The 56,255-nt window shown below is 65.7% G+C and carries 55 protein-coding genes and 2 pseudogenes (1 of these 57 running past the window's edge); 23 read left to right on the top strand and 34 right to left on the bottom strand.

Annotation, left to right across the window (positions count from 1 at the left end; translation table 11 throughout):
• Positions 1-195: 195 nt before the first annotated feature.
• From H7J93_RS29480 to H7J93_RS24860, 4 genes are all read left to right on the top strand, one after another.
• Complete coding sequence (locus H7J93_RS29480) at positions 196-258, top strand: Ms4527A family Cys-rich leader peptide (protein WP_372508029.1); 63 nt, start codon at positions 196-198, stop codon at positions 256-258.
• Between the two features lie 111 nt (positions 259-369).
• A complete protein-coding gene (locus H7J93_RS24850) occupies positions 370-2,052 on the top strand; it encodes a nitrite/sulfite reductase (protein WP_267308959.1) in 1,683 nt (560 codons plus the stop codon).
• A gap of 8 nt (positions 2,053-2,060) precedes the next feature.
• Positions 2,061-2,753 (top strand): phosphoadenylyl-sulfate reductase, encoded by a 693-nt coding sequence (locus H7J93_RS24855; RefSeq protein ID WP_267309007.1) that lies wholly within the window; start codon positions 2,061-2,063, stop codon positions 2,751-2,753.
• A complete protein-coding gene (locus H7J93_RS24860) occupies positions 2,732-3,454 on the top strand; it encodes a sirohydrochlorin chelatase (RefSeq protein ID WP_267308960.1) in 723 nt (240 codons plus the stop codon). The genes H7J93_RS24855 and H7J93_RS24860 overlap by 22 nt, the downstream gene beginning before the upstream one ends.
• 4 nt (positions 3,455-3,458) lie before the next feature.
• Here the strand turns inward: H7J93_RS24860 and H7J93_RS24865 are convergent, their stop codons facing one another.
• Both H7J93_RS24865 and H7J93_RS24870 read right to left on the bottom strand, forming a co-directional pair.
• The gene (locus tag H7J93_RS24865) at positions 3,459-4,226 is read right to left on the bottom strand and encodes a DUF1684 domain-containing protein (RefSeq protein ID WP_267308961.1); all 768 of its coding nucleotides are present in this window, start codon (positions 4,224-4,226) and stop codon (positions 3,459-3,461) included.
• A gap of 29 nt (positions 4,227-4,255) precedes the next feature.
• Positions 4,256-5,326, bottom strand: a complete 1,071-nt coding sequence (locus H7J93_RS24870) for an LLM class flavin-dependent oxidoreductase (RefSeq protein ID WP_267308962.1) — start codon at positions 5,324-5,326, stop codon at positions 4,256-4,258.
• Between the two features lie 235 nt (positions 5,327-5,561).
• On the opposite strand from H7J93_RS24870, the gene H7J93_RS24875 reads away from it, so the two are divergent.
• The 7 genes from H7J93_RS24875 to H7J93_RS24905 all read left to right on the top strand — a co-directional run bounded on the left by H7J93_RS24875 (position 5,562) and on the right by H7J93_RS24905 (position 13,417).
• Positions 5,562-6,425: an ABC transporter permease gene (locus H7J93_RS24875; RefSeq protein ID WP_267308963.1), complete on the top strand. Its 864-nt coding sequence runs from the start codon at positions 5,562-5,564 to the stop codon at positions 6,423-6,425.
• 5 nt (positions 6,426-6,430) lie between these two features.
• Positions 6,431-7,468 (top strand): taurine ABC transporter substrate-binding protein, encoded by a 1,038-nt coding sequence (locus H7J93_RS24880; protein WP_267308964.1) that lies wholly within the window; start codon positions 6,431-6,433, stop codon positions 7,466-7,468.
• Complete coding sequence (locus tag H7J93_RS24885; RefSeq protein WP_267308965.1) at positions 7,452-8,261, top strand: ABC transporter ATP-binding protein; 810 nt, start codon at positions 7,452-7,454, stop codon at positions 8,259-8,261. Before H7J93_RS24880 ends, H7J93_RS24885 begins: the two co-directional genes overlap by 17 nt.
• Positions 8,262-8,357: 96 nt before the next feature.
• Positions 8,358-9,806 (top strand): APC family permease, encoded by a 1,449-nt coding sequence (locus H7J93_RS24890; protein ID WP_267308966.1) that lies wholly within the window; start codon positions 8,358-8,360, stop codon positions 9,804-9,806.
• Positions 9,803-11,155 carry a glutamine synthetase family protein gene (locus tag H7J93_RS24895; RefSeq protein WP_267308967.1) on the top strand — a complete coding sequence of 451 codons (1,353 nt, stop codon included), beginning with the start codon at positions 9,803-9,805 and terminating at the stop codon, positions 11,153-11,155. Before H7J93_RS24890 ends, H7J93_RS24895 begins: the two co-directional genes overlap by 4 nt.
• Positions 11,152-12,168, top strand: coding sequence for an LLM class flavin-dependent oxidoreductase (locus tag H7J93_RS24900; RefSeq protein WP_267308968.1), 1,017 nt, complete (start codon positions 11,152-11,154; stop codon positions 12,166-12,168). Before H7J93_RS24895 ends, H7J93_RS24900 begins: the two co-directional genes overlap by 4 nt.
• Before the next feature lie 13 nt (positions 12,169-12,181).
• A complete protein-coding gene (locus tag H7J93_RS24905; protein ID WP_267308969.1) occupies positions 12,182-13,417 on the top strand; it encodes an acyl-CoA dehydrogenase family protein in 1,236 nt (411 codons plus the stop codon).
• 31 nt (positions 13,418-13,448) lie between these two features.
• Here the strand turns inward: H7J93_RS24905 and H7J93_RS24910 are convergent, their stop codons facing one another.
• From H7J93_RS24910 to H7J93_RS24935, 7 genes are all read right to left on the bottom strand, one after another.
• Positions 13,449-14,507 carry a sulfate/molybdate ABC transporter ATP-binding protein gene (locus H7J93_RS24910; RefSeq protein WP_267308970.1) on the bottom strand — a complete coding sequence of 353 codons (1,059 nt, stop codon included), beginning with the start codon at positions 14,505-14,507 and terminating at the stop codon, positions 13,449-13,451.
• A 112-nt stretch (positions 14,508-14,619) separates the two neighbouring features.
• A complete protein-coding gene (locus H7J93_RS24915) occupies positions 14,620-15,672 on the bottom strand; it encodes a sulfate/molybdate ABC transporter ATP-binding protein (protein ID WP_267308971.1) in 1,053 nt (350 codons plus the stop codon).
• Positions 15,673-15,688: 16 nt separating this feature from the next.
• A complete protein-coding gene (gene cysW / locus H7J93_RS24920; RefSeq protein ID WP_267308972.1) occupies positions 15,689-16,507 on the bottom strand; it encodes a sulfate ABC transporter permease subunit CysW in 819 nt (272 codons plus the stop codon).
• On the bottom strand, positions 16,504-17,379 hold the full coding sequence (cysT, locus tag H7J93_RS24925) for a sulfate ABC transporter permease subunit CysT (RefSeq protein ID WP_267308973.1): 876 nt from the start codon (positions 17,377-17,379) through the stop codon (positions 16,504-16,506). Before cysT ends, cysW begins: the two co-directional genes overlap by 4 nt.
• Positions 17,376-18,401: a sulfate ABC transporter substrate-binding protein gene (locus tag H7J93_RS24930; RefSeq protein WP_267308974.1), complete on the bottom strand. Its 1,026-nt coding sequence runs from the start codon at positions 18,399-18,401 to the stop codon at positions 17,376-17,378. The genes cysT and H7J93_RS24930 overlap by 4 nt, the downstream gene beginning before the upstream one ends.
• 128 nt (positions 18,402-18,529) lie before the next feature.
• Positions 18,530-18,622 (bottom strand): Ms4533A family Cys-rich leader peptide, encoded by a 93-nt coding sequence (locus H7J93_RS29485; protein ID WP_372508027.1) that lies wholly within the window; start codon positions 18,620-18,622, stop codon positions 18,530-18,532.
• Positions 18,623-18,760: 138 nt separating this feature from the next.
• Positions 18,761-18,955: a hypothetical protein gene (locus tag H7J93_RS24935; protein ID WP_267308975.1), complete on the bottom strand. Its 195-nt coding sequence runs from the start codon at positions 18,953-18,955 to the stop codon at positions 18,761-18,763.
• Positions 18,956-18,987: 32 nt separating this feature from the next.
• Between H7J93_RS24935 and H7J93_RS24940 the strand changes: the two genes are divergently transcribed.
• Complete coding sequence (locus H7J93_RS24940) at positions 18,988-20,223, top strand: FAD-dependent oxidoreductase (RefSeq protein ID WP_267308976.1); 1,236 nt, start codon at positions 18,988-18,990, stop codon at positions 20,221-20,223.
• Between the two features lie 67 nt (positions 20,224-20,290).
• Entirely contained in the window at positions 20,291-22,297 is a 2,007-nt protein-coding gene (locus tag H7J93_RS24945; RefSeq protein WP_267308977.1) for a glycoside hydrolase family 15 protein, read from the top strand.
• A gap of 76 nt (positions 22,298-22,373) precedes the next feature.
• Here the strand turns inward: H7J93_RS24945 and H7J93_RS24950 are convergent, their stop codons facing one another.
• From H7J93_RS24950 to H7J93_RS24970, 5 genes and pseudogenes are all read right to left on the bottom strand, one after another.
• Positions 22,374-23,423: a hypothetical protein gene (locus H7J93_RS24950; protein ID WP_267308978.1), complete on the bottom strand. Its 1,050-nt coding sequence runs from the start codon at positions 23,421-23,423 to the stop codon at positions 22,374-22,376.
• A gap of 25 nt (positions 23,424-23,448) precedes the next feature.
• Positions 23,449-24,681 (bottom strand): acyl-CoA dehydrogenase family protein, encoded by a 1,233-nt coding sequence (locus H7J93_RS24955; RefSeq protein WP_267308979.1) that lies wholly within the window; start codon positions 24,679-24,681, stop codon positions 23,449-23,451.
• Between the two features lie 42 nt (positions 24,682-24,723).
• Positions 24,724-25,200 (bottom strand): LysR substrate-binding domain-containing protein, encoded by a 477-nt coding sequence (locus H7J93_RS24960; protein ID WP_267308980.1) that lies wholly within the window; start codon positions 25,198-25,200, stop codon positions 24,724-24,726.
• A gap of 41 nt (positions 25,201-25,241) precedes the next feature.
• A pseudogene (locus H7J93_RS24965) lies at positions 25,242-25,742 on the bottom strand (LysR family transcriptional regulator); the annotation flags it as partial.
• A 26-nt stretch (positions 25,743-25,768) separates the two neighbouring features.
• On the bottom strand, positions 25,769-26,761 hold the full coding sequence (locus H7J93_RS24970; protein ID WP_267309008.1) for an isopenicillin N synthase family dioxygenase: 993 nt from the start codon (positions 26,759-26,761) through the stop codon (positions 25,769-25,771).
• A gap of 132 nt (positions 26,762-26,893) precedes the next feature.
• Between H7J93_RS24970 and H7J93_RS24975 the strand changes: the two genes are divergently transcribed.
• Positions 26,894-27,169, top strand: a complete 276-nt coding sequence (locus H7J93_RS24975; protein ID WP_267308981.1) for an ANTAR domain-containing protein — start codon at positions 26,894-26,896, stop codon at positions 27,167-27,169.
• Positions 27,170-27,188: 19 nt separating this feature from the next.
• Here H7J93_RS24975 and H7J93_RS24980 read toward each other — a convergent pair whose 3' ends face one another.
• From H7J93_RS24980 to lepA, 4 genes are all read right to left on the bottom strand, one after another.
• Positions 27,189-27,380, bottom strand: coding sequence for a hypothetical protein (locus tag H7J93_RS24980; protein WP_267308982.1), 192 nt, complete (start codon positions 27,378-27,380; stop codon positions 27,189-27,191).
• 164 nt (positions 27,381-27,544) lie between these two features.
• Positions 27,545-28,255 carry a sensor domain-containing protein gene (locus tag H7J93_RS24985; protein ID WP_267308983.1) on the bottom strand — a complete coding sequence of 237 codons (711 nt, stop codon included), beginning with the start codon at positions 28,253-28,255 and terminating at the stop codon, positions 27,545-27,547.
• 63 nt (positions 28,256-28,318) lie between these two features.
• Positions 28,319-29,035 carry a sensor domain-containing protein gene (locus H7J93_RS24990; protein ID WP_267308984.1) on the bottom strand — a complete coding sequence of 239 codons (717 nt, stop codon included), beginning with the start codon at positions 29,033-29,035 and terminating at the stop codon, positions 28,319-28,321.
• A 12-nt stretch (positions 29,036-29,047) separates the two neighbouring features.
• Positions 29,048-30,895: a translation elongation factor 4 gene (gene lepA, locus H7J93_RS24995; protein WP_372508030.1), complete on the bottom strand. Its 1,848-nt coding sequence runs from the start codon at positions 30,893-30,895 to the stop codon at positions 29,048-29,050.
• 95 nt (positions 30,896-30,990) lie between these two features.
• On the opposite strand from lepA, the gene H7J93_RS25000 reads away from it, so the two are divergent.
• On the top strand, positions 30,991-31,590 hold the full coding sequence (locus tag H7J93_RS25000) for a type II toxin-antitoxin system PemK/MazF family toxin (protein ID WP_267308985.1): 600 nt from the start codon (positions 30,991-30,993) through the stop codon (positions 31,588-31,590).
• 100 nt (positions 31,591-31,690) lie between these two features.
• Here H7J93_RS25000 and H7J93_RS25005 read toward each other — a convergent pair whose 3' ends face one another.
• Entirely contained in the window at positions 31,691-33,466 is a 1,776-nt protein-coding gene (locus H7J93_RS25005; RefSeq protein WP_267308986.1) for a hypothetical protein, read from the bottom strand.
• A 70-nt stretch (positions 33,467-33,536) separates the two neighbouring features.
• Between H7J93_RS25005 and H7J93_RS25010 the strand changes: the two genes are divergently transcribed.
• Positions 33,537-34,991 carry a glycosyltransferase family 2 protein gene (locus H7J93_RS25010; protein WP_267308987.1) on the top strand — a complete coding sequence of 485 codons (1,455 nt, stop codon included), beginning with the start codon at positions 33,537-33,539 and terminating at the stop codon, positions 34,989-34,991.
• Positions 34,992-35,017: 26 nt separating this feature from the next.
• Here the strand turns inward: H7J93_RS25010 and H7J93_RS25015 are convergent, their stop codons facing one another.
• On the bottom strand, positions 35,018-35,626 hold the full coding sequence (locus tag H7J93_RS25015; RefSeq protein WP_267308988.1) for a GNAT family N-acetyltransferase: 609 nt from the start codon (positions 35,624-35,626) through the stop codon (positions 35,018-35,020).
• Positions 35,619-36,047 (bottom strand): CBS domain-containing protein, encoded by a 429-nt coding sequence (locus H7J93_RS25020; protein WP_267308989.1) that lies wholly within the window; start codon positions 36,045-36,047, stop codon positions 35,619-35,621. The genes H7J93_RS25015 and H7J93_RS25020 overlap by 8 nt, the downstream gene beginning before the upstream one ends.
• Positions 36,048-36,231: 184 nt before the next feature.
• Here H7J93_RS25020 and H7J93_RS25025 point away from each other — a divergent pair, with 184 nt between their 5' ends.
• On the top strand, positions 36,232-37,251 hold the full coding sequence (locus tag H7J93_RS25025) for an aldo/keto reductase (protein ID WP_267308990.1): 1,020 nt from the start codon (positions 36,232-36,234) through the stop codon (positions 37,249-37,251).
• Positions 37,252-37,310: 59 nt separating this feature from the next.
• Positions 37,311-38,171 carry a ribonuclease Z gene (locus H7J93_RS25030; protein WP_267308991.1) on the top strand — a complete coding sequence of 287 codons (861 nt, stop codon included), beginning with the start codon at positions 37,311-37,313 and terminating at the stop codon, positions 38,169-38,171.
• Between the two features lie 7 nt (positions 38,172-38,178).
• Here H7J93_RS25030 and H7J93_RS25035 read toward each other — a convergent pair whose 3' ends face one another.
• Genes H7J93_RS25035 through H7J93_RS25045 form a run of 3 tightly spaced genes read right to left on the bottom strand, consistent with a single transcriptional unit; the run spans position 38,179 to position 41,698 of the window.
• On the bottom strand, positions 38,179-39,018 hold the full coding sequence (locus tag H7J93_RS25035; RefSeq protein WP_267308992.1) for a transglutaminase family protein: 840 nt from the start codon (positions 39,016-39,018) through the stop codon (positions 38,179-38,181).
• The gene (locus H7J93_RS25040) at positions 39,018-39,995 is read right to left on the bottom strand and encodes an alpha-E domain-containing protein (protein WP_267308993.1); all 978 of its coding nucleotides are present in this window, start codon (positions 39,993-39,995) and stop codon (positions 39,018-39,020) included. Before H7J93_RS25040 ends, H7J93_RS25035 begins: the two co-directional genes overlap by 1 nt.
• Positions 39,995-41,698: a circularly permuted type 2 ATP-grasp protein gene (locus tag H7J93_RS25045; protein WP_372508028.1), complete on the bottom strand. Its 1,704-nt coding sequence runs from the start codon at positions 41,696-41,698 to the stop codon at positions 39,995-39,997. The genes H7J93_RS25040 and H7J93_RS25045 overlap by 1 nt, the downstream gene beginning before the upstream one ends.
• A 157-nt stretch (positions 41,699-41,855) precedes the next feature.
• Here H7J93_RS25045 and rpsT point away from each other — a divergent pair, with 157 nt between their 5' ends.
• Entirely contained in the window at positions 41,856-42,116 is a 261-nt protein-coding gene (rpsT, locus tag H7J93_RS25050; RefSeq protein WP_267308995.1) for a 30S ribosomal protein S20, read from the top strand.
• Positions 42,117-42,122: 6 nt separating this feature from the next.
• Here rpsT and holA read toward each other — a convergent pair whose 3' ends face one another.
• From holA to H7J93_RS25065, 3 genes are read right to left on the bottom strand one after another with little or no spacing between them, the layout of a single operon-like run.
• Positions 42,123-43,097, bottom strand: coding sequence for a DNA polymerase III subunit delta (gene holA / locus H7J93_RS25055; protein WP_267308996.1), 975 nt, complete (start codon positions 43,095-43,097; stop codon positions 42,123-42,125).
• The gene (locus H7J93_RS25060; protein WP_267309009.1) at positions 43,094-44,635 is read right to left on the bottom strand and encodes a ComEC/Rec2 family competence protein; all 1,542 of its coding nucleotides are present in this window, start codon (positions 44,633-44,635) and stop codon (positions 43,094-43,096) included. Before H7J93_RS25060 ends, holA begins: the two co-directional genes overlap by 4 nt.
• A gap of 5 nt (positions 44,636-44,640) precedes the next feature.
• Positions 44,641-45,465 (bottom strand): ComEA family DNA-binding protein, encoded by an 825-nt coding sequence (locus H7J93_RS25065; RefSeq protein WP_267308997.1) that lies wholly within the window; start codon positions 45,463-45,465, stop codon positions 44,641-44,643.
• Between the two features lie 157 nt (positions 45,466-45,622).
• Here H7J93_RS25065 and H7J93_RS25070 point away from each other — a divergent pair, with 157 nt between their 5' ends.
• Positions 45,623-46,357 (top strand): hypothetical protein, encoded by a 735-nt coding sequence (locus H7J93_RS25070; protein ID WP_267308998.1) that lies wholly within the window; start codon positions 45,623-45,625, stop codon positions 46,355-46,357.
• Between the two features lie 41 nt (positions 46,358-46,398).
• Here the strand turns inward: H7J93_RS25070 and H7J93_RS25075 are convergent, their stop codons facing one another.
• On the bottom strand, positions 46,399-46,830 hold the full coding sequence (locus H7J93_RS25075) for a hypothetical protein (RefSeq protein ID WP_372508031.1): 432 nt from the start codon (positions 46,828-46,830) through the stop codon (positions 46,399-46,401).
• Positions 46,831-46,906: 76 nt separating this feature from the next.
• The gene (locus H7J93_RS25080; protein WP_308204958.1) at positions 46,907-48,214 is read right to left on the bottom strand and encodes an MFS transporter; all 1,308 of its coding nucleotides are present in this window, start codon (positions 48,212-48,214) and stop codon (positions 46,907-46,909) included.
• 180 nt (positions 48,215-48,394) lie between these two features.
• Between H7J93_RS25080 and H7J93_RS25085 the strand changes: the two genes are divergently transcribed.
• The 3 genes from H7J93_RS25085 to H7J93_RS25095 all read left to right on the top strand — a co-directional run bounded on the left by H7J93_RS25085 (position 48,395) and on the right by H7J93_RS25095 (position 50,746).
• Positions 48,395-48,841 carry a Zn-ribbon domain-containing OB-fold protein gene (locus H7J93_RS25085; RefSeq protein WP_267309001.1) on the top strand — a complete coding sequence of 149 codons (447 nt, stop codon included), beginning with the start codon at positions 48,395-48,397 and terminating at the stop codon, positions 48,839-48,841.
• Positions 48,838-50,037: a lipid-transfer protein gene (locus H7J93_RS25090; RefSeq protein ID WP_267309002.1), complete on the top strand. Its 1,200-nt coding sequence runs from the start codon at positions 48,838-48,840 to the stop codon at positions 50,035-50,037. The genes H7J93_RS25085 and H7J93_RS25090 overlap by 4 nt, the downstream gene beginning before the upstream one ends.
• Before the next feature lie 196 nt (positions 50,038-50,233).
• On the top strand, positions 50,234-50,746 hold the full coding sequence (locus H7J93_RS25095) for an Rv2253/PknI dimerization domain-containing protein (RefSeq protein ID WP_499893076.1): 513 nt from the start codon (positions 50,234-50,236) through the stop codon (positions 50,744-50,746).
• An 11-nt stretch (positions 50,747-50,757) separates the two neighbouring features.
• On the opposite strand, the gene H7J93_RS25100 is transcribed toward H7J93_RS25095, so the two are convergent.
• The 5 genes and pseudogenes from H7J93_RS25100 to H7J93_RS25120 form a co-directional block, all read right to left on the bottom strand.
• Positions 50,758-52,323 carry an MCE family protein gene (locus H7J93_RS25100; RefSeq protein WP_267309003.1) on the bottom strand — a complete coding sequence of 522 codons (1,566 nt, stop codon included), beginning with the start codon at positions 52,321-52,323 and terminating at the stop codon, positions 50,758-50,760.
• On the bottom strand, positions 52,323-53,579 hold the full coding sequence (locus tag H7J93_RS25105; RefSeq protein ID WP_267309011.1) for an MCE family protein: 1,257 nt from the start codon (positions 53,577-53,579) through the stop codon (positions 52,323-52,325). Before H7J93_RS25105 ends, H7J93_RS25100 begins: the two co-directional genes overlap by 1 nt.
• A gap of 17 nt (positions 53,580-53,596) precedes the next feature.
• A pseudogene (locus tag H7J93_RS25110) lies at positions 53,597-55,065 on the bottom strand (MCE family protein).
• Positions 55,062-56,144 (bottom strand): MCE family protein, encoded by a 1,083-nt coding sequence (locus H7J93_RS25115; RefSeq protein WP_267309004.1) that lies wholly within the window; start codon positions 56,142-56,144, stop codon positions 55,062-55,064. Before H7J93_RS25115 ends, H7J93_RS25110 begins: the two are co-directional and overlap by 4 nt.
• Positions 56,144-56,255 carry the end of an MCE family protein gene (locus tag H7J93_RS25120; protein WP_267309005.1) on the bottom strand. 914 nt of this gene lie beyond the right edge of the window, so 112 of the gene's 1,026 nt are visible here — the last part of the coding sequence; the start codon falls outside the window, past its right edge; the stop codon is at positions 56,144-56,146. The genes H7J93_RS25115 and H7J93_RS25120 overlap by 1 nt, the downstream gene beginning before the upstream one ends.

Here is a 56,255-nt window from a genome sequence, read left to right on the forward strand (position 1 = left end):
TAACCGTAGGAGTCGACCAGCACTCCAGGCTGTAACAGTGCTCACCAGCCGGCGGTCCGGTGATCAGCCTCCCGCTGAAGAACCAAGATCCCCGTCAAGGACACGCTGATCGACTCCCATTAGGGCTGGTGCGGGTATCCGTGGCACAATGGCGACGTGACTGCCGGCCGCATCTTCCCCCAGCGCGTATCGCTGGTGGCGCGTCGGCACGTCGACTTCAAGCGCGTGTGTACCTGTTGTTGTCTGCCTTGCGCTTGATCTAGGTCCCAGCCCACCCGAACGTACAGCTGGCCGCCGGATCTGCGCCGCCGGACAGCCACCCGGTGACCACGCGCGATTCGAAGGCCGGCTCCACCAAGGAGCCACCCCATGACCACCGCGGAATCCAAGCCGAGACCCGCCAAGAAGACCCGTGCAGAGGGTCAGTGGGCACTCGGATACCGCGAGCCGCTCAACGCCAACGAGCAGTTCAAGAAGGACGACGACGCGCTCAACGTGCGCGCCCGCATCCTCGACATCTACTCCAAGCGCGGTTTCGACAGCATCGACAAGCAGGACCTGCGGGGCCGCATGCGATGGATGGGCCTCTACACCCAGCGCGAGCAGGGCTACGACGGCACCTGGACCGGCGACGAGAACGCCGATCTGCTCGAGGCCAAACACTTCATGATGCGGGTGCGCTGCGACGGAGGCGCCCTGAGCGCCGCGGCGCTGCGCACCATCGGCGAGATCTCCACCGAGTTCGCCCGCGACACCGCCGACATCAGCGACCGCGAGAACGTCCAGTACCACTGGATCCAGATCGAAGACGTGCCGCAGATCTGGGAACGGCTGGCCGCGGTCGGCCTGCAAACCACCGAAGCCTGCGGCGACTGCCCCCGCGTGGTGCTGGGCGGCCCGCTGTCAGGCGAATCCCTCGACGAGGTCCTCGACCCCAGCTGGGCTGTCGACGAGATCGTGCGCCGCTACGTCGGCAACCCCGCGTTCTCCAACCTGCCGCGTAAGTACAAGACCGCGATCTCCGGCCTGCAGGACGTCGCCCACGAGGTCAACGACGTCGCATTCATCGGCGTCAACCACCCCGAGCACGGCCCAGGCCTGGATCTGTGGGTCGGCGGCGGGCTGTCCACCAACCCGATGCTCGCCCAGCGCCTCGGTGCCTGGGTGCCGCTGGAAGAGGTTCCGGACGTCTGGGAGGGCGTGACGTCGGTCTTCCGCGACTACGGCTACCGGCGACTGCGCAGCAAGGCCCGGCTGAAGTTCCTGATCAAGGACTGGGGCGTCGAGAAATTCCGCCAGGTTCTCGAGGACGAGTACCTGGGTCGCAAGCTGATCGACGGGCCTGCGCCCGAGCCGGTCAAGCACCCCATCGACCATGTCGGGATCCAAAAGCTCAAGAACGGGCACAACGCCGTCGGCGTCGCGCCGATCGCCGGCCGGGTGTCGGGCACCATCCTGACCAAGGTGGCCGACCTCGCCGAGGCGGCCGGTTCGGGCCGGATCCGGCTGACCCCGTACCAGAAGCTGGTCATCCTCGACGTCCCCGACGACAAACTTGACGAGCTGGTCGCCGGGCTGGACGCACTGGGCCTGCCGTCGCGCCCGTCGGCCTGGCGGAAGAACCTGATGGCCTGCACCGGCATCGAGTACTGCAAGCTGTCGTTCGCCGAGACCCGGAACCGCGCGCAGGTTCTGGTGCCGGAACTGGAGAAGCGGCTCGAGGACATCAACGCGCAGCTCGACGTGCCGATCACGGTCAACATCAACGGCTGCCCGAACTCGTGCGCCCGCATCCAGGTCGCCGACATCGGGTTCAAGGGTCAGATGGTCGACGACGGTGACGGCAACGCCGTCGAGGGTTTCCAGGTCCACCTGGGCGGGAGCCTCGGGCTCGACAGCGGCTTCGGCCGCAAGCTGCGCCAGCACAAGGTGCTGGCCACCGAGCTCGGTGACTACATCGACCGGGTGGTTCGCAACTTCGTGAAACAACGGGAGCAGGGCGAGCGTTTCGCTACGTGGGCAATACGAGCAGACGAGGCGGATTTGCGGTGACGGAACTGATGTCAGAAGACGACCTGATCGCGTTGGCCGAGCGCGGCGCGGCCGAACTCGACGGTGCCAGCGCGGAAGAGCTGCTGCGGTGGACCGACGAGCACTTCGGCGGTAATTACGTGGTCGCATCGAACATGCAGGACGCCGTGCTGGTCGACCTGGCGGCGAAGTTGCGCCCTGGCGTCGACGTGTTGTTCCTCGACACCGGCTATCACTTCGTCGAGACCATCGGCACGCGTGACGCCGTCGAGGCGGTCTACGACATCAACGTGGTCAACGTCACGCCGGAGAACAGCGTGGCCAAGCAGGACGAGTTGTTCGGCAAGGATCTGTTCGCCCGCGATGCCAGTGAATGCTGCCGGATGCGCAAGGTCGAGCCGCTGTCCAAGGCGCTGCGCGGGTACTCCGCCTGGGTCACCGGTATCCGCCGGGTCGAGGCCCCGACGCGGGCCAACGCGCCGCTGATCAGCTGGGACAAGGCGTTTGGATTGGTGAAGATCAACCCGATCGCGGCGTGGTCCGACGAGGACATGCAGAACTACATCGACGCCAACGATGTGCTTGTCAATCCCCTTGTCTTCGAGGGCTATCCATCGATCGGCTGCGCGCCGTGCACCGCCAAGCCCGTCGACGGCGCCGACCCGCGCAGCGGCCGCTGGGCGGGTCAGAACAAGACAGAATGCGGGCTGCACGCGTCGTGACGCTCGTTCTCGCGGCGCACGGCAGCGTCGATCCACGCTCGGCGGCGGTCACGCACGCCGTGGCGGGCCGCATCCGACGGCTGCGGCCATGGCTTGACATTCGTCCCGCGTTTCTCGAAAAGGCCGGCCCGAGCCTGGACGATGTGCTGGCGGATCTCCACATCGGCGTCGTGGTGCCGTTTTTGCTTGCCGACGCCTATCACGCGCAGGTCGACATTCCCGCGATGATCGAGGCGTCGGGATCGCTGGTAGACCAGGCCGATGTGCTCGGCGAGGATCCCGCCCTGCTGTCGGTGTTGCGGCTGCGGCTCTCGGAGATCGGGGTGTCACCCGAAAGCGAGGGCCTCGGTGTGCTCGTCGTCGCGGTCGGCTCGTCGAACGCGGCCGCCAACGCACGGACGTCGACCGTGGCAAACACCCTGAGTCGGGGAACGCGTTGGGCGGGCGCTGAAGTCGCCTTCGCGACAGGACCTCAGCCCAGCGTCGCCGACGCCGCTGATCGGTTGCGGGCTCGTGGCGCCCGGCAGCTGGTGATCGCCCCGTGGTTCCTAGCCCACGGCATCATCACCGACCGCGTCGCGAAATATGCTGCGGCGCATGGCATTCCCATGGCTGAGCCGCTGGGTTCGCACAACCTCGTCGCCGCGACGGTGCTGGACCGCTTCGACGCCGCCACTGCGACGACAGCCCAGGCGGCCTGACCGCTCAGCGCGGGTTCTTCTCGCCGGCCTCCACGGGGACGACCAACCTGTTTTCTGCGGGGGCTACAGGGCACGTCGCATAGTCGGTGAATGCGCACGGCAGGTTCGCGGCCCGGTTGAAGTCGAGTGTCACGAAACCGTCCTCGCCTGGCGCTGCGACCGAGAGTCCGCGGCATGCAGGGTATATCGTGACACCGCTGGTCGCATCGGTGAAGAGGATGTGCAGACCGCCGTCACGCCCGGTGAACGCCAGCAGCTGCGATGGCACGTCGTCCAACTCGAAATCGATCACCCCGACCGCCTGGTGGTGGTGCTCCAGACCTTCCACGACGGCACCGGTGGTCACCGGACGCGGGCTGTCGAACGGCACGAATCGGCCGGCAACAACCCATTTCTCGTTGGGCGGATACGCGGGGATCCCGTGATACGCCCGCAGGTGCGGAGAGCGCGGGTCGTGCACACGCAGTGCTGCCGAGCCGGTTCGCCGGATCACCTCGATGCGGCGATCGCCGTCTTCGACGAGCAACCCAGGTGCCCCCTCGACCGGTTCGAGCCGTTCGACGCCGTCGATACCTTCCACGGACACCGCATCCTGATCCGCACGCCACCTGCCGGGTAGATCGGCAACAGTCTCGAAATCGCCTGAGAGCCAATATAAACCGGTGAGGCTGACCCAGCCGAGTGGATCGCCGAAGTACCGCTCCCGCTCGCTGTGCCATTCGTGCCAGGCCGTCTCCAACGCGGATTCTGTGCTGTGGTCAACGGTTGTCATCTGACATACATCCCTTCCTCAGGTCTTCCTCAGGCCACCGCGTCTTGCCGGATCACCTGTGCTGACAGTGGTCTGCTCGACAGCTGCTGCCGAAGTACTGGGGCCACCTCGGCTTGAAAAAGCTCGAGACTGCGTCGCTTCTGCGCCTCGGTGACACCGTCGGTTTCGGCACTGAGGTGGATCACTTCGTGACCGAGCCGCTCGTGATAGCGGCCCACCTTGTCGATCACCTGCTGGGGGCTGCCGATCAGCGCAGAGCTGCGGTCTACGAAGTCCTCGATGGACTCGAACACCACCGGAAGACCGGCGCTGCGCGCGAACGACAGACGCGCCTCGAATGCGGGCCGGTACTCGTCGATCGCCTGCTGTGATGTCGGTGCGATGTGGAAGCCCGCGGTTCCCGCACCCACCAGGGCGTCGTTCGGATCATGGCCGTAGAACTCCCACCGCGCCCGATAGTGCTGAACGAGTTCGGCGTATGGCTCGATCGGATACGTCACGTTCGCCGAGAAGATCGGATCGCCGTGCCGCGCAGCCAGATCGACCGAGTCCCTGCTGGTTGCGCTGCCGTGCCAGATGCGGATCTTCTTCTGCAGTGGACGGGGTAGTGCCTTGGCGTCGACCAGCGGTGGGCGGAAGCGACCGGTCCACGTGACCCGCTCGCTGTCCCAGAGGGCCCGGAACAATTCGTAACCCTCGCGGTTGCGGTCCCACTGGTCGGCGGTCGTCACGTGGAACAACTCGGCCTGCGCCGCACCGTTGCCTTTGCCGATGATCAACTCCAGCCGACCGCCGGACAGGTTGTCGAGCGTCGAATAATCCTCGAACGCCCGCACCGGGTCGAGCAGGCTCAGCGTCGTGACCGCGGTGAACAGTCCGATCCTCGATGTGCGCGCGGCGATGTTGCTCAACACCACCGGCGGCGACGACGAGATGAACGGATCCTCGTGGCGCTCACCGACAGCGAAGCCGTCGAAACCGAGTTCTTCGGCCAGTACCGCGTTGTCGACGACCTCCTGCAACCGTTCGGCAGGACTCTTCGCCACACCTGTGCGCGGATCGCGATGATGCGCAATCAGCGTGAGCAACAAGAACTTCATCGGCATCTCTCGGCCGCGGGGATAGCTATCTCGATGGTAGCGAACGACATCGGCCACGATTTCATTCCCGAGCAGTACTTTTACGCCCCCGGCAAATAAAATTCTCCGTGAGCACAGATATCCCACAGCTGCGGACCAGCCGGTACTAATACTCCAATGACCGCGCCGCTGTCTGACGACCCCTGCTGTCGCTAGCCCTTTTCCGGTCCATCTCAGCAACAGAAGGTCTCTCACAGTGTCGGTGTTCGTAGATATCGCTCCCGACGAGCCGCAAGTCGGCTCGCCGGCCTCCGCCGCGCCGGCAGGCAAGTGGCGCGGTCGGCTCACCCGCGCGGCCCTGCCCCTGCTGTCGTTGGTGGTGTTCGGCATCGTGTGGCAGCTGGCGGCGGCCAGCGGCATCTGGAACCAAACGTTCGTGCCCTACCCCAGTGCGGTGTGGCGGGCCTTCGTCGACGTCTCCACCACGCACGACGGAGTCCGCGGATACGCCGGCTACCTGCTGTGGGAGCACCTCTACATGACCCTGCGCCGCGTGCTCGCCGGTGTCGTCATCGGCGTCGCGGTGGGGGTCCTGCTCGGCCTGGTCATGGGTTCGGTCAGCTGGGTACGCAGCGTGCTCGAGCCCTGGCTGACATTCCTGCGCGCGCTTCCGCCGCTGGCCTACTTCTTCCTTCTCGTCATCTGGCTCGGAATCGACGAGGCGCCGAAGATCACGCTGCTGGCTCTGGCGGCCCTGCCGCCCGCCGCCGTGGCGACCACCGCAGCCGTCGTCGCCGCGCCGGTGGGTCTGCAAGAGGCCGCCCGGGCGCTGGGCGCGTCGCGCGCAGAGGTCATCCGCGACATCGTCGTCCCCTCGGCGCTGCCCGAGACGTTCACCGGCATCCGTTTGGCTGTCGGCATGGCGTACTCGTCGGTGGTGGCAGCCGAACTGTTCAACGGCATCCCCGGTGTCGGCGGATTGGTCAAGGACGCAAGCAATTACAACAACACCCCGGTGGTGCTCGTCGGCATCTTCGCGATCGGGTTCTCCGGGCTTGTCATCGACGGTCTGCTTCGTGCCATCGAGCGGCGGAGCGTCCCTTGGATTGGAAAGGTATGAAAGATATGAAATTCAAGGCCCTCAAGGCTGTAGTCGCCGCAGCGGCTGTCGCCGCCACAGCACTGACCGGTTGCTCCGTCGACAAGTCGGAGCAGCAGGCCGACAAGCCGACCATCCGGGTCGGTTATCAGACCTTCCCCAGCGGGGACCTGATCGTGAAGAACAACCGCTGGCTGGAAGAGGCGCTGCCCGACTACAACATCAAGTGGACCAAGTTCGACTCCGGCGCCGACGTGAACACCGCGTTCATCGCCAAGGAACTCGACTTCGGCGCGCTGGGATCCAGCCCGGTGGCCCGCGGACTGTCGGAACCGCTGAACATTCCGTACAAGGTGGCGTTCATCCTCGACGTGGCCGGTGACAACGAGGCGCTCGTCGCGCGCAACGACACCGGTATCGACTCCATCGCCGCGCTGAAGGGCAAGCGGGTCGCCACGCCGTTCGCGTCCACCGCGCACTACAGCCTGCTGGCCGCACTGGACCAGAATGGGCTGTCCGCCAGCGATGTTCAGTTGATCGACCTGCAACCGCAGGCGATTCTGGCGGCTTGGGACCGCGGCGACATCGATGCCGCCTACACCTGGCTGCCCACCCTCGACGAGCTCCGCAAGACCGGCAAAGATCTGATCACCAGCCGTCAGCTCGCCGAGGCAGGTAAGCCGACGCTGGACCTGGCCGTCGTCTCCGACGAGTTCGCCGCCGCCCACCCCGACGTCGTCGACGTCTGGCGTCAGCAGGAGGCCCGCGCCGCGACCCAGATCAACGAGGATCCCGCCGCCGCCGCCAAGGCCATCGCCGCCGAGATCGGGTTGACCCCCGAGGAGACCGAAGGTCAGATCAAGCAGGCCGTCTTCCTCACCCCCGAGCAGATCGGCTCGCCGGAATGGCTTGGTGCCGAGGGGAAGCCGGGCAACCTGGCGGCCAACCTGCAGAGCGCATCACAGTTCCTGGCCGATCAGAAGCAGATTCCGTCGGCCGCACCACTGGAGACGTTCCAGGACGCGATCTACACCAAGGGCCTGCCAGGTGTCCTCAGTCAGTGAGCTGAAGGACGATGCGCGGCAGGACAACACGGCGGCGATCCGGATCGCCGGCGTGTCCCACCGTTACGGCAGAGGGCGCAACGAGGTCACCGCGCTGGGTCCGGTCGACCTCAGCGTCGACCCCGGATCGTTCCTGGTTCTGGTCGGCGCGTCGGGCTGCGGTAAGAGCACTCTGCTGCGCCTGCTCGCCGGTTTCGAATCGCCAAGCGAGGGACAGGTGCAAGTGTCGGGTGCACCACCGACTCCTGGGGTGACAGCGGGTGTGGTGTTCCAGCAGCCGCGGCTGTTCCCGTGGCGCTCGGTGGGCGGAAACATCGATCTGGCACTCAAGTACGCGAAGGTGCCACGGGAGCGCCGGGCGGCCCGGCGTGACCAACTGCTGTCCCGGGTGGGCCTCGAAGGCACCGCCGACCGCAAGATCTGGGAGATCAGCGGTGGCCAACAACAGCGTGTCGCCATCGCGCGCGCATTGGCGGCCGAGACACCGTTGTTCCTTCTCGACGAACCGTTCGCGGCGCTCGACGCGCTCACCCGGGAGCGGCTGCAGGAGGATGTTCGCCAGGTCAGTGCCGAATCCGGGCGCACAACGGTCTTCGTCACGCACAGCGCCGACGAGGCCGCATTCCTCGGATCGCGGATCGTGGTGCTCACCCGCCGGCCGGGTCAGGTGGCGCTGGACCTCCCAGTGGACCTGCCCCGCACCGGGGTGGACGCCGACGAACTTCGCCGCTCCCCCGAATACACGGCGATTCGCACCGAAGTCGGCCGAGCTGTCAAGGCCGCAGCGGCGTAATAAGACTCACGCTGACTCCAGATGTAGTGAATCGCTGGCCACCGGCCTAGCGTCCAAGCAACCTATCGACTCTTTCCATCGAAGGATGGCCCCCTCATGTCCGAAATCACCGCAGCGCCAGATTCTTTAAACGAAGAACCCGCCCCGGCGGTACGCAAACTGCGTGGCAACCTCGGCGTCGCATCCATCGTCTTCATGGTGGTGGCCGCGGCCGCGCCGCTCGGCGTCATCGGCGGCGTCGTCCCGCTGGGCCTGGCCGCGGGCAACGGGGCGGGCTTTCCCGCGACATTCATCATCTCGACGGTGATCCTGCTGCTCTTCGCGGTCGGCTTCACCGCGATGACACCCCATGTCGAGGAGGCGGGCGCGTTCTTCTCGTATGTCCGCAAGTCGCTTGGACTGCCTGCAGGTATCGGCATCGCGTTCGTCGCGATCCTCAGCTACGTCGCCCTGGAAGCCGGTGTCTACGGGCTGCTCGGGCCGGCGGGCACTGCGGTCGTCGAACTGTTCGGCGGACCGGCACTGCCATGGTGGTTGTTCGCGGCACTGGCGTTCGCCGTGGTGACCTTTCTCGGATACCGCAACATCGAGCTGTCGAGCAGGGTGCTCGGAGTGCTGCTGACCGCGGAGATCGCGATCGTCGTCGTCCTCGATCTCGTCATCGTCGCCCGCGGCGGCGACCACGGGCTGTCGACCGGCATCGTCAACCCCAGCGCCATCGTGTCCGGATCATTGGGCATCGGATTGCTTTTCGCGATCATCAGCTATGTGGGGTTCGAGGCGACGGCCATCTTCCGCGACGAAGCCCGCACACCGGAGCGCACGATTCCCCGCGCCACCTATGTCGCACTGATCCTGATCGGCGTGTTCTACGCCGTGACGAGCTGGGCCTTGATCTCGGGCTGGGGTGACGAGGCGGCCGTCGCGCACGCCACCGACAACGGCGCCACATTCCTCGGTGACACCGCAGCGCGCTACATCGGCGTGATAGGCGCCGACATCATCACCGTGCTGTATTTCACCAGCCTGTTCGCCTGCATCCTGGCTTTCCACAACGTCTCAGCACGCTATTTGTTCGCGCTGTCGCAGCGCGACATCCTGCCCGTGTCGTTGAGCCAGCCACACCCCCGGCACGGCTCACCGCACCGGGCCTCGCTGTGGATCTCCGCCGTCGTCGCGGTCAGCATCGCGCTTGCGGTGGTGTTCAAGCTCGACCCGGCCGCGCAGTTCTACACCTGGTTCGCCGGCACGACGACCGTCGGCATCATCGTGCTGCTGATCGCGACCAGCGTGGCGGTGCTGGTGTTCTTCGGCAAGGACCGGCGCGGCCTGTCGCAATGGCGGGTCCGAATCGCCCCGGCACTCGGGCTGGTCGGGCTGCTCGTGTCGCTGGTGCTCATCCTCGCCAACCTCTACACCCTCGTCGGCGGGTCCAGCATCCTTGCCTGGGTCATCATCGGACTGCTTGTCACGGCGTTCGTCGTGGGCGCCGTCGTCGGGACGAAGGCTCGCGACTACCGAGACAACACCGTCGCAGCATCATGACGAACTCAGTGGAAACGCAGGCGCTGCGGCCCACCACGTCTGCAAGAGAGCGAGAGTTGCGCCATGCGCTCGGCGACGGTTCGCTCACCGAGATCGAGGTGGCGTGGAGTGACCCGTTCGGACACGCACAGGGCAAACGGATTCCCGCGTCGCAGTTCCTGAGCCGGGCGCTCGGCAGCGGATTCGCCTTCTGCGAAGCATCTTTGGGGTGGAACACCGAGGGCACAGTCGTCGAGTCGCTTGAGCTGACCAACTGGGCCGGCGGCTATCCCGACGTGTACGCCGTACCCGATCTCGCGACGTACCGGCCGCTGCCCTGGCGTCCGCTGGTTGGTCACGTGATCTCCGATATCGTTGCCCACGACCGGAACCCGTCGCCGCTCGATCCTCGCGCGGTGCTCAAGAAGGTGCTCGCGCGCCTTGCTTCGCTGGGCTACACCGCAAAGATCGGGGTCGAGTTCGAGCTCTACCTGCTCAACTCCGACGGCTCACCGTTCCAGGACGACATCCACGCCTACTCGCTGGAGAACGCCAACGCGCTCGATCCGCTGCTCACCGATCTGTACGAGACGTTGAGCGCCTTCACGCGTTTGGAGGGCATTCAGACCGAGTACGGTCCCGGTCAAATCGAGACGAATCTGGTCTACACCGACGCGTTGGAGGCCGCCGACGATGCGGTCCGGCTCAAGTACGCCGCCAAGGAGGTGGCGCGGAAACACGGCAAGATCGCGAGTTTCATGCCGAAGCCGTTCACCGAACACTCCGGCAGCAGCCAGCATCTGCACATCTCGCTCTGGCGCGACGGCCAGCCTGCCTTCGCACCGACCGGCGGCGCCGAGAACGAGACCGCGCTGCATGCGATCGCGGGCCTGCTCGAGCACCTGCCGTCGATCACGTTGTTCGGGGCACACTCGGTCAACGCCTACCGACGCTTCGTCCCCGATTCGTTCGCACCGGCGACAGTGACCTGGAGTCGCGACAACCGCAGCGCCGCGGTGCGATCCTTAGTCGAGGCCGACCCGTCGGCCAGCCGGATCGAGCTGCGCAGCGGCGCGTCGGATGCCAACCCGTACTGGTTGATCGCCTCCGCGCTGGCGGCGGTGATCGCGGGCCTGGAGGCCAAGGCCACTCCCCCGCGCCTCGAGGGCGGCAACCTGTACAGCCAAGGTGTTCCGCTGCCCGAATCACTGGGTGTGGCACTGGAACTGGCTACCCGCGACGACACCATCGCCGACATCCTCGGTGCCGGTTCGGTGCGAGATTTCGCGGCGCTGGCCCGCAGCGAATGGGTGGAGTACTCGAACGAGGTCAGCGACTGGGAACGCAGGCGCTACCTGGCCCGCTCGTGACCGCGCCACGGTTCGGCGTGTGGGCGCCGGTCTACGGCAACCACGGCGCCCGCGAGCATCCGCACGACGCGCCCGACGCGAGCTACCGCCGCACCCGCGATCTGCTCGTGCGCGCCGAAGCGGCCGGTTTTGACTCGACCCTGGTGGCACAGCACGTCATTCACCCCAGCAATACCGAGGACGACGTGCTCGAGACGTGGTCGACGATCGCGGCGGTCGCGGAAGCGACGTCGCGCATCGAGCTGATCGGTGCGGTGAAGCCGCTGCTGTTCAACCCGTTGGTGTTCGCGAAGCTCTCCGCGAACATCGCAGCCATCGCCGAGGGCCGGTTGTCCGTCAACCTCGTCACCGGATGGTTCCTGCCCGAATTGGAGGGTTTGGGTCTGGATCCTCTCGATCACGATGACAGGTACGCGTATTCGCGCGAGTGGCTCTCGACCGTCACGGACCTGTGGGCCGGTAAGCACGTCGCCATCGGCGACCATGGTGGCCAGCCGGCCTTGATCCGGCCCGCGCCTGCCGACCCGCCGCCCCTGTACGTCGGCGGCGAATCCGAACCCGGTCGGGCGCTCGCTGCCGAAAAGGCGGATGTGTTCTTCATCAACGGCCGACCGTTGTCCGACACCATCGAGGTGATCGAGGACCTGCGGGCCCGGCCGCGTGACGGTGCCCCGCTGCGATTCGGACTGTCCGCCTTCGTGATCGCGCGCGAGACCGAGGCGGAAGCACTCGCGGAGCTGGACTACCTACATTCCCTCGACGACGCCGTGAACAGGCCCGAGATCTCCGGCGGCACCGACCCCAAAACCCAGATGTACAAGGTGCTTTCCGGCACCAAGCGGATCGGCTCCAACGGCGGCACACTGGCGGGCCTGGTCGGCAGCTACGACCAGGTCATCGAACGCATCAACGCATTTCACGAGGCCGGTATCGAGCTGTTCATGCTCCAGTTCCAGCCGATCGAGTCCGAGGTGGACCGGTTCGCGGACAAGATCATTCCCCACTTCCGATAACCATGGAGTCGCTATGACCGTCACCCGTGAACCCGTCGCGCCGCGCGCGCCGTTCTCGACCGAGCCACTCGGCGGATCAGTGGCCGAGCGGTTGGCCCGGCTGCCCGAGATCGTGGCATCGCTTCGACGCGAGGATCCCGCCGCAGAACGCGAGCGGGTGCTGCAGTACGACGCCGTCGAAGCGATCCGGCGCGCGGGGGTGCTCGCACTGCGTGTGCCGACCGAGTTCGGCGGACCAGGCGGCACCGCGCGCGACGTACTCAGCGCGGTGATCCAGATCGGCCGCGGGAGTTCGAATGTCGCACAAGCGCTACGGGCACACTTCGGCTTCTCCGAACGCCTACTGAGCAACCGCGCGATTCCCGCCGAGCGCGCCGAGTGGTTCCCGCGACTGAACGCGGGCATCGTCGTCGGCAACGCGATCACGGATGCGGCGGGCCGGGCGCCGTCGAGCGCCGACACCAAGGTGCTCCCCGACACCTCAGGCGTGCTGCGGCTCAACGGCTACAAGTTCTACTCCACCGGAACGCTGTTCGCCGACGTCATCGCGGTGTCGGCGTTGGACGCCGACGGCCGCGATGTGCAGGCCATCATCCCCGCCGATCGCGAAGGCGTCGAATTGTTCGACGACTGGGACGGATTCGGCCAGCGCACAACCGCCAGCGGCGGCACCCGGTTCACCGAGGTCGAGGTGCACGCCGAGGAGGTCGTCACGGTGTCCGAGGGCAATACGCTCGGACACGGGACCGCATTCCTGCAGCTGTATCTGGCGGCGGTGGCCGTCGGCATCGCCTACGCCGTATTCGACGACGCGGTCGAGTACGTCCGCACCAAGGCACGTCCGGCGGCGCATTCGGTCGCGGATAGTGCGGCCACCGATCCCTTTGTCCTGCAAGCGGTCGGCGATATCTCGGCGGCCGCATCGTCAGCAGAAGCGATCGTCCTGGCGGCGGCCGATCCGATCGACCGTCTTGTCGACCAGGGCCTGCAGCATGATCAGGACGCCGTCGCGGACGTCGCCGTCACGATCGCCAAGGCCCAGCTGGTGGCCGAACGATTGACCCTCTCGGCCGCTGAGCGGTTGTTCGATACCGGCGGCGCGTCGGCCACCGCCCGCGCGCTGAACCTCGACCGGCATTGGCGCAACGTCCGCACCGTCGCCACGCATAGTCCGTTGGCGTACAAGGCCTATGTCGCGGGCAATTACGCCGTCAACGGAGTCTTTCCGCCGGCCAACGGCTACTTCTGAGCACCAGTCACCACTGCTCGCGGTAAGAAAGTCAGGCGGTGGTCAGCGACTCGTCGTCGTCGGCTTCATCGGCGGCAGGGATTTCGGAGCCGCCGGGCAGTTCGGGAACCCGCGTCGCACGCACGTACACGGTGTCGCCCTCCTTGAGGCCGAGCGCCTCGGCATCGCCGCGGGTGATCTGCGCGGTGAAAGGCGTATTGTCCGCGGCGCTGACGAGTTCGACACGAACTTCGAAGCCCAGCATGACGATCCGCTCGATGGTGGCCCGCACCACGCCAGTCGTCTGGACGGACTGATCGCTGCTCGCGATCGCCATATCGGGATTGCGACCGACGCGGATGTCATGCGGCCGGACCAGGGTGCCGTTCAAAGTCGACACCGTGCCGAGGAACGACATCACAAACGCATTGGCCGGTTTGTCGTAAACCTCGGTGGGAGAACCGACTTGCTCGATGCGGCCCTTGTTGAGCACCGCGATCCGGTCGGCGACATCCAGCGCCTCCGCCTGGTCATGCGTCACCAGCACAGTCGTCACATGGACCTCGTCGTGCAGGCGTCGGAGCCACGCGCGCAAGTCTTCGCGCACCTTGGCGTCCAACGCGCCGAACGGTTCGTCGAGCAGCAGCACTTCGGGGTCGACGGCCAGTGCGCGCGCCAAGGCCATCCGCTGACGCTGCCCACCGGACAGCTGGTTGGGGTAGCGACTTTGGAAGCCGCTCAGTCCCACCACCTCGAGCAGGTTGTCCACCCGGTCCTTGACCTCGTTCTTGGGCCGCTTGCGGATCTTCAGCCCGAACGCGATGTTGTCCCGGACCGTCAGATGCTTGAACGCCGCGTAATGCTGGAAGACGAACCCGATGCCGCGGCGCTGTGGCGGCACGTCCGTGACGTCGTGTCCGTTGATGATGACGGTGCCGGTGTCTGGCTGATCGAGGCCCGCGATCGCGCGCAGCAGTGTCGATTTACCCGAACCGCTGGGCCCCAACAGCGCAGTCAGTGACCCTTTCGGCACCTCGAAGTCGACGTTGTCGAGCGCCGCGAAGTCACCGTAGTGCTTGTTGGCCCCCCGGACCTCGATGGCGTTGGTCATGTCATCTCCTCAGCGGTGAGCCTAGTTGCTCGTCGCGCGCGCCGGTCGCCGGACAACCCCGGAAACGATTTGACCATCCCGCCGAGGCCGAAACGCCGTAGTGTCGCGCGCCTCAGTTGGCTACCAGCCGCCCCGAGTCGCCGTCCCTGATCGCTCGACCCTTCGACCCCAACGGCGGGACCCGGGTGGCCCGCACGTAGACGGTGTCCCCCGCTGCGAGGCCTAACGCCTCGGCGTCACCGCGGGTGATCTCAGCGGTGAACGGGGATCCGGTGACGTCGTCGGTGAGCTCTACGCGCACTTCGAATCCCAGCTTGACGACACGGTCGATCGTCGCCTTCACCACCCCGGTCGTCTCGGTGCCGGCATCGAACGCGACAGCGAGTTCGGGATCGCGACCGACTCGGATGTCGTGCGGCCGAACCAGTGCACCGTCCAGAGCCGACACGGCGCCAAGGAATGACAGCACGAACTCGTTCACCGGCTCGTCGTACACCTCGACCGGAGACCCGACCTGCTCGATGCGGCCTTTGTTCAGCACCGCAATCCGGTCGGAGACGTCGAGGGCCTCCGCCTGGTCGTGCGTCACCAGCACGGTGGTCACGTGCACCTCGTTGTGGAGCCGGCGCAGCCATGCGCGCAGATCCTCGCGCACCTTGGCGTCCAACGCACCGAACGGCTCGTCGAGAAGCAGGACCTCGGGGTCGATCGCAAGGGCACGGGCCAGTGCCATCCGCTGACGCTGACCGCCCGAAAGCTGTGCGGGGTAGCGGTCTTTGAACCCTGTGAGACCCACGACCTCGAGCAGTTCGTCGACCTTCCGATTGACTTCTGTCTTGGGTCGCTTGCGGATCTTCAGCCCGAAGGCGATGTTCTCGCGCACCGTCAGGTGCTTGAACGCCGCGTAATGCTGGAAGACGAAACCGATGCCACGTCGTTGAGGCGGCTCGTCGGTCACATCGCGTCCGTTGATCGTGACCGTGCCGGAATCGGGCCGGTCGAGCCCGGCGATCGCACGCAACAACGTGGACTTGCCTGAGCCGCTTGGACCCAGCAACGAGGTCAGTGATCCTTTCGGCACTTCGAAGTCGACGTTGTCGAGTGCGGCGAAGTCACCGTAGTGCTTGTTCGCACCCCGCACCACAATGGCGTGATCGGTGGACATGCATCTTCTCCTGGGATCAATCGTCGGTCTTGGTGCGTTTACGCTGAGCGTCGAAGATGATCTGGGCCACCAGCACGGAGACGGCCACTGCCATCAGCACAGTCGAAATGGTGTAGGCGCCATAGGGATTGCCGAGCGTGTAACGGTCGTGGACGAGCAGTGTCAGGGTCTGCGACTTACCAGGCAGGTTCGATGACACGATCAATACGGCACCGAATTCGCCGAGCGTGCGGGCCACCGTCAGCACCACCCCGTACGTCAGCCCCCACCGTATGGACGGCAGCGTCACACGCCAGAACGTCTGCCACCACGTGGCGCCCAGCGTCGCCGATGCCTCTTCCTGATCGGTACCGATCTCATGCAGGACCGGCTCTACCTCGCGTATCACGAATGGAAGCGTCACGAAGATGCTGGCCAGCACGATCCCGGGAAATCCGAAGATGATCTTGAAGCCGAGGTCGTTCTCCACGAAACCGAACAGACCGGCAGAACCCCACAGCACGATCAGCGCGACGCCCACCACCACCGGCGACACCGCGAACGGCAGATCGATGACTGCTTGCAGAGCGTTCTTGCCGCGGAACTTCCTGCGCGCCAACACAATCGCGGTGGGGACTCCGAAAACGACGTTCAGCGGCACGACGATCGCCACCACCAACAGCGACAGCTGAAGCGCCGACTGGGCGGCGGGGGTGGTGATGGATGCCCAGAACTCACCCAGGCCGGGACTGAACGACCGCCACAGAATCGCCCCCAACGGGACGAGCAGAAGCGCGAATACATAAACGATCGCGATGAATCGCAGCGTCAGACGGGTCGGCAGGGCCAGCTTCATCGTTCAGCTTGCTCCCGCTTCGCTGCCCGCGCGCCGAAGTACCTGAGGACGAAGAGAACGACGAACGAGATCGCAAGCAGCACAATCGAAACTGCCGCCGCACCGGCGCGGTCATCGTTCTCGATAAGGGTCCGGATCCACTGCGAGGACACCTCGGTCTTACCCGGGATGGCACCGCCGATCAGCACGATCGAACCGAATTCTCCGATCGCCCGGGAGAACGCCAGACCCGCGCCCGACAGCAGCGATGGCGCCAGCGCAGGCAGGATGACCTTGACGAAGATCGTCAGGTTGTTGGCCCCCAGCGAGGCCGCGGCTTCTTCTACCTCACTGTCGAGTTCCAGCAGCACCGGCTGCACGGCACGCACCACGAACGGCAGCGTGACGAACGCGAGTGCCAACCCGACGCCCCACGCGGTGTGCTGGATGTGAATGCCCACCGGGCTGCCCGGTCCGTACAGGGAAAGCAACACCAAGCTGGCGACGATGGTCGGGAGCGCGAAGGGCAGATCGATGACCACGTCGACGACCCGCTTGAGCGGGAAGTCGTCCCGCACCAGCACCCAGGCGATGAGTAGGCCGAACACCACGTTGACCACCGTGACGATGATCGAGATGGTCAGCGTCACCCGGAACGACGCCAGCGCCGACGGTGAGGTCACCGTGTTCCAGAACTCCGCAGGGCCGCCTTCGATCGAGGTCCACAGGATCGCGGCCAGCGGCAGTAGCACGATCAGAGACAGCCACAGCACCGCGACACCCACCTGGAGGCGAGCCCCGTCGGGACGCAGAAGACCGGCCCCCCGGCCCGGCCCGTCAGGACCGAGCTCGGGGCGGCTGGCTTCTGGATTCGGGTCGATAACCGAGGTCATCCCGTGGTTTCTGTGTAGATCTTGGTGATCGAGCCGTTCTTCTTGTCGAACAGTGCCGGGTCGACGTCGGCCCAGCCGCCGAGATCGGCGATCGTCCACAGCTTCTGCGGCACGGGGTACTTGTCGGCGAACTGCTCGAGGACGGCGGGGTCAACCGGCCGGAAGCCCGCCTCGGCCCACAGCTTCTGGCCTTCCGGGGTGAACTGGAAGTTGAGGAACTCCCGCGCCTTCTCCTGGTGCTGGCTGGTGTTGACGACCGCCACCGGGTTCTCGATCTTGAACGTCTGCGGCGGAGTGACGTGCTCGAGGTTGAAGTTGATGGCTTCGTTCTCGTAGGCGAGAAGGACGTCACCGGTGCCCTGGGCGAACACGTCGGTGGCCTCACGTCCCGAGCCGGGACGCAGTTTCACGTGCTGACGCACCAGCTCGTCAACGTAGGCGAGGCCGGCCGCCGGATCCTGACCGCCGTTGCTCTTGACGGCATACGGCGCCAGCAGGTTCCATTTCGCCGCACCCGAGCTCAGCGGGCTGGGCGTGATGACCTCGATGCCGGGCTTCAACAGGTCGTCCCAGTCATGGATGTTCTTCGGATTGCCCTCGCGGACAGCGAAGGTCACCACCGAACCGAACGGCACGCCATTGTGGACACCGGCGTTCCAGTCCTCGTTGACCAAACCAGCCTTCACGAGGCGCGTGATGTCCGGCTCGACGGAGAAGTTCACCACGTCGGCGGGCTTGCCGGACTCCACCGCGCGGGACTGGTCACCTGAGGCCCCGTAGGACGCGGTGACCTCGACACCTTCACCCTCCGGGGTGGCGGCGAATGCGGCGCTGGTCTTGCTCCAGCCCGGTTCTGGCACGGCGTAGGCGACCAGGGTCAGCGTGGTGTGCGCGTCGGAGCCGCCGCCCCCTTCGCCCGCGACGTCGCTCGCGCCGCCGCTGCAGCCGGCCAGCACGGCCGCCGTCGCGGCGAGCGCGACGGCGGTGCGCCAGCTCTTGAGGGGTTTGAAGGTGCTGAACATGGTGACCTTTCGTTTCCTATTTCCAGGGGCGGTTAGCGAGCAGTCCCGTGGCGATAGAACGGCGAAAGATCGGTAGGAGGGTTCAAACCACAGCCGTCACCGACGCCAAACCGCGCACGGGGATGGAGTCAGCAACAACAACAGACATCAGCGACGGCGCTGAATCCCACGGCAATGAGGGCCAGAACGTGGCCACTCTTGTTGCCGGACGCCGTACGCATGGCGCGAAGAATAACAGAGTCTTCCCAGATGCTCAGCCTGGCCTCAGCCGACCTGCCGAGTCACCAGCCACATCACGAGCACCAGAACCACCAGGATGACGAGCACCAACGTCACCCTCGACCGCGGCATCCCGCCCCTCATGGTTGGTCCTCGTCGTCATGCCTCACCCGACGCAACACCCGTATCCCGTTGCCCAACGCACCGTCGAGCACCACGGCGATTCCGTACGCCAGCGCCAGCACGACCGGCATCACCACCGCGGTCTGCGCGACGAAGGGCAGACCCGAGAGCCACAGCTCCACACCGTCCCACCAACTGAGGAAGCTGCCCATCCAGCCAGACTATTCGATGCGAAAATGGCCGAGTGCCTGCCGACGCAAACAGCACTACCTGCATCATCGCCGGTGGCGGTCCCGCGGGCATCATGCTCGGCCTACTGCTGGCCCGCGCCGGTGTCGACGTGACAGTCATGGAGAAGCACGCGGACTTCCTGCGTGACTTCCGCGGCGACACCGTGCACGCCAGCACCCTTCGGCTCCTCGACGAGCTGGGCCTGGCGGCCGAATTCGCGCAGGTACCTCACCGCGAGATCGACACCCTGACCATGACGATCCAGGGCACCGAGGTCAGCATCGACCTGCAGCGCATCCCCGGCCCACACAAACACATTGCGCTCGTGCCGCAATGGGACTTCCTCGAACTGCTCGCCGCCGCGGCCGAGCAGGAGCCGACATTCCGCTTGCTCCGCAGTACCGAAGTGCTCGGGCCCATCATGGGCGGCGACAAGGTGGTCGGAGTCCGATATCGGGCCGACGGCGGGCAGATCCGTGAGATGCGCGCGGCGCTCACCGTGGCGTGCGACGGTCGCTCGTCGACGCTGCGCACCGCCATGGGTCTGCGGCCCCGCAACTTCGGCACACCGATGGACGTGTGGTGGTTCCGGCTGCCGCGCGACGCCGACGACCCGCACGGCCTGGCCGGCGTGCTGGGCGCTGGTGCGGCCCAAATCGTCATCGATCGCGGCGACTACTACCAATGCGCCTACGTGATCCCCAAGGGCAGCGACGCCCAACTTCGCGCACAGGGCATCGAAGCGCTCCAGCGCCGTGTGGTGGCCCTGGTGCCGTGGCTGGCCGACCACATCGCCGGGTTGACGTCATTCGACGACGTCAAGCTGCTCGACGTCCAGCTCAACCGGCTGCCGCGGTGGTACCGCGACGGGGTGATGCTCATCGGCGACGCCGCCCACGCCATGTCCCCTGTCGGCGGCGTCGGCATCAACCTCGCCGTGGCCGATGCCGTCGCGACGGCCCGCATCGTGGCCGGACCTCTGCTCGCGGGCACGCTTTCTACCAGGCATTTGGCCCGCGTCCAGGTGCGCCGCTGGCTGCCTGCGGCCCTGATCCAGGCGGTGCAACGGGTAATTCACCGCCGCGTCATCGCGGTGGCCATCGGCGCCGAAGGGGCAGCGGCGGGGCAGGTCAAACCGCCGCTGCTGGTGCGGCTCGCCGCACGATTCCGACCTCTGCGCACCGTCGCAGGCTACGGGGTCGCCATCGGCCCGCTGCCCGAGCGGGTCCCGAAGTTTGCCCGGCGCTGATCGCGCCGCGGCAGGACACGCACGTGATGAGTGGACGCCGGGCACATCGGCAGTTGATGATGTCGGCATGGTTCTGCAAGACGCCGAGGCCTCCAGCGGGCCATCCAAGGTTGAGTACGACGCGCCGTTGTCGGTGACGTCCCCGGTGCCGTACACCTCGGGTGGGTCCTTGCGGAACCCGTTCCCGCCTATCGCCGACTACGCGTTCCTGTCCGACTGCGAGAACACCTGCCTGATCTCCTCGGCGGGGTCGGTGGAATGGCTGTGCGTCCCGCGCCCGGACTCCCCCAGCGTGTTCGGCGCCATCCTGGATCGCCGCGCGGGCCATTTCCGTCTCGCGCCGTACGGAGTGGCGGTGCCCGCCGCCCGCCGGTATCTGCCCGGCAGCCTGATCCTGGAGACCACCTGGCAGACCCACACCGGGTGGATCATCGTGCGCGACGCGCTGGTCATGGGACCGTGGCACGACCTCGAGACCCGGTCGCGCACGCATCGCCGCACCCCGATGGACTGGGACGCCGAGCACATCCTGTTGCGCACGGTGCGATGCGTGAGCGGCACCGTCGAGCTGGTGATGAACTGTGAACCGGCGTTTGATTACCACCGCATCCCCGCCACATGGGAGTACTCCGCCCAGGCGTACGGCGAGGCGATATCGCGGGCGAGCCGCGATTCCGACGCGCATCCGACGCTGCGGCTGACCACCAATCTGCGCCTGGGCCTGGAGGGTCACGAGGCGCGGGCGCGCACGCGGATGAAGGAGGGCGACAACGTCTTCGTCGCGCTGAGTTGGTCGAAACATCCGGCGCCGCAGACGTATGATGAGGCCGCCGACAAGATGTGGCAGACCAGCGAGTGCTGGCGGCAGTGGATCAACATCGGCGACTTCCCCGACCACCCGTGGCGGGCCTACCTGCAGCGCAGCGCGCTGACGCTCAAGGGGCTCACCTACTCGCCCACCGGCGCAATCCTGGCCGCGCCCACCACCTCGTTGCCGGAAACCCCTCAGGGGGAACGGAACTGGGACTACCGCTACGCGTGGGTGCGTGACACCACCTTCGCGCTGTGGGGCCTCTACACGCTTGGCCTCGACCGCGAGGCCGACGACTTCTTCGCGTTCATCGCCGACGTCTCCGGCGCCAACAACGGCGAGCGCCATCCGCTTCAGGTGATGTACGCCGTCGGCGGGGAACGCAGCCTCGTCGAGGAGGAACTCAACCACCTGTCCGGCTACGACGGTGCGCGTCCCGTGCGCATCGGCAACGGTGCGTACAACCAGATGCAGCACGACATCTGGGGCACGATGCTGGATTCGGTGTACCTGCACGCGAAATCGCGTGAGCAGATCTCCGACACGTTGTGGCCCGTGCTCAAGCAGCAGGTCGAGGAGGCCATCAAGCACTGGAAGGAACCCGACCGCGGTATCTGGGAGGTGCGTGGCGAGCCCCAGCACTTCACGTCGAGCAAGATCATGTGTTGGGTCGCGCTCGACCGCGGGTCCAAACTCGCTGAGCTACAGGGCGAGAAGTCCTATGCGCAACAGTGGCGGGCCATCGCCGAGGAGATCAAGGCCGACGTCCTCAAGAACGGTGTGGACTCCCGCGGCGTGTTCACGCAGCGCTACGGCGACGACGCGCTCGACGCGTCGCTGCTGCTGGCCGTGCTGACCCGGTTCCTGCCCGCCGACGATCCGCGGGTGCGGGCGACGGTGCTGGCCATCGCGGACGAACTCACCGAGGACGGGCTGGTGCTGCGGTACCGCGTCGAGGAGACCGACGATGGATTGTCCGGCGAGGAAGGCACATTCACGATCTGCTCGTTCTGGCTGGTGTCCGCGCTCGTCGAGATCGGCGAGATCCATCGCGCCAAGCACCTGTGCGAACGGCTGCTGTCGTTCGCGAGCCCGCTGCATCTGTACGCCGAGGAGATCGAACCGAGCACCGGGCGGCATCTGGGCAACTTCCCGCAGGCGTTCACCCACCTGGCATTGATCAACGCCGTCGTGCACGTGATCCGCGCCGAGGAGGAAGCCGACAGCTCAGGGGTGTTCGTGCCGGCCAACGCGCCTTCGTAGTCACCCTGCGAAGTGATGGTTACCTGTCGCCCAACGCTTTTCGGGGCTGTGCCTGGCTCCGGCGCGGACGCCGGACTCAGCTAGCGGCCAGCGCGGGTTCGCGGCTTGCCGCGTACTCCTGCCACGCGACGAGTACCGCCTCGAGCTGAGCCTCCGAATGCCGGCCGAGTCCGCACTCGGTCGATATCCCGAAGTCGGGCAGGAATTCCGACGCCAGCGCGGCCCGCGCACGTGCACCGTCGGCACCGTCCTCGGCATGCAGGAGACCGAGGTAGATCTCGGTGTCGGATTCCAGGGCGAGGCCGCTCAGCGGCTGCCAGTGTGCGCGCTTGGTCCAGGCCGCGACGGTCGCCGCCTGAATCGCGTCGATGCGCCGCGGTACGTGCCGGGACAACCCGTTGGCCAGGGCGACGATCGCGGTCGCGTCGCGCGGCAGGATATGCCTGCCGCCGCGGGCCGCCGCCTCCTCGTCCGGCGGATCGCCCATGAACGGTGACGCCCCGAACTTCGAATCGCCGTAGCACAGATGGAAAGTCAGCTCCGCGTCGTCGTGCACCCATGACGCCAACCGTGCCGTCGCCGCGAAGATCGGCTCGAAACCGCCGTATGGGTTAGGGAACCAGCCCTCGATGGTCGCCAGTTCGGTCGGCAGATCCCACTGGATCGCGAGATCACTCGGCGGGATGGCCTCCTGCAGCGCCTCGACACTGTGGCGCAATTGCTGTTCATAGGCGTAGGCGACCTCGACCTGAGAATCCAACTCCGCGAACGAGTTCACCGCGTTGAACGGCGTGGGTATGGAGACAAGGAAGCGTGAGTCCGCCGCCAGCACGCCCTCATCACGGGCGGCGGCGAAGCGGGTATACGACTGCGTGGCAATGGTGTGGTAGTCCAAAGCACCGAAGGACACAGTCGAACCCGGGCGCACCCTGACCTTGTTGCCGACGACCTCCAGGGTCGGATTCTTCAGGAAATGGTCGGCCTGGGTCAGTACCCAGTTCGCCCGATCGCCGGGTTCGCCGTCGGGCACCCGGGTGGTACCGGGTTGCAACCGCTGCCCGACGAGACGGAAGGCGTCATCGACCGTCGGAACGTTGATGCTGCCGGTGAGATAAAAGCCAGCCATGACGAACTCCTTTTGTCGGACGGGGTCAGAGCAGAACACCGAGCCGGGGCGGCTTGGTCCCGTGCAGGGTGTAGTTGCCGAGGTGGACGTACTTCCAGCGGGCCGGATCGTGCAGCGAGTGCACCCGCACATTGCGCCAGTGCCTGTCCAGCGCGTGCCCACGGTCGGTGGCCGAAGCTCCCGCCAATTCGAATATGCCGCTGGCGATCTCGACGGCGAACTCTTGCGCCAGCGCCTTGGCCGCGGCTACCTGAAGTGAAGCCGCCGCAGCGGCCTCACGCGTCAGCTCGGGCTCGGCGAGGGCGTCATCGACCAGCTTGGCGCCGTGCGCGAGCAGTGCCTCGAGCGCGTACAACCGGGCGGTCAGCTCCCCGAACCTGCGGATGACATGCGGTTCGTCGGCGGCGCTGTCGACATTCGCCTCGAACCAGGGCCGCGAACGGGTCGTGACGAACCGTGCGCCGTCCTCCAGGGCCGCGCGAGCGATGCCGATGTCGACCGCCGCGTGCAGAGCCTGGTCGAAAGCGCCGAGGACCGAGGGCGGCGCGGTGACCGGATCGGGATCGGGCCCCTCGTCGAGGACAAACGCATCGTCGACGACGACGTGGTCGAAAACGACCTCACCGCTGGCGGTTCCGCGCTGACCGAACGACGACCACCGGTCGAGGTTCAGCGTGACGCCGGGATCCTCCGGTCGGACGAACACGGTTGCGCCATGCGAGGGTTCGGTGTCCGGAATGCGGGCTGCGACGGCGATCCAGGTCGCGCCGAGAGTACCGGTCGCGTAGTACTTGGTGCCGTTGAGTATCCACGTGCCGTCCTGTTGGCGCGTAACGGTGGTGAGCCTGTCGGCACTCGTGCGCGTCCCCCGCTCGACGGTCGCATTGCCGAGCTGCGCGCCGGCGAGGACGTCGGTGTAGATGCGGGGCGCAGGGTCGTTGTGTTCCAACCCGCTGATGGCGTGCGCGAGCACGAAATGCGAGAGCAGCAACTGTCCGACGGCCGAATCCGCCTGTGCGAGAATGCGCAGCACTTCCACCGCGGTGGCGCGGGGCAGGCCCGGACCGCCGAAGGCGACGGGCACGATGATGCCGAGCAGACCCGATCGACCGATCTGCCGCAGTTGCTCTTCTGGCCAGGTTCCCGTGAGCTCGCGCTCGACCGCCCCCGCCGCGATGTCGACCGCCAGCGCGCGTGCGGTGGCCAGCGCCTCTTCGGACGAGGTGAGGACGGGAGTGGTGCTTTCGGTGGTGGTCATGGCGGGAACCTTAGGTTGAGGGGATGTTTGGTGTAGCGGGCGTCAAGCGACGCTGAAGGGGCGTTCAGGAACGCTGTAAACCGCATCGGCACTGATGCGCGCGCTGGCCTCACGAACGAGGGAGACGAACGTCGCCAACGCGGTGCCGTCGGCGGGCCGATCGGCGGTCGCCAAGGCGATACGGCGGACCGGCTGCCTTCCGGCCACGCGCCGCAATGCCACGTCGGTTCGGGCACCCGCCGCGGCGAGCGAAGGCACCAGTGACACACCCAGATTCGCGGCGACCAGGCCCTGCACGGTCGAGTAGTCCTCCGTGCGGAAGGTGACAGACGGGATGAAGCCGGCACTGCGGCACGCCCGCTGGAAGACCCGCACGTCCGGGCATGTCCCGGTTTCGGTGCTGACGATCCACTGTTCTCGGGCCAACGCGGCGAAGGGCACTTCGACACTGGCTGCCAGCCGGTGTCCCGCCGGCAGGACGACGAAAAACTCGTCGTCGTACACCGGGACCGAGTGCACACCGGGATCGAGTGCACACCGGGAAATTCGGGGGCCTCCCCCGGCACCTCGGTGATCACCGCTACGTCGGCCCCGCCGGAGGACAACAGGTCCACACCTTCTTCGGGGTCGGCGGAAACCAATTCGACGTCGACGCCCGGGCAGAGCATCCGGAACCGCGCGATCGCCCGCGGCAGGAGCGTTCCGGCCGCACTGGCGAATGACGCCACGCGCACCACCCCTGGATGTGCGGTAGCCAGGTGCTGCAGGTCTCGTTCCGCGGTCCTGATGGCGCCGAGGATCGTTTCGGCGTGTTCGAGCAGCCGGTCGCCCGCCGCGGTGGTCCGCACCCCGGTGGGGCTGCGGACCAGCAGCGTCGAGCCGATGTCACGCTCGAGCGCCGCGATCTGTTGTGAGACGGCTGACGTGGTGTAGCTCAATGCCGTTGCGGCGGCCGACAGCGACCCGCAACGGACGACTTCCTGCAACACCACGAGCCGGCGCACATCGAACACCCCGGCAACGTAACCGCCCGCGACGGCGCTGCCGAGGGTTGTGATCATAAGGATGAAATCGGCTCGGTGGCGCCTCAGTAGGCGCTGGCGGCCCCTTTCGGCACGATGCCGTGGTGCAGTTCGGCCACGTCGGGATGGGCGCGGGTACGCGACTTCCACGCGTTCTCGCCGTAGGTGTTGAAGATCGGGTTGTCCGGGTCGGCCTCGACTCCACGCGACAGCGCCGCCAACTCCGGGGGCAGCGTGATGATCGGAACCTTCGCATCAAGCGAGGGGTTCAGGAAGAACGGAATGGACACACGATCGGTGTGCGGTGGAGGCGCGAGGACGCGATGACGGGTGGCGCGGAGATAACCACCCGTGGCGACCTCGAGCAGCTCACCGATGTTGACCACCAGGGCATCCGGCAGTGGCGGGACGTCGATCCACTGCCCCTCCTCGCCTTCGACCTGCAGACCGGTGGAGCCCTGCTCCAGCAGCAGCAACGTCAACACGCCTGAATCCTTGTGCACGCCAACGCCTTGGGTCGTGTCGCTGGTGCCGGGATAGCGCACCACCTTCATCAGGGTGGCGGGCCGGTCGGTGAATGCCGCATCGAACGTGTCCTCGACGGCCCCCAGCGAGACCGCCCAGTGACGCAGAAGGCGGATGCCGACCTCCGACAGCGTCGCCGCCCAGTCCTCGAACGCCGCGCGGAACCCTTCGAGCGCCGTCGGCCACAGATTGGGGCCCTGCAGCCGCCAATAACCTTCTGCACCATCGATCACCGGCCGCTCGGGTCCGATGTCGATCTGCTCACGCCAGTCGACCTTGCCATTGGTGAGCTCGCCGCCGATGCGTGAATAGCCGCGAAACTGTGGGCTTTTCAGCTGGCTGATCTCATTCTTGGCATCGAGCGGCAAGGCGAAGAATCGTCGCGCCAACCCGAGGACAGTGTCCATCTTGTCGCGTGGCACACCGTGACCGACGAGATAGAAGAATCCACTGTCATGCGCGGCCTCGCGCAACTGTGCGCGGAACCGGGCCGGATCCGCTTCGGACTCCGCGAGATCGAGAACGGGGAGCATCACGCCATTGTCGACCCGCAATACGCTCACGGCCATCTCCTTTAAACGACGCCACACCGGCGTATAGAAACCGTTAAATCACCATGCGCCAATCTCTTGGCCGACGGCTGCGCGCGGACCACCATCGTCGGCATGAGTTACAGCGGTCCTCGAGCGAATGACACCTCGCGCAAGGTGATCGATACCGCAGTCGGCGTCCTGGTCGGCCTCCGTGGCTGCTCACCGGCCGAGGCGTTCACCGAACTGGTTGCGGTGACGCGGCAGACGGGAATCGGCATCGGCAGCATTGCCAACGACTTGGTGGCGGTCGCCAGCGGCACCTCGTCGGCGGACAACGCCGAGGCGTTCAACGTGTGGGGTGAATTGATCAGACGCGATCGGCGCGCACCTGTAGCCCCGAGCCGCTAACGTGCACGGCGCAGCGCCGTCACGGTGCCGCCTGGTGCGACATCGAGGGCTGCGGTGCAGGGTCGACATCCGCGTCGGGAGCGAACAAAAGACCGCCGAGAGCGATGATGACCACCCCGAGGAGCAACACTATCCAAGGCCAACTTCCGACGGGTTGCAGCCGTGGAACGATTCCGCCTTCGGGAGCCGCCAACTCCGGATATTCGCCCACGCCTGCAGATTAGGGGCCCTCCGCCATCGCCGAGTTCGCAATGTCGGCCGCCATCGGTGAAACCGCAGGACGGCGATTGTGTTTCCTTTGAATCAGACTGGTTGCAATCGCAACCGCCGGTCAAAGCACGCAGCTGGAATACATTGATCTGACTGGTTATTTCGCTACTTGTTGGTGACGTTGGCCACCACGTCGCTCGCGATGGTCGCCGCCTCGTCGCCTGGCGAGTAGCTGCATGCCCACACCTCGATGGTGACGTTGGAGACCGGCGACAGCGCATGCTGGCACGCCCACCCGTCCGCATCGGACTGGACCGTGAGCTGGGTGATCAGGTTGTCTTCGGATTTGAGGTCTTCGAGTTCCCAGTCGTACGTGTTGCCGTTGTCGTCCACCGAAACCGTGTAGTTGGCGCACGACTCCCATGTCGCCTTGGACTTCTCGAAGAAGCCCAGCGCCTTGTCCGCCGACGGGTACAACACGATGGTCTGCTCGACCCAGTGATCGTTGTCGTCGCCTTCTTCGCGCGAGATCTGGTCCAGTACCGCCGTCCAGCCGCTGCCCGCGTACACGGGTTCCTCGGCTCCGTAGACCGCGCCCAGGCACTCCGGGTCCGAAACCTCGTTCGAGTGGTCGGTCATGTCATCCAGCTCGCTGGTGACCTCCATGGTCGTCGCGCCCATGATGGCGTTGATTTCACCGATCGTGAGCACCACGTCCTCGAGTTGTGACTCCTTCAGCGGCGCTACATCGGCTCCCGGGTTCTGGGCCCGCGTCGCGGTGCCCGAAATGGTGCTCACACAGCCGGTGAGCAGGACGGATGCCGCGATCACGGCGAATCCGGCACATGCCCGAGTGGCCCTACCGATATTGGTCACCGCGTTATTGTGACCGACTTCCGGCCGATGCGTGCGCCACCCGACAATTCCGGGTCAAAGGCCTTACGCGGCGCCGACCTTCTCCAGCATCAGGCTCGCCACCCTCGACGCCCCGGCCGGGCCGCCGAGATTATTGGCGTCGGTAACCTCCACGTCCACAACACAATCCGCCGCCACCCCGAGCGCCCGCTGGGTCATCGAACCGGCGTCGTGCATCACCATCGCCGACACCATCCGGCCGTCGACCGACACGTCGGTGACCCTGCTCGTTTCCTGGGCACCATGTCCGGGTTGGTCCAACACCAGCGTCTGGCCGTTGCAGCGGTGCCACCTTTCTGCTGCAGCGGCGAAAAACGCCTGCGCATCAGCCTCGGAGTCGAACTGCACGACGCCGAAGAACCCGGACACCGGTGGCCTGTCGAACGTTCCGCCTGCCCACGACTGGCTCGCCACCCGCTGCACCGGACCTGCCTCGTAGACCACTCGCTGCAGCCGGTACGCCGGGCTGACGCAGTCGGCGGGCGTCGCATCTGCTGCGCCGATGCTGGCCAGCAGCATGTCGGGGCCGCCCTGGACGCGCTGGCTCATCATGCCGTTGGGGCCGAGAACGACCAGCTCATCCTGCGTGGGCAGGATCTTCTCCAGTGCCCGGACCGGCGACGGCTGAACGGCTTCGGCGATCCGCACCGTCGGCCGCGCGTCCTGGGCAGGAGCCCCGCAGGCCGCAAGAACGACGCACGCGCTCAACGCACCCACTGTGCGAGCCGTTGAGCGCACCATCTTCGGTGGAACCTACTTCTTCGTCTTGTCTGCAGGGGCATCGGTGGACAGCGCCGCGACGAAGGCCTCCTGAGGCACCTCGACCCGACCTATGGTCTTCATTCGCTTCTTGCCCTCTTTTTGTTTCTCGAGCAGCTTGCGCTTGCGCGTGATATCACCGCCGTAGCACTTCGATAGCACGTCTTTGCGGATCGCGCGGATGTTTTCGCGAGCAATGATCTTCGAGCCGATCGCCGCCTGGACCGGAACTTCGAACTGCTGACGCGGAATCAGCTCCTTGAGTTTGGTCGTCATCTTGTTGCCGTACGCGTAGGCGGAATCCTTGTGCACGATGGCGCTGAACGCATCTACGGCCTCGCCCTGCAACAGAATGTCGACCTTCACCAGAGCCGCTTCCTGTTCGCCGGCCTCCTCGTAATCGAGGCTGGCGTAACCGCGTGTGCGCGACTTCAGCGCGTCGAAGAAGTCAAAGATGATCTCCCCCAACGGCATTGTGTACCGCAGCTCAACCCGCTCCGGCGAAAGGTAATCCATGCCGCCGAGTTCACCGCGCCGCGACTGGCACAGCTCCATGATGGTGCCGATGAACTCGCTGGGCGCAATGATGGTCGTCTTGACGATGGGCTCGTACACCGTGCGAACTTTGCCCTCGGGCCAGTCCGACGGGTTGGTGACGACGATTTCTGTACCGTCTTCCTGCACAACGCGATACACGACGTTGGGTGACGTCGATATCAAATCGAGATCAAACTCGCGCTCGAGGCGTTCCCGGGTGATCTCCATGTGCAGCAGGCCGAGGAAGCCGCTGCGGAACCCGAAACCGAGCGCAACGGAGGTCTCGGGCTCGTACGTCAGCGCCGCGTCGTTGAGTTGCAGCTTCTCGAGCGCGTCACGCAGATCCGGGTAGTCCGAACCGTCCACCGGATACAGCCCGGAGTAGACCATCGGCCGCGGTTCCCGATACCCGGTCAGCGGTTCCGAGGCGCCGTGTCGCGCGCTCGTGACGGTGTCGCCCACCTTGGACTGGCGCACGTCCTTCACGCCGGTGATCAGGTAGCCGACCTCCCCCACTCCGAGCCCGTCGGACGCCTTGGGCTCCGGGGAGACGATGCCCACCTCCAGCAGCTCGTGGGTGGCCCCGGTGGACATCATCTTGATGCGTTCGCGCGGGATGATCTTGCCGTCGACCACGCGCACGTAGGTCACCACACCGCGATAGGTGTCGTACACCGAGTCGAAGATCATCGCCCGCGCCGGAGCGTCGGCATCGCCGGTCGGCGGCGGCACCTCGCGGACGACGTGATCGAGCAGGTCAGCGACCCCTTCACCCGTCTTCCCCGACACCCGCAGCACGTCGGAGGGTTCACAGCCGATGATGTGGGCGATCTCGCCGGCATAGCGGTCCGGGTCGGCGGCGGGCAGGTCGATCTTGTTGAGCACCGGGATGATGTGCAGATCGCGGTCCAGCGCCAGGTACAGGTTGGCCAGCGTCTGCGCCTCGATGCCCTGCGCGGCGTCCACCAGCAGCACCGCACCCTCGCAGGCCTCCAGGGCCCGGGACACCTCGTAGGTGAAGTCGACGTGGCCGGGGGTGTCGATCAGGTGCAGCACATAGTCGACGCCGTCCACCTGCCACGGCAGCCGGACGTTCTGCGCCTTGATCGTGATGCCGCGCTCCCGCTCGATGTCCATCCGGTCCAGGTACTGGGCGCGCATATCGCGATCGGCGACCACACCGGTGAGTTGCAGCATCCGGTCGGCCAGCGTCGACTTGCCGTGGTCGATATGGGCGATGATGCAGAAGTTCCGAATCTGCGCCGGCGCGGTGAAGGTCTTGTCCGCGAAACTGCTGATGGGAATCTCCTGGTGAGCGGTGTGATGGGCAGTACCAGGGTATCTAGCCGGGCCCCAGTCGACACAATCGCGGCAACTGGGCTTCGCCTAAGCTCGTGAATATGGCTCTGCCCTGGAAAGTACCGAAGACCTTCCAGCGCTTTGCGGAGAACCTGGTGTTCAACGAGGCGCCGAAGTTCATCCGCCAGCAGCTGCAGTCCGAGACCGTGACCCGCGGTATCCAGCAGGGCATCAAGCTCGGTATCGACGCCATCGTGGGTGCCCCGGCCGAGGAACCCCGCGCGATCACCGCAGGCCGTCCGGTGAGCCAGAACTTCGTGCCGACCGCGCACCGGGCCCGCAAGGTGATCTACGCCCCCCAACTCGACGGCCGCGCCGACCCCGGGGAGATCGTGTGGACCTGGGTCGTCTACGAGGACGACCCCTCGAAGGGCAAGGACCGGCCGGTGCTCGTCGTGGGACGCGACCGGGCCACCCTGCTCGGCCTGATGCTGTCCAGCCAGGACCACCACCGCGACGACCCCAACTGGGTCAGCATCGGCCGCGGCACCTGGGACTACGAGAGCAGGGCCAGCTGGGTGCGGCTGGACCGCGTGCTGGATGTGCCCGAAGAGGGCATCCGCCGCGAAGGCGCGATCCTTGCGCGGGAGACGTTCGAGGTGGTCGCCGCGCGGCTGCGCGCCGAGTACTCCTGGAGCTGATTTCCTTCCGCGAGCTGGGCCCACACCGTAGGTAGGGGAACGCGAACTCCCCATTTCGCGACGTGTCGGGGGTTTTTGCGTCTGCTCGGCATCGGAGATGTCAACGTCGCAGATACACCGAGCACGTCGACGACCTGCAATCAAACAACCGGATGAAGCCAGCTGGGTCACGACGCACGGCCTCGCCCGCGGCGGTGCGCTGCCCGACGATGAGCAGCCGCACGTTGTCGTCGTGCACCAGACGGTCGGCGGCCTCGGCCGTGGCGTCGTCGGGGATGCGTACCGCGCTGCGGGACAGATCGGGCGGCCAGGCGTAATACGGCAGCTCGAGCGTGTCGTCGAACAGTGTGATCTCGCCGGAACCCACCCTGGCGACCGCGTCGAGGAACTTTGTCGGCGGGCCTTCGGCCCCGACGGATCTGCGGCGCTCGTCATCGGTCATGCCGAAATAGGCGCGCAGCGTGGGCCCCTCTCCGGTCAACCCGGGGTAGGCGACGTAGATGTTGTGTGCGGCGACGAGGGCAACGAGGCCGAACACCGCGACGCGCGCCGACCGGCCCAGTCGCCGGTGGTCGATCGCGGGCGCCGCGAAGGCGAGCACCAATCCGGCGAACGGGAGCACGAAACGGGCGACCGCGGGATCGGGCGTGGCGAGCGTCGCGGCGAAGACGAGCGCGACGAGTACCGAGCGTGTCCGGGCCGCGCGGACCACGGCGACCGGCAGGGCGACCAGAAACAACAGACCGAGCCCGCCGATGCGCATATCGAATGCCGGCACCGGAGGCCAGATCGTCGTCCACGAGGTGACGATTCGCTCGACGACGTTGCCGCTGGTGCGCGGCGCACCAGCCCCCGAGGCCAGAAGTTCTGACATCGGATACCGGCCGGGCAGGTGCATCGGACCGATGTCGATGCGCACCGGCCATACCGGATTGCCTTGTCGCACAATGCTGGTCACGTAGGTTTCGCCACCGAGCAGCAGCACGAGCACGCCCGCGACGCCGAGTGTGCGCCACCAACCGGACCGCCACGCGATCACGACCAGTGCGGCGAACACGACGAGGGCGGCCACGGGCGCGCTGGGTTTCGAGCCCACGAAAAGGCCGAGCGCTGTCGCCGCGAGAAGAAGTCTGGTGCGGTCGACGGGTCCCAGCACGAACGCGATCGCGGTGAGCAACAGCGCCGCTGACGCGACGTCGACGTAGTTCGTCGGCAGTTGCAGAAACACCGCGGGCAGCGTCAGCCACGCTGCACCGGCCGCGACTGCAGTAGCCGACCGTGCGCCTTGCCCGCGAGCGATCACCGCAATCGCCAGAGCGCCGAGCAACCCGAACGGCAGATGACCGAGTTCGACCAACTGGTCGTCGGGGATCAGCGCACGCCAGGCGATGAAGACGTTTTCGACGTTGTGCGGATAGCTCGAGATGTAGGGGACATCGGCGGGGACATCGGTCAAAGTGCCGTGCTGCAACGCGAAGTTCACATACGGCAGGTGGTAGCCCAACGCATCCCACTGCCAGACCGGCAACAGGTAGGCCGCCGTCACCGCGATCGCCAAACCGCCCCCGGCGACCAGCAACACGGGCACCGTTTCGACGGTCGCCGGCAGGCGCACCCGCGGCCACGGCAGCCCCCGGATGTACACGGCCGCAACAACAGTGGCGGACACGATGACGCTTGCACCGAGCAGCACCGCCGTCGTCAGCGCGCCTATTGCGCCCAATGCGCGCACCCCGACAACCACGGTGACCGCGGTCAGCAGCGCACCTCCCAGCAGGCGCTCACCGGCCGATGCTTTGCGCGGGAACAGCAACGCGCTGAACCCGATCGCCGTGACGGCGGCCGACGCGAGGGCGATCGGCAGCGCCCACGCCATCAGGACACCCGCTCGACGGTCATTCGCCTGAACCCTCCGCCACCGATCTGCATGAATACAATCTCACGTGTTGTCCGAACAACTCGCTACCGCACTGCGTCGCTACTCATCGAGGCTCACGCCGCCGCCGACGCCTGCCGTCAGCGTGCTCATCCACCTTGCTGTGCTTGTGTGTTGGGTGGCGCTGTTCCTGAATGCCTTCGGCAGGGGCGGGCTGTTCGCATGGTCGGTCGGGTTGGCCTACCTCGCCTATGACACGGTTTTGGTCGGCTTCACCGCCTGGCAGATCCGTGATCTCATCTCGACGGGTGACAGCCATCGCGCGGAGGCGGCCGTCCGCCTCAGCCTGTCGGTACTGATAGCGGTGCACAACGAGGCGGCCGTGCTGCCCGCGACGGTCGGGGCGTTGCTCAGTCAGGACGACCCACCCGACGAGATCGTCGTCGCCGACGACGGTTCCACCGACGCCACCGCCGAGGTGTTGCGCGCTGAGTTCGGCCTAGTGGAACCCGACGTCGGCGCGAAATCGACCGTGACGCACGGGACGACGTCAATCGTGTGGCTGCGACTGTCCCACGGAGGAAAAGCTCGGGCGCTCAATGCGGCGATCACCGCGACAGATACCGATATCATGGTCACCGTGGACGGCGACACGCTCCTCGAGCGGCCGGCCATCGGTGTTGTGCGTCAAGCATTCTCGCGTGATCCGAATCTGGCGGGCGTAACCGGCATCATCACACCGGTGTGCCGGCCCACGTTCGTCGGGCGGATCTGGCAGTTCTTCCAGACATACGAATACGTCCGAAACTTTCTCGGCCGCTATGCGTTCATGCGGATCGACTGCCTGCAACTGATATCGGGTGCGTTCGCGGGCTTTCGGCGCGAACATGTCGTCGAGCTCGGCGGCTTCGACGAGGTCTGCATGGTCGAAGATTACGAGCTGGTGCACCGGCTGCGCCGGTATGCGGGAGAACATGGGCTGCCATGGAAGTTCGAGGTATTGGGCGGTGCGCAGGCCCGCACCGAGGCGCCCGGTTCGGTGGCGGCCTTCCTGCGGCAGCGACGCCGTTGGTTCGGCGGCTTCCTGCAGACGCAGTGGTGGTACCGCGCGATGACGGGCGACCGACGCATGGGTCGACTCGGCACCGTGATGCTGCCCATCAAGGCCGTCGACACCCTCACGCCGATCTTCGGACTCGTGGCCTTCGGACTGCTGATCGGTTACGCGGTGACAAGGCAAACCGACATACTCGGTCCGGTGCTTCTCGTCGTCGCGGGAAAGCTCGCCATCGACGTGGTTTTCGGGGTGTGGGCCATGCGCCGCTACCGATGGTGGGTCGGCGACCCCGGCCGCGGGAGCCTCGTCGGTATCACCCTGATGACGATCGTCGAACCGGTCACATTCCGGTTGATGCTGCATGGCGGCGCGCTTTTGGGGTGGTTCGCTTTCCTCAGCGGCGGGCAGCGTTGGGGCCGTCAGCACCGCTTCGGGCTGCGCGGCACCCACAACGCCCCAGACCAGTAGCTATCGTGGCTCCCGCCACTTCTGCCTCATCGTGGCTCGCGCCACATGGGCCACATCGAGGGCCCCCCATCCGGCAACTTGATCTCCCCCATCACCTCGAATCCGAACCGCAGATAGTAGGACTCGTTGCGCGGGTTGCTGTTCTCGAGATACGCAGGCACACCTTCGGCGTCGCAGCGGTCCAGGCGCGAACGCATCAGCGCCTGCCCGAAACCCGCACCGCGCACCGACGGGTCGCTGCCGATCACCATCAGATACCAATGCGGTTCCTCGGGATGGTGCTCTTCCATCAGCTCCATCACCTGCATGCTGGCCTGCGCCCGCGAGCGAAACGCCCACAGCATCACGGGCATCATCGCGAGCTGTTCGAACCAGCCGGCCTTGCGCTGACCCGGCGGATCCCACAGCGTGGCCGCACCAACCGAGCCGTCGCGCCGGGCGACCTCAGACCCCGCGCGGGGCAGGAAATGATGTCGCGCAAGACCGGAGAAGGCCCGCGTCAGCGATTTGAGCCGGGTCCGGTCGTCGGGCAGCATCCATGACATCACCGGGTCGTCGTAGAACGCGCGCGCCAGCACCGTCGCCATACCGCCCACCTGACGCCGCTGAGCAGGCTCGACCTCGATGTCAGCCACGGGTGATGTAGGCCTGCAGCTGCTCCTGCTGGGCTTCGAGCTCTTCCATCCGCGTTTTCACGACGTCGCCGATGCTCACGATTCCGGCGAGCCGGCCGTTCTCCATGACGGGGATGTGCCGGACCCGCTTCGTGGTCATCAGCGCGCTGAGACTGTCGACAGTGTCGTTCAGGCTGCATGTCGCCACGAACGAGGTCATGATCTCCGACACCGGCTGCCGCAGCAGCTCGGCGCCGCGCTGCTGCAACGCCCGCACGACATCGCGCTCGGAGACGATGCCGATCACTCCGTCGGGCGAGACCACCACCATCGCGCCGATGTTGTGCACAGAAAGCTCGGTGAGCAGCCCGGATACCGACGTCTCCGGGGTGATGGTCGCCACCGACGCACCCTTGTTCCGCAATACGTCCGCGATCCGCATCGTTGCCTCCGCTCATGACCTGCCTCACATCAGGCTATGTCCGAGTCGCGCTGCGCGAAAGCTTTTGGCATCGGTGTCCCAAAAAACGCTGAAAGCTCCCTGTGAAGGAATAGAACGGTGGTACCCGCCGCTGCACCTTCTTGTCTCTCGCTAGGTTCAGACCGTCGACATGAAATGGAGAACCATGACTACTCCGCACTCCGCGCCCACCGTCACTCTGGGTGACGAATTGAAGGTCAGTGCAATCGGTTTCGGTGCGATGGCGCTGACGCCGGTCTACGGCGAGGTGGACGACGCGGAGTCGCTTGCGACGTTGCATCGCTGCCTGGACCTCGGTGTCACCTTCATCGACACCGCCAACATCTACGGCAACGGCAGCAACGAGCGGCTGATCTCTCAGCTTCTGGCCGATCGTCGCGACGAGGTCACGCTGGCCACCAAGTTCGGCATCGTCGGCAACCCGGCCGATCGCGCGGCGGGCCAGCTCGTCGCGCGCGGTGACGCCGCCTACGTCCGCCAATGCATCGACGAGAGCCTACAGCGGCTGCAGACCGAGGTCGTCGACCTCTACTACATGCACCGACGCGATACGAGCGTGCCGATCGAGGAAACGGTCGGCGCCATGGCCGAACTGGTGGCCGCGGGCAAGGTTCGCCACCTCGGGTTGTCGGAGGTGACGGCCGATGAACTGCGGGCCGCCGTCGCGGTGCATCCCATCGCGGCAGTGCAGAGCGAGTGGTCGATCTGGAGCCGTGACGTCGAGACCAACGTCGTGCCGGCCGCCGCCGAGCTCGGTGTCGGGTTCGTTCCGTATTCGCCCCTGGGCCGCGGCTTCCTCACCGGAACCATCAGCGCCGTCGACGACCTGCCTGCCACGGACTTCCGCCGGAAAATGCCCCGGTTCAGCGACGACGCCTTCGACTCCAACCTCGCGGTCGTCGAACTCGTGAAGTCGGTGGCAGAACAACAGAATGCGACACCGGCGCAGGTGGCACTGGCCTGGCTGCGGTACCGCGCCCAGACCCTCGGAGTGGCCGCGGTGCCGATCCCCGGAACCCGCCGGGCGGCGCGGGTCGAGGAGAACCTCGGCTCGCTGTGGGTGACGTTGACACCGCAACAGATCGAAGCATTGGACGCTGCGGCGGCGACGGTGACGGGTCAGCGCTTCGCCAACCTGGGGTGGGTGTCCGCCGGCCGCGAATAGGCGCGGTCGCCTCACCGAGCCGGTGTACCTGGCCCAGCGATTCAGGTATATCTAGCCCCATGATTGAGGTCACGCTGCTCGGTACCGGAAGCCCCATCCCCGATGCGAACCGGGCGGGTCCATCCACCCTGGTGCGAGCGGGTGGTCAGACCTTCCTGGTCGACTGCGGCCGCGGTGTGCAGCAACGGCTGACCGCCGCGGGAAGCAGCGCAGGCGCGCTGACCGCACTGCTGTTGACGCATCTGCACAGTGACCACATCGCCGATCTCGGTGACCTGATCATCACCCGCTGGGTCTCCAACTTCACCCCCGAACCCTCCCCACTGCTGATCATCGGCCCTCCCGGTACCGCCGAGGTGGTCGACGCCACGCTCAAGGCGTTCGGATTCGACATCGGGTACCGCATCGCTCATCACGCGGACCTCAACTCGCCGCCGCCGGTGGAGGTGCGCGAATACACCGACGGCCCGGTGTGGGATCACGACGGTGTACAGATCCGGGTGGCACCGACCGATCACCGTCCGGTGGCTCCCACCATCGGTTTCCGCGTCGAGCACGCCGGTGCCTCCGTGGTTCTGGCCGGCGACACCGTGCCGTGTGAAAGCCTCGACGCCCTGGCATCCGGTGCAGGTGCGTTGGTGCACACGGTGATTCGCAAGGATCTGATCGACGCCATGCCCATGCAACGCATCCGCGATATCTGCGATTACCACTCCTCCGTCGAGGAGGCCGCCACCACCGCGGCACGGGCCGGGGTCGGCATCCTGATCCTCACCCACTACGTGCCCGCGATCGCGCCCGGCCAAGAAGACGAGTGGCGTGCATTGGCCGCAACCGCGTTCGACAGACAGATCGAGGTGGGCGACGACCTGCACCGCGTCGAGGTCCATCCCGGGGTATGCACCAAACCCAGTAGGTAACGCACGGTCAGGCCAGGCGGGTGATCTCCACGACGACGTCGAGGTCGGTCGAACCTTCGCCGGAGTAGATGCCTTTGAGCGGGCTGACATCCGAATAGTCCCGGCCGACTCCGACGCTGACGTACTGCTCGTTGATCTCGGAGTCGTTGGTGGGGTCGTAGTTCCACCAGCCGCCCGTCCACGCCTGTATCCACGCGTGACTCTGGCCGTCGATGGTCTGGTCGATCTTGGCCTTCTTGTTCGGATGCAGATACCCCGACACATAGCGACTGGGAATTCCCATGCTGCGCAGCAGGATCAGCGTCAGATGGGCGAAATCCTGGCAGACACCCTTGCCTTCGCGGTGCGCGTCCAGCCCCGAGGAGTGCACACCAGTGGTTCCCGGCACGTATTCGAGTTCGCTGTGCACCCAGTTCGCCGCGGCGATGACGGCTTCGTGAGGGTCGTGGTACTTGGCGATGCGTTGCCCTACCCGCGCGATCCGCTTACTGGTCGGCGTGTAGTCCGTCGGGCTGAGCACTTCGTCGAACTTGTCGACGACCGCTTCCGAATGCAGGTCCTCCCAACCGACTTCCGTCTTGGGCATGTCGTCGCGATCGGTCTCCACCACCGACGACGACGTCACCTCCAGCTCGGTGTGTGGAGCGTGCAGGTCGAACGCGGTCACCGCGGTGCCCCAGTAGTCGACGTAGCGGTATGACCTTGTCGCGGGGATGGTCTCGACGCGGTTGAGAATGACGTTCTGGCGCGAATCCGATCGTGGCGTCAACCTCGCCTCGTTGAAGGACGCCGTCACCGGCGACTTGTATGCGTAGCCGGTGGAATGCACCACCCTCAGCCGCCACATCAGATTTCACCCTCCTCGATGACCAGCGGGCCGTGGCGGCCTGCGTCTGTCCACGCGACCCACGGCGCAGAATGGAAGTACTCCAATGCCAACGCATCTCCGACATCGGCACACGTCTTCTGCAGCCCGGCCAGGCGTTGTTCGAGCGATTCGAGGAGCATCCCCGGCTGCAGGAATTCCAGCTCGCTACGCGCACGGCCCAGCAACCGCTGCGTCTCCGCGGTGGCGCCGACACGGTTGTGGGCCCGGTGATGCAGTTCGTCGAGGCTGTGCTCGGCCAGCCGCAGCGAATACATAACGGACCGCGGGAAAAGCCGGTCGAGAAGCATGAACTCGACGACTCGGCCGGCGTCGAGCACACCACGGTAGGTGCGCAGGTAGGTATCGTGCGCACCCGCAGAGCGCAGCACGGTAACCCAGGCGGGCGACGACGCGCTGTCGCCGACGCGGGCCAGCAGCAGCCGCACGGTCATGTCGACCCGTTCGATCGCGCGGCCCAGCACCATGAACCGGTATCCGTCGTCACGGCTGAGCGTCGAGTCCGCCAACCCGGCGAACATCGCGGCGCGCCCTTCGACAAACGACAAAAACTCGTGGGGTCCAAGACGTTTCGCGGCGCGCTCACGTTCGGCAAGCGCGTTGTAGGTGGTGTTGAGGCACTCCCACATCTCGGTCGAGGTGACTTCGCGGGCGCCGCGGGCGTTCTCGCGCGCGGCAGAGATGGCCTCGACGATGGAACATGCCCCGGACGTGTCGCGGCCGAACGCGACGATGTCGGTCAGCGACCACACGTCCAACGGCTGTGCGGGTGGGTCGATGCCCAGCACGCGCAGCAGTGTCCGCGATGTCTGGTCGGGATCGACGCTGGAGTCCTCCAGCAGCTGGTGGACGGTCACGTCGAGAATGCGGGCGGTGTCGTCGGCGCGCTCGACGTAGCGTCCGATCCAGTACAGCGATTCAGCGTTGCGGGCCAACATCATTGGCTCCTCATCTGTTGCTGTTGCTGTTGCTGTTGCTGACCCGATTGCCCGTTCGTCGAACTCTGCGACTGCTGTTGCTGTTGCTGTTGTGAGCTCTCCGACCCGTTGTCGCTCTTCGGCGCCTTGGGTGCCTTCGGTAGTGACCGGACCACTTCGGCGGCGGCGAGTTCGCGGTCGGCCACCGAGGCCCGCGAGGCCAGCACCCAGGTGTCCTTCGATCCGCCGCCCTGACTGGAGTTGACCACCAGCGACCCTTCCGGCAGCGCGACGCGGGTCAGTCCGCCGGGAAGGACCCAGACCTCGTCGCCGTCGTTGACGGCGAACGGGCGCAGGTCGACGTGCCGGGGCGCCAGACTGTCGCCGATCTGGGTGGGGACGGTGGACAGCTGAACCACCGGCTGAGCGATCCAGCCGCGCGGGTCGTTGCGGATCTTCTTGGTGATCGCGGCGCGTTCCTTTTCGGAAGCGTCGGGGCCGAACACGATGCCGTATCCGCCGGATCCTTCGACCGGTTTGATGACGAGCTCGCCCACCCGGTCGAGGACCTCTTCGCGTTCGTCGTCGAGCCAGCAGCGGTAGGTGTCGACGTTGGCCAGCAGCGGCTTCTCACCCAGGTAGTACTCGATGATCGTGGGCACGTACGTGTAGACGAGCTTGTCGTCGCCGACGCCGTTGCCGACCGCGCTGGAGATCACAACGTTGCCCGCGCGTGCGGCGTTGAGCAGACCTGCGACGCCCAACACCGAGTTGGGATTGAACTGCATCGGATCGAGGAAGTCGTCGTCGATGCGCCGGTAGATGACGTCGACCTGACGTTCGCCCTCGGTGGTGCGCATGTAGACGGTGTTGTCGCGGCAGAACAGGTCGCGCCCCTCGACGAGTTCGACGCCCATCTGGCGGGCGAGCAGCGAGTGTTCGAAGTACGCCGAGTTGTAGACGCCGGGCGTCAGCACGACGACCGTCGGGTCGGCCTCGTTCGAGGCGGCTGCGTTGCGCAGCGCCCGGAGCAGATGCGACGAGTAGTCGCCGACGGCGCGCACCCGGTGGGTCGCGAACAGATTCGGGAAGACGCGCGCCATGGTGCGCCGGTTCTCCATCACGTAGGAGACGCCGGATGGCGACCGCAAGTTGTCCTCCAGGACGCGGAACGACCCCTGCGCGTCGCGCACCAGGTCGATGCCGGCGACGTGGATGCGCACGCCGTTGGGCGGGTTGATCCCGGCGGCCTGCCGGTGGAAGTGCTCGCACGAGGTGACCAGCCGGCGCGGGATGACGCCGTCGCGCAGGATCTCCTGCTCGCCGTAGATGTCGTCCAGGTAGGCCTCGAGCGCCTTGACCCGCTGGGTGATGCCCTTCTCCAGCCGGGTCCACTCGGCAGCCGAGATCACCCGGGGGACGAGGTCGAGGGGGAACGGCCGCTCCTGGCCCGACAGCGAGAAGGTGATGCCCTGGTCGACGAAGGCACGCCCCAGGGCCTCGGACCTGGCCGCTAACTCCGAGGCGTCAGACGGTGCCAGCTCAGCGAATATGCCCTTGTAGGGGCCCCGCACGTTGCCCTGCGCGTCGAACATCTCGTCGAAGGCCTTCGCATACGACCCCAGGTTGTTGTAGCCACCGAAAACGCCTTCATGGCGGCGGGGCTTGGGGGACCGGGCGCGCGACGACCGAGTGCTGTCGGCTGGCAGGGTTCGCAGACTCACCTTTGACATGCTGCACCAACTGTCGCGTTCCGGCAGGCCAGCGCGCTCACTTTGGGCAATTACCCATCACGCTGGTAATCTGAACCCTCGCTGCCCGCAGGTCGGGCGCCACCAGTCTTTGCAACAAGCCAACCTGGATTTACGAAGGAAAACACGCGTGGCCAACATCAAGTCGCAGGAAAAGCGCATCAAGACCAACGAGCGCCGCAGACTGCGCAACAAGTCGGTGAAGTCGTCGCTTCATACGGCGGTCCGCGGATTCCGGGCAGCCGTCGAGTCCGGCGACAAGGACAAGGCCGGCGAGTTGCTGGTCTCGACCAGCCGCCAGCTCGACAAGGCCGCCAGCAAAGGCGTGATCCACAAGAACCAGGCCGCCAACCGCAAGTCGGCGCTGGCCCGCGCGTTCAACAAGATCTGAGCCCGCTCAGCCCTGGGCGAGTTCGGCGACCTTCCGCACCGCTGACTCCAACGCGTAGTCGGCGTCCGCTGCGGCTCCCTTGACGTCCGCATTCAACGCTGCGACCAGTCGCACCGCCTCCGCGACCGACGCGCGCGACCACCGTCTCGCCTGCTTCTGCGCTTTCTGCACGCGCCACGGCGGCATGCCCAGTTCGGCGGCCAGCCGGTAGGGATCTCCGGACAGTGGTGCCACCCGGGCGATGGTGTGCACGGCCTCGGCCAGAGCATCAGCCAATACGACCTGGGGCTCGCCGCTCATCATGGCCCACCGCAGCGCCTCAGCAGCGCCCGCGACGTCACCTACGACCGCCTTGTCGGCGATGTCGAAACCCTTCACCTCGGCCTTGCCGGAGTGGTAGCGGCGCACGGCGGCGGCGTCCACCTCGCCGTCGGTATCGGCGACCAGTTGCGAGCACACCGAGGCCAGGTCGCGGATGTCGGACCCCACCGCGTCGAGCAGCGCGGTCACTGTGTCGTCGCTGACCTTGACCTTGTGCGCACGGAACTCGCGCCGGACGAAGTCGGCGCGCTCGGCGAACTTGGTGATGCGGGCGCAGGGGTGAACCTCTGCACCCATGCTTTTGAGCTTGTCGGCCAGGGCCTTGGCGCGACCGCCGCCCGAATGGGCGACGATCAGCACGGTTCCCGGCGGCAGGTCGGCGGCGACGTCGGAAATGAGCGCAACGGCGTCCTTGCCCGCGTCGGCTGCGGACTCCAGCACGATCACCCGTTCCTCGGCGAACAATGATGGGCTGAGCAGTTCGGCGAGCTCGCTGGTGCTGACCTCGCCGGCACGCATCCGGTCTACCGGGACTTGGGTCTCATGCGGGCCGGTGCCTGCGTGCTTACGAACGGCGCGGAGCACACTCGACACCGCGCGTTCGACCAGAAACTCTTCGTCCCCGAGCACCAGGTGCAGGCGTGCCGCGTCCTCACTCACCCCACGATCGTGTCATGTCCACCCGACAGACCCGACACCGTCCACGCCAGCCCGACCACGACCGCCACGCATACACCGATCCGTGTCCATCGCCACCGCCACATCACCACCGCGGCTAGTCCCCCTGCACCGACGGTGACGGCGCCCGGCAGTCCGGACGGCACGGAGAGCGCGGCGCCCGGGACCTTCGCCGCCCACCTGGCGACCGTTGACAGCCACCACAATTCGGGTCCGGTGAACCGGATCAGCAGATCCGCACCGGCGGGCCAGACCGGGCAAAGGGCCGCGGCGGAGGTCCCGAGGACGGTGATGGGTGGGATCATCGCGGCGACGGCCAGGTTGGCAGCGACCGACACGACGCTGAACCTTCCTGAGATGCCGGCGATCAGCGGTGCGGTCACCAGTTGGGCGGCTATCGCGACGCACACCGCATCGGCGAGCGGCTTGGGCCAGCCGCGGTCGACCAGGCGCCGCGACCATGCCGGTGCGATGACGACCAGCGCTGCAGTCGCCGACACCGACAGCGCGAAACCCACGTCGACGGCCAGCTCCGGCGAGGCGACCATCAACGCCAGGACCGTCGCCGACAAAGCCGGAAGTGCTTGGCGGCGACGGTGCGACACCACCGCCAACAACGTGACCGCACCCATGATCGCGGCGCGCAGCACACTGGCCGACGGCTGCACGACGATCACGAACACGAGCAACACGAACGCCGCCAGCACGGCGGCCGCACGCGGACCGACCAGCCCGGCACTCAACAGCACCGCGCCGCACACGATGGTCACGTTCGCGCCTGATACGGCAGTCAAATGGGTCAACCCCGACGCGCGAAACTCCGCCGTGGTCTGCTGCGAGAGGGCCGACGTGTCACCCAGCACCAACGCGGGCAGCATCGCCGCCTGATCGGCTGGTAGCGCACGCCGCGCCGCCTCGGCGAACGCGGTGCGGATTCCATGCGCGGCTCGGTACAGCGTTGCCGCTTCGCCCCACGTCGGCCGACCAGTCGCCGACAGCACCGCAACCGTGAGGTCGGACCGTGTCGGCCGGCCGACTTGCGCCCGAAAGCCGACAGGACGGCCGGCGGCGAGCCCCGAAAAGGTTTGGGCCGAGCCGAATACGACGACCCTGCCCGTCGCGTCGTGTCCGTCGAGCGTCCTCACGGACGCACGAAACATCGTCCGGTTGCCGCCCAGCCGCCGTGGGCTTTCGGTCGGTGTGACCTCGACGGTGGCGAGCGTGCCGTAGCGCTGGGTGATCGGGTTCTGCCGCAAGGCATCGACGCGCAGCCCGATCGAGATCGCGAACGCCACGCCGACCACGACCACCGCGACCACCCCCGCACCGATGGCGCGATCATCCGTGTCCTCACCGCGGCCACGCCGCCACCACCCCACCACCCCGGTGACCGCGACCCCCACCGCCAGTGCGATCACCGAACCCGGTATCTGCCACAGGATTCCGGCCGCCGTCACCGACCAGCCGGTTATCGCCGCCGGAACCAGACGCAGGTCGAATCTTGTGCCGCCCGCATCCACCGGTGTCACACATGGACGCGATCGCGAAGCTTGTCCAGCCGCGCCGGCCCGATGCCGTCGACATCACCGAGTTGGTCAACGCTGCTGAAGCGTCCGTTCGCGTCCCGCCAGGCCACAATCGCGGCCGCGGTCACCGGGCCGACTCCGGGCAGCGTGTCCAGCTGCTCGACGGTCGCGGTGTTCAGGTCAACCGAGTCCGGCGGTGCGTCGGCGGTTCCCGAGGCCGGAGGCTCCGCGGACGACGCGGCCGGGCTCGCACCGGGGCTGACCGAGCTGCCCATGACCGTCGGCTCTCCCGGTGCGGGCGCGATGCCGACGACGATTTGCTCACCGTCAGCGAGGCGTCTGGCCATGTTCAGATCCACCAGATCGGCGCCATCGAGCGGGCCGCCTGCGGCGGTGAGCGCGTCCGCGATCCGGGCGCCGGGATCCAGCGTGACCAGCCCGGGCTTACCCACCAGGCCGACCACGCTGACGACCACCGGCTGGTCTGGCGCCGGCGCGCCGGCGGGTGGTTTCGGACTCGCCGACGAGACCATTTGCACCGGTGGCAGTTTGGCCGACGCCACGGGCGGAGATTCGTCACGTGCCAGCGTGAACAGCGTCACCAGCACCGCAACGACGCCGACCCCGCCCAACGCGACGACTCCGGCACGTCCAGGATCGGCTCGTATCGCCGCCACCCAACTCGACGGGCCATCCGACTTTGATTCGGGCAACCATCGGGACAACAACGTGTCCGGCTGCGGCTCGGCATCGGTGCCGGTCTCGGGTTCACTCTCGGAGCCGAGACGCCGGTGAAGCCGCTCGCTAGGCAATTCCGTTCGCATGAGCCGAAGGTAGGCGTGAACGCCGACCGACTCCGCCGCGCTCGGGGACACGCGGGCGCAACTGGGGATCAAATGGCGGTTGTGGATAACCGCGTTGTCTACGATGGATTTCCGGCGTCCGCGTCACAGGGCAATCGCGGCACACAGGGAGTGCAATATGGATCGTCGTGCGCCGATGATCGCTGCTATTGCGTTCGCGGTGCTGTACGGCGTTGCGCTGCTGGCAATTCCGAAGCTGCCCGGCATCGACAAGCCCGGATACGACATCGTTTCCCACATCGAAGAGCACTCAGGGGCATTGCGCGCGCAGGCCTTGTTGCTGGCGTTCGGCTCGCTGGCGTTGGTGGTGGTGCTCGGGTATGCGCGCGAGCGGCTGACGGGCCCGTCTAGCTACGTGTTCACCATCGGCGCCGCGGCGGTGCTGATCCAGGTGTTCGTCGCGACGTGGTTCACCGCGGGACTTGCTCTGCACCCTGGACAGCTCGGCTCCGCCACCGCACGCACGATCGCCGACGTCGTGACCATGTGGGGCCCGCTGCGGACGATCGCGGGGATCATGGTCGCGATACCGATCCTGGTGGCTGCGAACGCCGGACACTTCCCACGGTGGCTGGGGACCGCCGCCGCGGTCTTCACGGTCGAGCAGCTGATCGAAACGATCACCATCATCGGTCCCCCTGCAAGTTTCATCTCGCCAGGCGGCCCCATGAATGCCTATCTCGGTGCGCCGCTGTTCATCCTGTTCTTCCTGGCTCTCGGCGTCGCGTTGTCATTGGAGCGACAACGTGACGGTCAGCGTGCGATCGAGGCACCCCCAGGCTCGGGTGACGAACCGGAGGATGAACCGGAAACAGCAGAGAATGCCGAAAAGGTGAACGAACCGGCGGAATGATCGGCCAGCCGACGCGTGCCGAGCGGCAGGCCGTTCGAGATTTATAAACGCACCAGGGTGAAGGGGTATGTAAAGGTGCCTCCGGGGGCACCGTCACAGCCCGTCGCGAAGTGCGATTCAAGAACGCCCGTTCTCGTCTGTGCATCCCATGTATAGACGTCCCGCGTCGGAATGACGGGGCCGTAATACACATTGCCGCAGCGCAATCCGTCAGGTACATCAACGACCAGCGTGTACTTCCCATCGACGAGGTTGGCGTCTCCACTGTAGGGATATGCCTTCGCGATGGGTTGCGGTATCGCTTGGACGTGCACGCATTCGCCGGGGCATCTGGACATCGCCCACAACCAGGTGTGGAAGTCATACCTGCCTTCGACGTTCATCTGGAAGTTGCCGTAGACGGTGTCGGCATGGGCGCTCGCGGGATGGATCAGAGCGCAGGAGGTGACGACGATGGCTATGAACTGCAGCACGGTTTTCACGACGGCCTCCAGACGATTCAGCATTATGGTCGCTGGCCTAGACGTCATGCGAGTGGTCACGTCCCTGCTAACGGGACAATTCGTCAGGCTCGGCCCGTAATCCGCCGGCATTCGACTGAGGCCAGTCCTCGATTGTCGTGAGATCGACGGCGCCTGGGTTTCTCACGCGCGCAATGGCAAGGATGGTGACACCACCGCAGCCCGCGGCCAGTACCGCCAACGGCGTGCTGCGAACATCGCCAGCCAGTACAACGCTCGCGAGAAGTGGAGTCAACCCGCCCCCGATGAGCGCGGCAAGCTGGTATCCCATCGAAATTCCCGTATAACGAACGCTCGTTCCGAACATCTCTGACAGCAATACCCCCAGCGGCGCGTACATCGCGGACTGCAACACCTGACCAAGGACCATGGCGATGAAGAGCATCGGCACCGAGCGACTGTCGACCAACGCGTACATCGGCCAAGCGAAGACAACAATGCCAACGGCGCCTACAAGAATGATTGCGCGCCTGCCGAAGCGGTCAGAGATGGCGGAGAACATCGGAATGGCGACGAGCGCAGTCAACGACAAGAGCAGCACGCCGGTCATGGCGTCCGACGCGTCATAGCCGATCGTCGTGACATAGCTGATCATGTAGGTGCTGAGCAACGCCGTCAAAGCAAAGGGGCCGATGCCCACTGCCCACGCAAGGAGAAACTGTGACGGTTGGCGTAAGACTTTCATCAGAGGAATGCGTTCCGGAGCGGTAACTTCGTGGAACGCCGGGCTTTCAGGAATGCTGACGCGGATATAGAGGCCCGCCACCAGCAGTACAGCGCTGAGCAGGTATGGGATGCGCCATCCCCACGACAGCAAATCGTCCTCGGGCAGCCATGTGACAATCGTGACGACCACTGTGGCGAGGAGCGCCCCGATGGGAGACCCCATCTGCACCAACCCATTCCAGAATCCCCGACGCGTCGGTTGCGCGTGTTCGGCCGCCATGAGCGTCGCCCCGCCCCACTCACCGCCGAGTGCCACACCCTGGATGACACGCAGTACGACAAGTAGCACGGGCGCCGCAGCACCGATCGCGTGGTAGCCCGGCAGCAGCCCGATCAGGAAGCTGGAGATGCCCATCAACGTCATTGTGAGAACGAGGACCGACTTGCGACCGAGGCGATCACCGAAGTGACCGAACAGGATTCCCCCGATGGGCCGCGCTACATATCCGGCCGCGAACGTTCCGAACGAGGCGATCGTTGCGACCGCCGGGTCGGAGTTCGGAAAGAACACCTTGCCAAACACCAATGCAGCAAGGCTCGCATAGATCAGGAAGTCGTAGTACTCGATCGCGGTGCCGATGAGGCTTGATACGCCGACCCGACGAAGCACCGCCGATGTCGGCTGTTCCCCTCGATTCCCAGCGGACATGGCTTTGGCTTTACTCCCACGAAGGCAGGCGGGCCTGATACGTCCGTTATATCTTCCCCGCCGACTCCCGTAGCTGCTCGATGCCGCTCACCGGGAGACCCGATTGTTCCCTAGCTGTCGCAGTGCGCAGGATGGCGGGTGATGAAGCACGCAATCGACAAGTCTCAGGCCGCGGTTGATGGGTGGTTCGCTACCGATGAGTCGGGTGCGGCGTATCTGATCGGCGGTAAGTGTCATGAGTGTGGGACGTTTGTGTTCCCGCCGCGTGCCAACAACTGTCCCAACCCGGCCTGTGAGGGTGACGAGTTGGCGCAGGTGCCGTTGTCGCGGCGCGGGACGCTGTGGAGCTACACCGAAAACCGTTATGCCCCACCACCTCCCTACCCCGCACCTGACCCGTTCGAGCCGTTCGCGGTGGCCGCAGTCGAGTTGGCCGACGAGGGTCTGATCGTGTTGGGCAAGGTCGTGGAGGGCACACTGGCCGCCGACCTGAAGGTCGGCATGCCGATGGAGCTGACCACCATGGCGCTGTACGTCGATGACGACGGCGTCGAACGCGTCGTACACGCCTGGAGGATCGCCTCATGAGCCCTGAACCGGTCTACATCCTGGGTGCGGGGATGCATCCGTGGGGCAAATGGGGCCGCGACTTCACCGAATACGGCGTCGTGGCCGCGCGCGCCGCGCTGGCCGACGCCGGCCTGCACTGGCGCCAGATCCAGCTCGTCGCCGGTGCCGACACCATCCGCAACGGCTATCCGGGGTTCGTCGCCGGGGCGACGTTCGCCCAAAAGCTGGGCTGGAACGGCGTCCCGGTCACCTCCAGCTACGCCGCGTGCGCCAGCGGTTCACAAGCCTTGCAGAGCGCCCGCGCCCAGATCCTGGCCGGCTTGTGCGACGTCGCGCTGGTCATCGGCGCCGACACCACCCCCAAAGGGTTTTTCGCCCCGGTCGGCGGTGAACGCAAAAACGACCCCGACTGGCAGCGCTTCCATCTGATCGGGGCCACCAACACGGTGTACTTCGCGCTGCTGGCGCGCCGGCGCATGGACCTCTACGGCGCCACACTCGAGGATTTCGCCCAGGTGAAGGTCAAAAACGCCCGCCACGGCCTCAACAACCCCAACGCCCGCTACCGCAAGGAAAGCTCGGTCGACGACGTGCTGGCCAGCCCGGTGGTCTCTGATCCCCTACGGCTGCTCGACATCTGCGCCACCTCCGACGGCGCAGCCGCAGTGATCGTGGCCAGCAAGTCGTTCACCGAAAAACACCTCGGTACCGTCGCCGGGGTGCCCTCAGTGCGCGCGATCAGCCTGCAAACCCCGCAATACCCCCAGCACCTACCCGAACTACCCGACATCGCCACCGACTCCACCGCCGCAGCACCCGCCCCCCAGCGAGTCTTCAAAGACCAAATCCTCGACGCCGCCTACACCGAAGCCGGGATCGGCCCCCAAGACCTCAGCCTGGCCGAGGTCTACGACCTCTCCACCGCCCTGGAACTGGACTGGTATGAGCACCTCGGGCTGTGCGCCAAAGGCGAAGCCGAACAACTGCTGCGCAGCGGCGCCACCACCATCGGCGGCACCATCCCGGTCAACCCCTCAGGCGGGCTGGCCTGCTTCGGCGAAGCCATCCCCGCACAAGCAATCGCACAAGTCTGCGAACTCACCTGGCAACTCAAAGGCCAAGCCACCGGACGCCAAGTCGAAAACGCCACCGTCGGCATCACCGCCAACCAAGGCCTATTCGGACACGGCTCCTCAGTCATCGTCGCCCGCTAACCCGACCTTCGGAGCGCCGAGACTACGGTTTCTGACGACCTTTCAGCCGAATCCCGTCACAAACCGTAGTCTCGACGGCCCACGGTTGGCCCGACGCCGGTCCTCGATATCCCGCTGAACGGATCATCGACCCCGGCACCCGTGTATCGGTTCTACTCTGTTCTGTTAACGGTTTTCCTGGCCTAAGGAGCGGTCGATGCGGGTTATGCGAGTCGCCATCGCGGCACTGGCGATGGGAGTCGTCGGACTCGAATCCACGCCCACCGCAATCGCTTCGGACGACGAGTGGGGGCTGAATGGCACCTACATCGCGACCTCAAACGGTGAGTACGCGAAGAAGAATGAAGTTTTCCGGGAAGAGGCAAGCCTACGGAGCACGTGGACCATTTCGACGGAATGCAGCTATCCCACAGAGTGCACGGGCACGGTGGTCAGTGACTTCGGCTGGACCGCACCGATCTACAAGACCAGTGGCGTCTGGTACGTCAAGCACACAGTAGATAACTGGGAGCCGTGTCCGGATGGCACTGCTGAGCCGGGGCTGCAGGTCTTCAGATTCGTACCGGTCATCGAAGACGGCAGCATGACCGACCCGGGGTCGACAACGCTCGTAGGCGAGGATCAGACCACGGGGCCCAGTGGCGCATGCGGAATCAGCAAGCCGTTGTTCATCAGCATGCCGTTCAAGTTGGTGAAGACGGCTGACTGACCCAGAGCGGGTCAGCCGACCTTGAAGAAGTCCTGCCACGTCCGGGGACCGGCGGCCACCAAATCGGTCTGGCGGAACACCTTTCCGGCCGGAGTGGCGTACTGGCCCGTCTGCGGATCATAGGTGGCAAACGCGACCGACGGGCCGACCGCTTCGGGTTGAATCGATGCGCTCGGGGCCACTGGAGTGTTCTCACCAGCGATGGTCGGAGCTTGCGGGAGCATCGGGGACGACGGTAGTGGTACGGGCTGGGCGACTTCGGCCGGAGGCATGGGCGTGCCCTCGACCGGTGCGTAGATCCGCTCGTCAGAGTCGATCCTGTCGTCCGGCGGTACTCCTTGCGCGATCAAGTTGGGATCGATCGGATAGGGGCCAAGCGCGTGCTGGCGCAACGCCAAAGGCTCGAAAGGCTTGTCACTCTCGCATATTTCGACGGTCGGAGCCCGCTTACCGGGATGGCCCATACAGGGATAGTTTCGCGCACCGCGGACACCGATCGGCGAATCCTGCGGCAGTTTGCAATACAGCCCGTCGGGAGTGTCGACTATCGAAGTGTCTTCTGGCGATCGCCACATGTTGGGAGGGAGAAAGCCAACCGTGCACGCAGGCGGATCGTTCATCACCATCGTGAAGTCGCCCAACGCCATACCTGTGGGATTGTTCCGTGATACGCCGACCGTTTGCGTCGCAGCGACGTAGGGCGGCAGCAGCACGAGCAGTTGCTCGAGTGAGGCATGGTAGGTCACCCCGACCTCACCCAGCGCAACGAGATTCGCCAGCAGTACCGGCACCGTTGGCTTCACTTGGTTGAACAACCGCGATGCCTCGTCGGCTGCGCTCGGCCCGATCTCGAGGACAGTCCGGATTTGAGGATCGTTGGCGTCCAACTGGGCAGTGATTCCCGCGAGACTGCGCGCCCACGTCCGGATGGCGTCCGCGGACTGTACCTGGCCTTCCAACAGCGGCCGACTGTCGTCGATCAAGGTCCGTGTCCGCTCGGAAACGGTGTTGGCGTCGCCGATTACTTCGGCCGATGAGTCGAACAGCGAGCCCAGGTCATATGCCGCCCCGTCCAGGCCCTTGTACGACTCGTCGAGCAGTGCGCTGATCCTGTCTTTGGGGATGCTGTCGACCAGCGCGCTGACCTCGTCGAGCATCGGTCCGACCGCTTGCGGAATCGAGGTCTGCTGCTTCGGAATAACGCTGCCGTCTTGCAGATAGGGGCCTTCTGCGTTCGGGGGTGTCAGGTCGACGTACTGCTCGCCAACCGCGGACACACTGCGGACATGTGCCTGCGAGGATGCTGGAATTTTCGGCGATGTGTTCAGCGACAGGGTGGCGACGGCGCCCTCACGGGTCGGACGCACGTCCATGACTTTCCCGACCTGCACGCCGCGGTAGGTCACGTTCGAGAAGCGGTAAAGCCCACCAGTGCCGGGCAGTTCCAGTTTGACCGTGATGCGCCCGACCCCCAACAGAGTCGGTACCTGCATATAGCTCACCAACATCACCGCCACACCGATGACCGACGCGATGGTGAAGATGATCAGCTGATTTCGGACGAAGCGCGTCAGCATCAGTTACCTCCCTGCCCTGCCGACACTTCGGATTCCGAGACGGCCGCGACACCGGGTTCCGGTTCAGCGGTCGAACCATCGACTGTCCCCATAGTTGCCGCCGGATCACCATGGGACTGTGCGGATTCCACGAGTGGCGGAAGATCGGCCACTTCTTGCGGCTGCGCCGTGATCGGTGCCTTGAGCGGATCGAGAGTGTGCGTCAGATACCACGGATCGCCCGGCGCCGGCACCATCGGGGCGCCTTCCTGTCCCCACCGAGTGCCCAGGAACAGGCCTCGCTTGAGCCGCGGAATTGTGAAGTCGAAGATGATGAACTGATTCATGTAGTCGCCGCGGATGGCGCGGTCGATGAAGCTCTGCGTGTATGGGAACGTCGGCGCGTAGGTGAGCACCGTGCCCAAGTCCGGGCCCACATCTGCGAGAGCACGCAGGGTTGGCTCGAGGTTCTCGAGATTCCGCACGAGGTCCGCCTGCGAGTCGTGGATCAGTGCCGTGGCCGTATCACTGAAGCGGCCGAGCTTGGTCAGAGCTTCGGTGATTCTCGGCCGTTCCCTGATCAGCACGTCCAGCGCCGGCGGAATGCGTTTCAGTGCCGCGGCGAGCACATCGCGTTGAGCGGCAAAGGTGCCCGCGAGCCGGTCCATCGCGACGATCGATGCGTTGATGTCGTCACGTTGCGAATCGAGCATCCCGACAAAGTCATTCAACCGGATGAGCAGATCCCTGATCTGACTTTCGCGTCCGTTCAGAGCGGCATTGAACTCCCTGACGATGTCTCCGACCTGCCCCAGTCCCCCGCCGTTGACAATGACCGACAGCGAGGACAGCGTTTGCTCGGTCGACGGGTACGTCGAGGAGCGATTCAGATCAAGGGTCGCGCCGACCGGCAGAGCGCCGACGGGCGCTTGTCCCAACGGTGGATCCAGCGCCAGATGCATCGACCCCAGCAGGCTTGTCTGCCCTACTGTGGCGACCGCGTTGGCTGGTACCGCAACCCCCGGCCGAACCGATACCTCGACGTCGGCGTGCCAATTGCGGACCTTCATCTTTCTGACGGTGCCGACGACGACATCACCGATCAGGACTGGTGAGTTCGGTTCGAGCGTACCGACATTGGCGATTTGCACGTGATACACAACCGCGTCGTGACCACTTGCGACGGTCCCGGGCAACGGCAGCGAATTCAGACCTTCGAACGAACAGCCCGTGACGGTCAAGCAGATGCACGATGGTATTGCCAGCAGCCGACAGATGAACCTGCGTACGCTCGTCACGGCGTCGCCCCTGCCCCGTGCAACGCCGGGGGTTGTGCCGACACGGGAGCCTCGGCCGGCAGCAACATGTCCTCGAATTTCTTGACGTCCGGTACGGGCGCTGTGGGCACGCCGGGGGGAACCGGCGCGCCGGGGAACAGTGCCGGCGTCGGAGCTGCGGGCAGACCTGTCGGTGCATACACCCCTGGAGGCCCGGGCGGCGGACCGTTCCAGCCGGGAGGCGGCGGAACGTCGCCGGCACCGGTGTATGCCGAGACTGCCGGGGAGATCTCGGGCGGCAATGGGGCACCCCCGGTTCCGCCGGGCGCTAACGCCGGATCTGAGTAGATGAGATTGCCGGGACTCGGTGATTTTTGCAGGTACGCATTGAACGGCATTGGTAGGTAATTGAAATTGAGGAGGCGCAGAGCCGGGCCCAGATATTGCGAACAGAGTTTGGAGGTTTCCGGTGCTGTCGCGTTGTTGACTGCTCCGATGGCGGAGCAGATCAGTTGTACCGGGTTCGAGAAGTTCGACAGCGCGAACCCTCCGATCATGGTTCCGGTGTCGGGGTTATAGATGTTGTATCCGTTGCCGATCGCGTTCGGCGCAGCATGCAGCACGTTCTTCAGAGTCATCCGATTGTCGGCCAGGTTCTGCGTCACGCTCGCTAGGCGCTCGATCTGCTCGGCGGTCTGGTCGCGGCTGCCTGCGACGAATCGCTTCACCTCGCCGACGGCCTCCGACAGGTTCGTCAGTGCGCCGTCAAGGTCGGTTCTGCTGGCATCCACGATGCTGCTGACGGTTGCCAGGCGATCCTGGAACTGCACGATTTGAGTGTTGCTTTCGCGCAGCGCCGTAACGAATGTCTGAAGGCTCTTGATGATGTCAACGATGTTCCCGCTTCCGTCGGCAAGGATGCGGCCCACTTGGGAAAGCTGCGTTATCGTCTCGCGCAACTTGTCACCGTTACCGTCCATTGCTGCGGCCGAGCTGTCGATGAATCGACCAACCGATGTCGTGGAGACGTCACCGTCGGGGCCCAGGTCCGTTGCCAGCCGCATGAGTTGGTCTTTGACCTCGTCCCACTCGACGGGGATTGCGGTGCGATCCACACCGATGACCGCACCGTCCGGCATTGTCGGTCCGCTCGATTCGTACGCGGGCGCAAGCTGTACGTAACGCGCGGCGACCAGTTTTGAGCCACGATGACCGCCTTCGCATCAGCGGGGATCGGCACATCACGATCGACAGCGAGCCGGATTCGTGCTTGGGCCCCGTCCGGCTCGATGGAGCGAATCGTGCCCACCTTGACACCGGAAACCCGGACCTCGTCACCGGGATAGATTGCGGTCGCAGAGGTGAAGTACGCCGTGATGATTCTCGGAGCGAAGAAGGCTTGACGTACCAATACGACTGACCCCGCCACCAGCAGTCCGATCAACACAACCAGCAGCACTCTGCTCAGCCGTGCGTGTTGGTTCATCGGCTACCACCCGGAATGCCGTTGTACGGGAAGGGGAATTCCGCACGTGGACCGGCGTTGTCCGGCGGTTGGCCGGCATTGACTCCCCGCCTGAAGCCGAATATGTAGTCGAGGAAGGGCTGCAGGGCTTGCGATGGCAGCAAGTTCCCGACAAACGCGTTGTAGTAAAACCCGTTGTTGACCGCTTCGCCCTGGGTGATTTGGTATTTCGCCAGTCCGGTGAGGGCCTTTGCGATGTTGTCGCGGTTCCGCTCGAGCACCTCGTACACGGAGTTCAACTTCTGCAGTGTCGGCGCGAGTTCCTGCTCGTTGTCGCGCACCAGACCGGTCAGCAGCTGGGCCACCGCGGACGTGTTGGCGAGCAGATTGACAATCGCATAGCGGCGTTGCTCGAGTATCGCCATGAAGTCGTTCGCGTTGAGAATCAGGGCGTTCAACTGCTGACTGCGTTCGGACAGGATTCCTGTGACGTCAGCAGCGCTGTCGAGCAGCCTTCCGAGCGTCTCGTCACGTCCGTTCAACGATTGCGACAGTCGACTGAGCCCATCGAAGGTCGGTCGGAGTTGAGGTGCGAGCCTGTCGATCGTGTCGGACAGGATGTCCAGGGATTGGGTCAGCGACGCGGTGTCGGTTGTTGCGGTGTTGGCGGTGAACTCACTGACGGCCTCGGTCAAGGAATAGGGCGAAGAGGTGCGTGACAACGGGATCATGTCCGCCGGTCTCATCGAATGATCTCCGGCCGGCTCCAATGTCAAAATCCGCTCACCGAGCAACGTTCCGGTGCGGATGTGGGCAGTGGTGTCCGTACCGAGTCGAACTCGGCCGTCGACGCTGAATGTCACAAGTGCCTTGCCCTTGTCCAACGTCACATCGGAGACCGAGCCGACTTTCGTTCCGGAAACTTTGACCTCATTGCCCGTCGTCAGCCCGCCGGCTTCGGAGAACAATGCCTGGTACTTGACCGACGTCGCCAATGCCCACAACCGTTCGGGTTGCAGGCCGACGGCGATGACGAGCACGATCAGGACCGTGCCGATGAAGCCGGCACGAATGAGTGAGGATCCGCGGTATTTCTCCATCAGGGCTCCGCACACCTTCCAGTGTTCTGAATGATCCAGGGGAAGTAGGCGGTGCGGCCCTGCAGATCGGTGACCCGTACGGACAGGCCGCATAGGTACTGATTCAAGAAG

Source organism: Mycobacterium barrassiae (assembly GCF_025822765.1).
GTDB lineage: Bacteria > Actinomycetota > Actinomycetes > Mycobacteriales > Mycobacteriaceae > Mycobacterium > Mycobacterium barrassiae.

Excerpts from the sequence above, each read along its gene's own strand:
- H7J93_RS24850 (WP_267308959.1), top strand. The coding sequence starts at position 370 with ATGACCACCGCGGAATCCAAGCCGAGACCCGCCAAGAAGACCCGTGCA.
- H7J93_RS24855 (WP_267309007.1), top strand. The coding sequence starts at position 2,061 with ATGTCAGAAGACGACCTGATCGCGTTGGCCGAGCGCGGCGCGGCCGAA.
- H7J93_RS24860 (WP_267308960.1), top strand. The coding sequence starts at position 2,732 with ATGCGGGCTGCACGCGTCGTGACGCTCGTTCTCGCGGCGCACGGCAGC.
- H7J93_RS24865 (WP_267308961.1), bottom strand. The coding sequence starts at position 4,226 with ATGACAACCGTTGACCACAGCACAGAATCCGCGTTGGAGACGGCCTGG.
- H7J93_RS24870 (WP_267308962.1), bottom strand. The coding sequence starts at position 5,326 with ATGAAGTTCTTGTTGCTCACGCTGATTGCGCATCATCGCGATCCGCGC.
- H7J93_RS24880 (WP_267308964.1), top strand. The coding sequence starts at position 6,431 with ATGAAATTCAAGGCCCTCAAGGCTGTAGTCGCCGCAGCGGCTGTCGCC.
- H7J93_RS24890 (WP_267308966.1), top strand. The coding sequence starts at position 8,358 with ATGTCCGAAATCACCGCAGCGCCAGATTCTTTAAACGAAGAACCCGCC.
- H7J93_RS24895 (WP_267308967.1), top strand. The coding sequence starts at position 9,803 with ATGACGAACTCAGTGGAAACGCAGGCGCTGCGGCCCACCACGTCTGCA.
- H7J93_RS24905 (WP_267308969.1), top strand. The coding sequence starts at position 12,182 with ATGACCGTCACCCGTGAACCCGTCGCGCCGCGCGCGCCGTTCTCGACC.
- H7J93_RS24910 (WP_267308970.1), bottom strand. The coding sequence starts at position 14,507 with ATGACCAACGCCATCGAGGTCCGGGGGGCCAACAAGCACTACGGTGAC.
- H7J93_RS24915 (WP_267308971.1), bottom strand. The coding sequence starts at position 15,672 with ATGTCCACCGATCACGCCATTGTGGTGCGGGGTGCGAACAAGCACTAC.
- cysW (WP_267308972.1), bottom strand. The coding sequence starts at position 16,507 with ATGAAGCTGGCCCTGCCGACCCGTCTGACGCTGCGATTCATCGCGATC.
- cysT (WP_267308973.1), bottom strand. The coding sequence starts at position 17,379 with ATGACCTCGGTTATCGACCCGAATCCAGAAGCCAGCCGCCCCGAGCTC.
- H7J93_RS24930 (WP_267308974.1), bottom strand. The coding sequence starts at position 18,401 with ATGTTCAGCACCTTCAAACCCCTCAAGAGCTGGCGCACCGCCGTCGCG.
- H7J93_RS29485 (WP_372508027.1), bottom strand. The coding sequence starts at position 18,622 with ATGCGTACGGCGTCCGGCAACAAGAGTGGCCACGTTCTGGCCCTCATT.
- H7J93_RS24935 (WP_267308975.1), bottom strand. The coding sequence starts at position 18,955 with ATGGGCAGCTTCCTCAGTTGGTGGGACGGTGTGGAGCTGTGGCTCTCG.
- H7J93_RS24945 (WP_267308977.1), top strand. The coding sequence starts at position 20,291 with ATGGTTCTGCAAGACGCCGAGGCCTCCAGCGGGCCATCCAAGGTTGAG.
- H7J93_RS24950 (WP_267308978.1), bottom strand. The coding sequence starts at position 23,423 with ATGGCTGGCTTTTATCTCACCGGCAGCATCAACGTTCCGACGGTCGAT.
- H7J93_RS24955 (WP_267308979.1), bottom strand. The coding sequence starts at position 24,681 with ATGACCACCACCGAAAGCACCACTCCCGTCCTCACCTCGTCCGAAGAG.
- H7J93_RS24970 (WP_267309008.1), bottom strand. The coding sequence starts at position 26,761 with ATGCTCCCCGTTCTCGATCTCGCGGAGTCCGAAGCGGATCCGGCCCGG.
- H7J93_RS24975 (WP_267308981.1), top strand. The coding sequence starts at position 26,894 with ATGAGTTACAGCGGTCCTCGAGCGAATGACACCTCGCGCAAGGTGATC.
- H7J93_RS24990 (WP_267308984.1), bottom strand. The coding sequence starts at position 29,035 with ATGGTGCGCTCAACGGCTCGCACAGTGGGTGCGTTGAGCGCGTGCGTC.
- H7J93_RS25000 (WP_267308985.1), top strand. The coding sequence starts at position 30,991 with ATGGCTCTGCCCTGGAAAGTACCGAAGACCTTCCAGCGCTTTGCGGAG.
- H7J93_RS25005 (WP_267308986.1), bottom strand. The coding sequence starts at position 33,466 with ATGGCGTGGGCGCTGCCGATCGCCCTCGCGTCGGCCGCCGTCACGGCG.
- H7J93_RS25020 (WP_267308989.1), bottom strand. The coding sequence starts at position 36,047 with ATGCGGATCGCGGACGTATTGCGGAACAAGGGTGCGTCGGTGGCGACC.
- H7J93_RS25025 (WP_267308990.1), top strand. The coding sequence starts at position 36,232 with ATGACTACTCCGCACTCCGCGCCCACCGTCACTCTGGGTGACGAATTG.
- H7J93_RS25030 (WP_267308991.1), top strand. The coding sequence starts at position 37,311 with ATGATTGAGGTCACGCTGCTCGGTACCGGAAGCCCCATCCCCGATGCG.
- H7J93_RS25035 (WP_267308992.1), bottom strand. The coding sequence starts at position 39,018 with ATGTGGCGGCTGAGGGTGGTGCATTCCACCGGCTACGCATACAAGTCG.
- H7J93_RS25040 (WP_267308993.1), bottom strand. The coding sequence starts at position 39,995 with ATGTTGGCCCGCAACGCTGAATCGCTGTACTGGATCGGACGCTACGTC.
- H7J93_RS25065 (WP_267308997.1), bottom strand. The coding sequence starts at position 45,465 with ATGCGAACGGAATTGCCTAGCGAGCGGCTTCACCGGCGTCTCGGCTCC.
- H7J93_RS25070 (WP_267308998.1), top strand. The coding sequence starts at position 45,623 with ATGGATCGTCGTGCGCCGATGATCGCTGCTATTGCGTTCGCGGTGCTG.
- H7J93_RS25085 (WP_267309001.1), top strand. The coding sequence starts at position 48,395 with ATGAAGCACGCAATCGACAAGTCTCAGGCCGCGGTTGATGGGTGGTTC.
- H7J93_RS25090 (WP_267309002.1), top strand. The coding sequence starts at position 48,838 with ATGAGCCCTGAACCGGTCTACATCCTGGGTGCGGGGATGCATCCGTGG.
- H7J93_RS25095 (WP_499893076.1), top strand. The coding sequence starts at position 50,234 with ATGCGGGTTATGCGAGTCGCCATCGCGGCACTGGCGATGGGAGTCGTC.
- H7J93_RS25100 (WP_267309003.1), bottom strand. The coding sequence starts at position 52,323 with ATGCTGACGCGCTTCGTCCGAAATCAGCTGATCATCTTCACCATCGCG.
- H7J93_RS25115 (WP_267309004.1), bottom strand. The coding sequence starts at position 56,144 with ATGGAGAAATACCGCGGATCCTCACTCATTCGTGCCGGCTTCATCGGC.